General features: G+C 44.8%; 45 protein-coding genes, 6 tRNA genes, 1 other RNA gene and 1 pseudogene (1 of these 53 cut by a window edge). 33 read left to right on the forward strand and 20 right to left on the reverse strand.

Features of this window, described 5'->3' with window-relative positions; genetic code table 11:
• From P4S59_RS04915 to P4S59_RS04940, 6 genes are all read left to right on the forward strand, one after another.
• A protein-coding gene (locus tag P4S59_RS04915; protein ID WP_337168039.1) for a M6 family metalloprotease domain-containing protein crosses the window boundary here: on the forward strand, nt 1-2,550 show its 3' portion. Its footprint begins 435 nt before the window's first position; the window shows 2,550 of its 2,985 coding nt (coding positions 436-2,985); the start codon falls outside the window, past its left edge; it ends in the stop codon at nt 2,548-2,550.
• 173 nt (nt 2,551-2,723) lie between these two features.
• Complete coding sequence (locus P4S59_RS04920; protein WP_005390499.1) at nt 2,724-3,536, forward strand: hypothetical protein; 813 nt, start codon at nt 2,724-2,726, stop codon at nt 3,534-3,536.
• A gap of 176 nt (nt 3,537-3,712) precedes the next feature.
• Nucleotides 3,713-5,182, forward strand: coding sequence for a protein adenylyltransferase SelO (locus P4S59_RS04925; RefSeq protein ID WP_161443701.1), 1,470 nt, complete (start codon nt 3,713-3,715; stop codon nt 5,180-5,182).
• 212 nt (nt 5,183-5,394) lie between these two features.
• Nucleotides 5,395-6,393, forward strand: coding sequence for a TRAP transporter substrate-binding protein (locus P4S59_RS04930; protein WP_005390503.1), 999 nt, complete (start codon nt 5,395-5,397; stop codon nt 6,391-6,393).
• Nucleotides 6,394-6,463: 70 nt separating this feature from the next.
• The gene (locus P4S59_RS04935; RefSeq protein ID WP_005390505.1) at nt 6,464-7,138 is read left to right on the forward strand and encodes a TRAP transporter small permease; all 675 of its coding nucleotides are present in this window, start codon (nt 6,464-6,466) and stop codon (nt 7,136-7,138) included.
• Between the two features lie 3 nt (nt 7,139-7,141).
• Nucleotides 7,142-8,503, forward strand: coding sequence for a TRAP transporter large permease (locus P4S59_RS04940; RefSeq protein WP_337168040.1), 1,362 nt, complete (start codon nt 7,142-7,144; stop codon nt 8,501-8,503).
• A 42-nt stretch (nt 8,504-8,545) separates the two neighbouring features.
• Here P4S59_RS04940 and P4S59_RS04945 read toward each other — a convergent pair whose 3' ends face one another.
• The 3 genes from P4S59_RS04945 to P4S59_RS04955 form a co-directional block, all read right to left on the reverse strand.
• Complete coding sequence (locus tag P4S59_RS04945; RefSeq protein ID WP_041853050.1) at nt 8,546-8,728, reverse strand: hypothetical protein; 183 nt, start codon at nt 8,726-8,728, stop codon at nt 8,546-8,548.
• Nucleotides 8,729-8,806: 78 nt separating this feature from the next.
• Entirely contained in the window at nt 8,807-10,144 is a 1,338-nt protein-coding gene (locus tag P4S59_RS04950; RefSeq protein WP_005390512.1) for a sigma-54-dependent transcriptional regulator, read from the reverse strand.
• A gap of 4 nt (nt 10,145-10,148) precedes the next feature.
• Nucleotides 10,149-11,954, reverse strand: coding sequence for a sensor histidine kinase (locus P4S59_RS04955; protein ID WP_317346048.1), 1,806 nt, complete (start codon nt 11,952-11,954; stop codon nt 10,149-10,151).
• A 526-nt stretch (nt 11,955-12,480) separates the two neighbouring features.
• Between P4S59_RS04955 and tig the strand changes: the two genes are divergently transcribed.
• The 7 genes from tig to P4S59_RS04990 all read left to right on the forward strand — a co-directional run bounded on the left by tig (nt 12,481) and on the right by P4S59_RS04990 (nt 21,385).
• Nucleotides 12,481-13,788 carry a trigger factor gene (gene tig / locus P4S59_RS04960; RefSeq protein WP_005390526.1) on the forward strand — a complete coding sequence of 436 codons (1,308 nt, stop codon included), beginning with the start codon at nt 12,481-12,483 and terminating at the stop codon, nt 13,786-13,788.
• A 105-nt stretch (nt 13,789-13,893) separates the two neighbouring features.
• Complete coding sequence (gene clpP, locus P4S59_RS04965) at nt 13,894-14,520, forward strand: ATP-dependent Clp endopeptidase proteolytic subunit ClpP (RefSeq protein WP_005382347.1); 627 nt, start codon at nt 13,894-13,896, stop codon at nt 14,518-14,520.
• A gap of 70 nt (nt 14,521-14,590) precedes the next feature.
• A complete protein-coding gene (gene clpX / locus P4S59_RS04970; RefSeq protein WP_005390528.1) occupies nt 14,591-15,871 on the forward strand; it encodes an ATP-dependent protease ATP-binding subunit ClpX in 1,281 nt (426 codons plus the stop codon).
• A gap of 129 nt (nt 15,872-16,000) precedes the next feature.
• Nucleotides 16,001-18,352 carry an endopeptidase La gene (gene lon, locus P4S59_RS04975; protein WP_005390529.1) on the forward strand — a complete coding sequence of 784 codons (2,352 nt, stop codon included), beginning with the start codon at nt 16,001-16,003 and terminating at the stop codon, nt 18,350-18,352.
• Nucleotides 18,353-18,542: 190 nt separating this feature from the next.
• Nucleotides 18,543-18,815: an HU family DNA-binding protein gene (locus P4S59_RS04980; RefSeq protein WP_005382341.1), complete on the forward strand. Its 273-nt coding sequence runs from the start codon at nt 18,543-18,545 to the stop codon at nt 18,813-18,815.
• Nucleotides 18,816-19,016: 201 nt separating this feature from the next.
• The gene (gene ppiD, locus P4S59_RS04985; protein WP_337168041.1) at nt 19,017-20,876 is read left to right on the forward strand and encodes a peptidylprolyl isomerase; all 1,860 of its coding nucleotides are present in this window, start codon (nt 19,017-19,019) and stop codon (nt 20,874-20,876) included.
• Nucleotides 20,877-21,100: 224 nt separating this feature from the next.
• Nucleotides 21,101-21,385: a ComEA family DNA-binding protein gene (locus P4S59_RS04990; protein ID WP_031780151.1), complete on the forward strand. Its 285-nt coding sequence runs from the start codon at nt 21,101-21,103 to the stop codon at nt 21,383-21,385.
• Nucleotides 21,386-21,483: 98 nt separating this feature from the next.
• On the opposite strand, the gene rrtA is transcribed toward P4S59_RS04990, so the two are convergent.
• Complete coding sequence (gene rrtA / locus P4S59_RS04995) at nt 21,484-22,035, reverse strand: rhombosortase (protein ID WP_005390532.1); 552 nt, start codon at nt 22,033-22,035, stop codon at nt 21,484-21,486.
• 3 nt (nt 22,036-22,038) lie between these two features.
• Here rrtA and P4S59_RS05000 point away from each other — a divergent pair, with 3 nt between their 5' ends.
• On the forward strand, nt 22,039-22,653 hold the full coding sequence (locus P4S59_RS05000; RefSeq protein WP_005390535.1) for a tRNA-uridine aminocarboxypropyltransferase: 615 nt from the start codon (nt 22,039-22,041) through the stop codon (nt 22,651-22,653).
• A 6-nt stretch (nt 22,654-22,659) separates the two neighbouring features.
• Here the strand turns inward: P4S59_RS05000 and P4S59_RS05005 are convergent, their stop codons facing one another.
• The 3 genes from P4S59_RS05005 to P4S59_RS05015 all read right to left on the reverse strand — a co-directional run bounded on the left by P4S59_RS05005 (nt 22,660) and on the right by P4S59_RS05015 (nt 25,887).
• The gene (locus tag P4S59_RS05005) at nt 22,660-23,982 is read right to left on the reverse strand and encodes an anti-phage deoxyguanosine triphosphatase (RefSeq protein WP_337168042.1); all 1,323 of its coding nucleotides are present in this window, start codon (nt 23,980-23,982) and stop codon (nt 22,660-22,662) included.
• A gap of 15 nt (nt 23,983-23,997) precedes the next feature.
• A complete protein-coding gene (yfbR, locus tag P4S59_RS05010; protein WP_047009477.1) occupies nt 23,998-24,582 on the reverse strand; it encodes a 5'-deoxynucleotidase in 585 nt (194 codons plus the stop codon).
• 90 nt (nt 24,583-24,672) lie between these two features.
• The gene (locus P4S59_RS05015; protein ID WP_005390543.1) at nt 24,673-25,887 is read right to left on the reverse strand and encodes a pyridoxal phosphate-dependent aminotransferase; all 1,215 of its coding nucleotides are present in this window, start codon (nt 25,885-25,887) and stop codon (nt 24,673-24,675) included.
• Nucleotides 25,888-26,104: 217 nt separating this feature from the next.
• On the opposite strand from P4S59_RS05015, the gene P4S59_RS05020 reads away from it, so the two are divergent.
• From P4S59_RS05020 to P4S59_RS05050, 7 genes are all read left to right on the forward strand, one after another.
• A complete protein-coding gene (locus P4S59_RS05020) occupies nt 26,105-27,412 on the forward strand; it encodes an isochorismate synthase (RefSeq protein WP_104974329.1) in 1,308 nt (435 codons plus the stop codon).
• Nucleotides 27,409-29,127, forward strand: coding sequence for a 2-succinyl-5-enolpyruvyl-6-hydroxy-3-cyclohexene-1-carboxylic-acid synthase (gene menD / locus P4S59_RS05025; RefSeq protein WP_337168043.1), 1,719 nt, complete (start codon nt 27,409-27,411; stop codon nt 29,125-29,127). Before P4S59_RS05020 ends, menD begins: the two co-directional genes overlap by 4 nt.
• The gene (menH, locus tag P4S59_RS05030; RefSeq protein WP_337168044.1) at nt 29,114-29,941 is read left to right on the forward strand and encodes a 2-succinyl-6-hydroxy-2,4-cyclohexadiene-1-carboxylate synthase; all 828 of its coding nucleotides are present in this window, start codon (nt 29,114-29,116) and stop codon (nt 29,939-29,941) included. Before menD ends, menH begins: the two co-directional genes overlap by 14 nt.
• Entirely contained in the window at nt 29,934-30,800 is an 867-nt protein-coding gene (gene menB, locus P4S59_RS05035) for a 1,4-dihydroxy-2-naphthoyl-CoA synthase (protein WP_140281195.1), read from the forward strand. The genes menH and menB overlap by 8 nt, the downstream gene beginning before the upstream one ends.
• 126 nt (nt 30,801-30,926) lie before the next feature.
• Nucleotides 30,927-31,916 (forward strand): o-succinylbenzoate synthase, encoded by a 990-nt coding sequence (gene menC, locus P4S59_RS05040; protein WP_046874206.1) that lies wholly within the window; start codon nt 30,927-30,929, stop codon nt 31,914-31,916.
• A complete protein-coding gene (gene menE, locus P4S59_RS05045) occupies nt 31,901-33,328 on the forward strand; it encodes an o-succinylbenzoate--CoA ligase (RefSeq protein ID WP_337168045.1) in 1,428 nt (475 codons plus the stop codon). The genes menC and menE overlap by 16 nt, the downstream gene beginning before the upstream one ends.
• 100 nt (nt 33,329-33,428) lie before the next feature.
• Entirely contained in the window at nt 33,429-33,617 is a 189-nt protein-coding gene (locus tag P4S59_RS05050; protein WP_012842016.1) for a hypothetical protein, read from the forward strand.
• Here P4S59_RS05050 and P4S59_RS05055 read toward each other — a convergent pair.
• From P4S59_RS05055 to P4S59_RS05065, 3 genes are all read right to left on the reverse strand, one after another.
• Nucleotides 33,607-34,542 carry a YeiH family protein gene (locus P4S59_RS05055; RefSeq protein ID WP_256949304.1) on the reverse strand — a complete coding sequence of 312 codons (936 nt, stop codon included), beginning with the start codon at nt 34,540-34,542 and terminating at the stop codon, nt 33,607-33,609. The two genes, P4S59_RS05050 and P4S59_RS05055, sit on opposite strands and share 11 nt — an antisense overlap.
• Nucleotides 34,543-34,658: 116 nt before the next feature.
• Entirely contained in the window at nt 34,659-36,533 is a 1,875-nt protein-coding gene (locus tag P4S59_RS05060) for an MFS transporter (RefSeq protein WP_134648070.1), read from the reverse strand.
• 13 nt (nt 36,534-36,546) lie between these two features.
• A complete protein-coding gene (locus P4S59_RS05065) occupies nt 36,547-37,137 on the reverse strand; it encodes a TetR/AcrR family transcriptional regulator (protein ID WP_006743255.1) in 591 nt (196 codons plus the stop codon).
• Nucleotides 37,138-37,515: 378 nt separating this feature from the next.
• Here P4S59_RS05065 and P4S59_RS05070 point away from each other — a divergent pair, with 378 nt between their 5' ends.
• Nucleotides 37,516-38,388, forward strand: coding sequence for a Tim44 domain-containing protein (locus tag P4S59_RS05070; protein WP_301640406.1), 873 nt, complete (start codon nt 37,516-37,518; stop codon nt 38,386-38,388).
• 426 nt (nt 38,389-38,814) lie between these two features.
• Here P4S59_RS05070 and P4S59_RS05075 read toward each other — a convergent pair.
• From P4S59_RS05075 to P4S59_RS05100, 6 genes are all read right to left on the reverse strand, one after another.
• Nucleotides 38,815-38,899 (reverse strand) — tRNA-Tyr (locus P4S59_RS05075).
• Between the two features lie 84 nt (nt 38,900-38,983).
• Nucleotides 38,984-39,068, reverse strand: a tRNA-Tyr gene (locus tag P4S59_RS05080).
• A gap of 84 nt (nt 39,069-39,152) precedes the next feature.
• Nucleotides 39,153-39,237: transfer RNA gene (locus P4S59_RS05085), tRNA-Tyr, on the reverse strand.
• 84 nt (nt 39,238-39,321) lie between these two features.
• Nucleotides 39,322-39,406 (reverse strand) — tRNA-Tyr (locus tag P4S59_RS05090).
• An 84-nt stretch (nt 39,407-39,490) separates the two neighbouring features.
• Nucleotides 39,491-39,575 (reverse strand) — tRNA-Tyr (locus P4S59_RS05095).
• Between the two features lie 84 nt (nt 39,576-39,659).
• Nucleotides 39,660-39,744: transfer RNA gene (locus P4S59_RS05100), tRNA-Tyr, on the reverse strand.
• A 284-nt stretch (nt 39,745-40,028) separates the two neighbouring features.
• Between P4S59_RS05100 and P4S59_RS05105 the strand changes: the two genes are divergently transcribed.
• The 3 genes from P4S59_RS05105 to P4S59_RS05115 all read left to right on the forward strand — a co-directional run bounded on the left by P4S59_RS05105 (nt 40,029) and on the right by P4S59_RS05115 (nt 44,671).
• On the forward strand, nt 40,029-41,138 hold the full coding sequence (locus tag P4S59_RS05105; RefSeq protein WP_258693111.1) for an efflux RND transporter periplasmic adaptor subunit: 1,110 nt from the start codon (nt 40,029-40,031) through the stop codon (nt 41,136-41,138).
• Nucleotides 41,138-44,251, forward strand: coding sequence for a multidrug efflux RND transporter permease subunit VmeF (gene vmeF, locus P4S59_RS05110; RefSeq protein ID WP_104971437.1), 3,114 nt, complete (start codon nt 41,138-41,140; stop codon nt 44,249-44,251). Before P4S59_RS05105 ends, vmeF begins: the two co-directional genes overlap by 1 nt.
• 222 nt (nt 44,252-44,473) lie before the next feature.
• Nucleotides 44,474-44,671: a type II secretion system protein gene (locus P4S59_RS05115; protein WP_005390570.1), complete on the forward strand. Its 198-nt coding sequence runs from the start codon at nt 44,474-44,476 to the stop codon at nt 44,669-44,671.
• A gap of 90 nt (nt 44,672-44,761) precedes the next feature.
• Here the strand turns inward: P4S59_RS05115 and P4S59_RS05120 are convergent, their stop codons facing one another.
• Nucleotides 44,762-45,337: a porin family protein gene (locus tag P4S59_RS05120; RefSeq protein ID WP_337168046.1), complete on the reverse strand. Its 576-nt coding sequence runs from the start codon at nt 45,335-45,337 to the stop codon at nt 44,762-44,764.
• 213 nt (nt 45,338-45,550) lie between these two features.
• Between P4S59_RS05120 and P4S59_RS05125 the strand changes: the two genes are divergently transcribed.
• Nucleotides 45,551-45,868: a DUF1244 domain-containing protein gene (locus P4S59_RS05125; protein ID WP_005390574.1), complete on the forward strand. Its 318-nt coding sequence runs from the start codon at nt 45,551-45,553 to the stop codon at nt 45,866-45,868.
• Nucleotides 45,869-45,931: 63 nt separating this feature from the next.
• Here P4S59_RS05125 and P4S59_RS05130 read toward each other — a convergent pair whose 3' ends face one another.
• Nucleotides 45,932-47,026, reverse strand: coding sequence for a PLP-dependent cysteine synthase family protein (locus tag P4S59_RS05130; RefSeq protein ID WP_046874698.1), 1,095 nt, complete (start codon nt 47,024-47,026; stop codon nt 45,932-45,934).
• Between the two features lie 138 nt (nt 47,027-47,164).
• On the opposite strand from P4S59_RS05130, the gene P4S59_RS05135 reads away from it, so the two are divergent.
• Both P4S59_RS05135 and P4S59_RS05140 read left to right on the forward strand, forming a co-directional pair.
• Nucleotides 47,165-47,629, forward strand: coding sequence for an Lrp/AsnC family transcriptional regulator (locus P4S59_RS05135; protein ID WP_005390577.1), 465 nt, complete (start codon nt 47,165-47,167; stop codon nt 47,627-47,629).
• A 460-nt stretch (nt 47,630-48,089) separates the two neighbouring features.
• A complete protein-coding gene (locus P4S59_RS05140) occupies nt 48,090-51,155 on the forward strand; it encodes a cadherin repeat domain-containing protein (protein WP_337168047.1) in 3,066 nt (1,021 codons plus the stop codon).
• A gap of 66 nt (nt 51,156-51,221) precedes the next feature.
• On the opposite strand, the pseudogene tesB reads toward P4S59_RS05140, so the two are convergent.
• Nucleotides 51,222-52,081 (reverse strand): annotated as a pseudogene (gene tesB, locus P4S59_RS05145) (acyl-CoA thioesterase II).
• 240 nt (nt 52,082-52,321) lie between these two features.
• On the opposite strand from tesB, the gene P4S59_RS05150 reads away from it, so the two are divergent.
• Entirely contained in the window at nt 52,322-52,756 is a 435-nt protein-coding gene (locus tag P4S59_RS05150; RefSeq protein ID WP_012842007.1) for a YbaY family lipoprotein, read from the forward strand.
• Nucleotides 52,757-52,786: 30 nt separating this feature from the next.
• On the opposite strand, the gene P4S59_RS05155 is transcribed toward P4S59_RS05150, so the two are convergent.
• On the reverse strand, nt 52,787-53,089 hold the full coding sequence (locus tag P4S59_RS05155) for a DNA base-flipping protein (protein WP_005390592.1): 303 nt from the start codon (nt 53,087-53,089) through the stop codon (nt 52,787-52,789).
• A 257-nt stretch (nt 53,090-53,346) separates the two neighbouring features.
• Between P4S59_RS05155 and P4S59_RS05160 the strand changes: the two genes are divergently transcribed.
• From P4S59_RS05160 to P4S59_RS05175, 4 genes are all read left to right on the forward strand, one after another.
• Nucleotides 53,347-54,090: a hypothetical protein gene (locus P4S59_RS05160; protein WP_046874702.1), complete on the forward strand. Its 744-nt coding sequence runs from the start codon at nt 53,347-53,349 to the stop codon at nt 54,088-54,090.
• Nucleotides 54,091-54,242: 152 nt separating this feature from the next.
• Entirely contained in the window at nt 54,243-56,246 is a 2,004-nt protein-coding gene (locus P4S59_RS05165) for a GGDEF domain-containing protein (protein WP_104974319.1), read from the forward strand.
• Nucleotides 56,247-56,383: 137 nt separating this feature from the next.
• Nucleotides 56,384-56,480, forward strand: an RNA gene (gene ffs / locus P4S59_RS05170) — signal recognition particle sRNA small type.
• Nucleotides 56,481-56,688: 208 nt separating this feature from the next.
• The gene (locus P4S59_RS05175) at nt 56,689-57,423 is read left to right on the forward strand and encodes an RNA methyltransferase (protein ID WP_065645414.1); all 735 of its coding nucleotides are present in this window, start codon (nt 56,689-56,691) and stop codon (nt 57,421-57,423) included.
• The last annotated feature ends 248 nt before the right edge of the window (nt 57,424-57,671 follow it).

The raw sequence follows: 57,671 nt of genomic DNA on the forward strand, positions 1-57,671 counted from the left end.
TTGGTTGTGCAAGTCTCCTTTGATGATCAAGCGATGGTGCATGACTTCGAACAACGTGTGTTTAATACCGATGGCCAAAGCGTTGTCGATTATTTTGATAAAAACTCTCAAGGGAAATTCAAAGTTGTCCCTGCGATTGAGAGTTATGGTACCGCGAATGATGGTGTGATCAATGTGACCGTGGCGCAAAGCCACCCAAATTGCCACTCTAGCTCAACTGACAAGACTTGTACTGCCAAGTTGAATGCGGTCTTCACCGAAGCGTATCAAAAACTGGATCCGTACTTTAATCTTTCGGCTTACGACAGCAATCAAAATGGTACCGTAGAACCGTCAGAACTCTCAGTTATGTTTATTTTTGCGGGTGGCGACCGTTCAACCGGATTCCTTGATCGTCCTTCTATTTGGCCGCATAAATTCTCTCACGATGATGTGACCCTAGATGGCAAAAAAATTGCCGATTATTGTGTGTTTGCTGACTACCAAGTTGATCATCAAGCGACGTTAGGCGTGATCGTACATGAGCTTGGCCATTTAATGCTTGGCTTGCCGGATTTGTACGCAAGGAACAGTGATGCCTCGATCGGTTCTTGGGGCGTGATGGGCGGTGGTTCATGGGCACAGAAACCGGGAGACTCATACGCAGGAGACACGCCAGTGAACATGAGTGCGTGGAGCAAACACGCCGCTGGTTTCGTAGTACCAACGATCACTCATGAAAGCCCGGTGCCTATTTCCGTGAACAACGACGATGTCAAACTGGTGTATCTCGACCCGTACTTGAAAGAGTTCGGCCCACGCGTTTATTTGGAAAACCGTACCTTTAGCGGTTACGACCGAGCATTGGCGGCAGAAGGCATACTAGCGACGTCGGTTAATGTCCAGAATCGCTTTAACGATGTTGGCGCGATGCAGGTTCAAATCATGCAGGCCGATGGTCTGAATGAGTTAGAGCATGATGGAAGCAGTGATGCCGGCGATTTGTATCCTAATGGTGGCAATGTCATTTCAGATACATCGACCCCGGGTCTGAGAGCGATCGCCGGGTTTGATACTGGGGTTCGTATTTCCAACATTGCCAGCAATACCAACGGCGGCAGTTTTTCTCTTGAGCATATAAACGAGCCAAATAAATCGGCATGGTTGAACTCTCTTCACCAAGGTTATGTGTACGCAAGTGGCAGTAACACTCTGGCGGTATCATTGGATTTGAATGCTGAGACAAAGCTTGATGGTCTTCAACTTTACGCGCAAAGCAATAGCGCTCAAAGTGACATGACTTATCGAGTATGGCGATTCCCATTCTCAGGTAACGTGGGCTACCGATTAATATTGGATCAGAACAATGCTGAACTTTTACAGCAAGGTAGCTTCCAAAAGCCATCCCGAATTTTATTCCCTCAACCAAGCCAATTAAGTGCGGGTCAGCACCTGTTAGTAGTGGAATTAGAAGGCGGTGAATTTGAATCGAACTTTGACTTTGGCCGCTTACTAAAAACTGAAAAATCATCCCTGCCTGTAATGTGGACTGGTAATTACAACGAGATAGGTACGTTTGGTTTAGAGCAAGCTGGATTCTCTTATGTTCCGTTCGCAGCACTCTTGAATGTGGAGGCGAACAACATTGTTGATGCGAAAGCTGATTCACTGCAAACCGATAAGAATACGCCAATCGATCTGAACCTGATGGACAATGATTTCATGGCCATAGGGTATCAGTTCAATGTGGACATTGTGCAGAAGCCTGAGCACGGCACCATTTCTGGCAACCAATACCAACCTGAAGCTAACTTTGTTGGTTTGGACAGCTTCCAATATCGTTTGCTGTCTACGGATGGCGTGTATTCGTCTTCGGTTGTGAGCGTGCAGGTCGAAGTACTTGGTAGTAATGAAGCACCAAAAGCGCTCATCGATGTGGATAGCCAGGAGATTACTGCTGGACAGAAAGTAACATTGTCGGCGGCAAACAGCACAGATGCGGATGGCGATGTGTTGAACTACCGATGGGAGCAATTGGCTGGTACTTCAGTTTCTATCGGAAATTCGGCCAGTGCTACGGCAAGCTTTACAGTGCCTCAAGGTATAAAAGCGGGTGAGGTTCTGACATTCCGTCTAACCGTTACTGATCCAAGTAATGAAACCTCCAGTGCTACCGTCAATTTAACCATGCAAAACGCAGCGCCAGTCACGTTAGCAGATACGGCGACCGTTGCCGTTGGTGAAAGCATTGTGATTGATGCTGCTGGCAATGATTCGGATGTGAATGGCGATAAACTGGTTGTAGAAAGCGTACAGAACCTAACGGGCGTGGGAAGTGCGAGTGTAGAAAATGGCAAAATTCGTTTTCAAGCTCCGGATAGTGCGGTTGATAACATCAAGCTGCAATATACGGTTTCAGATGGCAACGGTGCTACCGCAATAGGTGAAGTGACCGTGACGGTTGTCGCTTCTTTGAAAACAACGACATTCAAGAACTCTGAAGGTAGTGGCAGTGTTTCTTATTGGGCTCTGATGTTACTTGTTGCATTGGGCTGGCGACGCCGCGTCTAAAACGATATCGAATTACTGTATAAGCCACTCACATTGAGTGGCTTATTTTTGTACCCGTTTTGCTTCCTAGTACCTCTCATTATCTTATGAGATGTGTTTCTCATTATTTTTAAAGCGATTTTTCTATTCAGCGGGTACCCTATGGGCAGATTTTTATAAATTAAGGATGTTGTATGTCAACCGAGGACTTTTCTGTTTCGGCAATATGCCGAGAAGCAGCAGTGATGGTCAGAAGGAACCTACTCGCAATTGTCATTGCTTGTATTCCATTGATCATCGTGCACTCAATTTTTGTGTTTATGTATCCTGAAATGACGGGGCAAGATCAAGCGAACGCTCAAGAAGGAAACATCGCGGGATTTTATTTCGTCACAATCATTTTATACCCACTTGTTGCCGCGATGGCGGCTGTGCGTGTACACCGAATTTATTTGGTTGGCGATTACATGCACTCAGCGTTGGATGTATTTCGCTTGTCAGCCAGAGAATTCCGTTTCATTGGCTGGTGGATATTATTTGGGTTGATGATGATGCTCGTCATTGGTATCCCAATCTTTGTGTTGTCGTTTCTCTATATTGCAGAAAGTGGTGAACCCGATTTTGTCGCCATGGCGTTTATCACAACGGTTGCAAGCATTCCGGGCTATTGGGTGATGGCGCGCTGGTCGTTCGTGTTGCCAGCGACCGCAATGGATCATCAGCCGCGCAGCTTGCGTCGTTCGTGGAACCAAAGCAGACCATACAACAAACAAGTATTCATTTTGATGGGCTTAATTCCATTGGGCGCGGGATTGCTCAGTCAGCTTATCTTTAGTCACTTTACTAACCTCTTCATGCTGAGTCTTGTGGGTGTTGCCTATGGTATTTTCGGTGCGTACCAGTTGGCTTTGTTATCGTTGAGCTATAAAACGGTCGTGGACATTGAACGCGCTCGTTTTGATACACCATCAGAGCCACCAAAAACGGGTGAAGAGTTTTCCGCTTAATCATTTGATCGCTTTTACATACCACTTCCGTTTGTGAGGTGGTATGCAGCGGGTTAATACCTTCCTACCACCTTCGCGTTATTCACGCAAAATACCCATGTCCATTTCATGGCTGAATGACAGTGACGTTCACACGTATACTGACAGCAGTACTTCTTGTTATTAAGGAACCCCACATGTCCATTTGGCAACGGGTCAGTTTCACCCATCGCTTTAGTCAATTACCGTCAGCTTTCTATACTTTGGTCGAGCCGCAACCCTTGGATAATACTCGTTGGGTCGCTTGGAATGGTGAGTTTGCGCAGCAGTTTGGTTTACCAGCAGAGCAAAGCGATGAGCTATTGGCGGTTTTTTCTGGGCAAAGCGAATTCGAACCGTTTCGTCCTCTGGCGATGAAATACGCAGGACATCAGTTTGGCGTTTACAACCCAGACTTGGGCGATGGACGTGGATTGCTGTTGGCGGAAATTGAGCATCAAGATGGCACTTGGTTTGATATTCACCTTAAAGGCGCGGGGCTAACCCCCTACTCGCGAATGGGGGACGGCAGGGCGGTGTTGCGCTCAACCATTCGTGAGTATCTATGTAGTGAAGCCATGGCGGGGCTTGGGATCCCGACGACTCGTGCTCTTGGCATGATGGTCAGTGACACGCCGGTTTATCGCGAGAAAACAGAATTCGGCGCAATGTTGATTCGTATGGCGGAGACCCACGTGCGTTTTGGCCATTTCGAGCATTTTTTCTATACCAATCAATTGGCAGAGCAAAAGTTGCTGGCGGACAAAGTGATCGAGTGGCACTTTGCTGATTGTGCATCGGCAGAGAAGCCATACGCTGCAATGTTTGGTGAAATTGTTCAGAAAACAGCGGACATGATTGCTTATTGGCAAGCGTATGGGTTTGCTCATGGGGTAATGAACACCGACAACATGTCGATCCTTGGTCAAACGTTTGATTACGGCCCGTTTGGTTTTCTTGATGATTATGAGCCGGGATATATTTGTAATCATTCCGACTACCAAGGCCGTTATGCATTTGACCAACAGCCAAGAATTGCGCTTTGGAACCTCTCAGCACTCGCGCATGCGCTATCGCCACTCGTTGAGCGAGAAGATTTAGAAGCGTCGTTGAGCCAATTTGAAGTCCGGTTGAGTCAGCAGTTCAGCCGCCTAATGCGTGAGAAGTTGGGTTTAAAAACCAAGATCGCGGAAGATGGACGTTTATTTGAAGCAATGTTTGAGCTCCTTCACCAAAATAACACGGATTACACTCGCTTCTTTAGAACGCTTTCAAATCTTGATACTGATTCTTCTCAAGCCGTAATCGACTTGTTTCTCGACCGAGAAGCTGCGCGAGCTTGGCTTGATCTGTACTTAGCTCGATGTGAGCTAGAGGTTGATGAACTAGGGGAGCTGATTTCAGCCGAACAGCGTTGCGAACAGATGCGTCAAGCCAATCCCAAATACATCTTGCGTAACTACTTGGCTCAGTTGGCCATTGATAAAGCGGAAGAAGGGGACTTTAGTGAATTACACCGATTGGCCGAACTGTTAAAGCGCCCATTTGATGAGCAACCCGAGTTTGATGATTACGCGAAATTGCCACCGGAATGGGGGAAGAAAATGGAGATAAGCTGTTCTTCATAAATGGGTCATTTCCCACCCATTTGAATCTTTTTCTTGGGTGGAATTCACTCGTTATACTCTGTGTTCATGTTAATGGGCTTTGTTAATTTATTGAAATGCATATGAATTTTAACATGGTCCATTAATTGCTCTTTGTTGAACATCCGTACCCATCGCCTAATACCTAGTTATTCATGGACGGGATGGGATGTGATTCAACAAGGAGAATAATAATGTTTAAGCCTCTAACTCTACTATCTGTCTCTGCGCTTGCTGTAACGAGCTTTAACGCTGCCGCGAATTGTGACCCAGGTGAAACGGTCATCAAGTTCAGCCATGTAACGAACGCGGACAAACACCCAAAAGGTATTGCGGCTTCGTTACTTGAAAAACGCGTTAACGAAGAGATGAACGGTAAAGTCTGTATGCAGGTGTTTCCGAACTCAACGCTTTACGATGATGATAAGGTGTTGGAAGCACTACTAAATGGTGATGTTCAACTCGCTGCCCCTTCTCTTTCTAAGTTTGAGAAATTCACCAAAAAGTACCGCCTTTTCGATCTGCCTTTCTTATTCGACGATGTCGACGCTGTTGACCGCTTCCAAAACTCTGAAGCCGGTGAAAAGCTGAAAAACTCAATGAAACGACGTGGTCTACAAGGTATTGCGTTTTGGCATAATGGCATGAAGCAAATGTCAGCCAACAAGCCGCTCATTTCTCCAGCCGACGCTGAAGGGCTTAAGTTCCGTGTTCAAGCTTCTGACGTTCTCGTTGCTCAGTTTGAACAGCTAGGCGCAAACCCGCAAAAAATGTCATTCAAAGAAGTGTACGGTGGCCTGCAAACTAAGGTTATTGATGGTCAAGAAAATACTTGGTCAAACATCTACGGCAAAAAGTTCTTCGAAGTTCAAGATGGCATTACGGAAACGAACCACGGGATTCTGGATTACCTAGTGGTGACGTCAAACGACTTCTGGAAAAACTTACCAGACGATCAGCGCGAGCAGCTAAACACAATCATCCAAGAGGTGACAGCGCAGCGTAATGCTGAGTCGACCAAGGTGAACCTTGCGAACAAAAACAACATCATCGAAGCTGGTGGTGTGGTTCGCACGTTAACGCCAGAGCAGCGCCAAGAGTGGGTCACTGCACTTCAGCCAGTATGGAAGAAGTTTGAAAAAGACATTGGTTCTGACCTAATTGAAGCCGCTTTGGCTTCTAACCAAAAATAATAACGCCTAGCACGCTTAGCCCTCTCGATTAGAGGGGGCTCTTTTCCCCTACAGACGACGTGATGTAATTATGGAACAGACTTTTTTTGCCAAGGCTGGACGAATCACCGATGCCATTGAAGAGACTTTGATTGCTTTCTTCTTAGGTGCCATGACCTTGTTAACCTTTGCCAATGTCATCTTTCGTTATGTCTTTAACGACAATATTCTTTGGGCGCTTGAGCTCACCGTCTTTATGTTCGCATGGATGGTGTTGGTCGGCGCTTCTTACGGTGTGAAAAAACACTTTCATATTGGTGTTGATGTGATCATCAATATAGTGCCAGAGGGCAAACGAAAAGCCTTGGCGTTATTTGCTGCAATATGCTGTTTAGCCTTCTCTATTTTGCTTTTAATTGGCTCTTGGAACTACTGGTATCCGTTCGCCACAGACCGAGCGTGGTATGAAACGGATGATATTCCAATGCCGGAAATGCTTCAGTTTATGGCGGATTGGTTAAACGAGGGAGAGCGTTACGAAAAGCTGCCACGTTTTATTCCTTATTTCGCTTTGCCGCTTGGTATGGCGTTGCTAACGCTGAGATTTGCTCAGGCAACATGGCAAATTGCTACCGGAAAGCTCGACCGACTGATTGCAGGGCATGAAGCAGAAGAAGAGCTAGAGGCGCTTCAAGAAGAGATGAGTGATGCCGGTGATCTTATGGCTCCAAAGGCCTCAGACAATTCTAAGAGCAAGGAGCAATAAGCCATGGATATCTTATTTCTATTTTTGATGGTGATTGGCTTCATGCTCGTCGGCGTGCCAATCGCAGTTTCTCTGGGTCTTTCCAGTATTCTTTTCCTTTTGATTCATTCGGATGCGTCTTTGGCGTCTGTTGCTCAAACGTTGTTTAATGCATTTGCTGGACACTACACTCTATTAGCAATTCCATTCTTCATTTTAGCTTCAAGCTTTATGTCGACAGGTGGTGTAGCGAAACGGATCATTCGTTTCGCGATTGCGATTGTAGGCTGGTTCCGTGGTGGTTTAGCGATGGCTTCGGTTGTCGCGTGTATGATGTTTGCCGCGCTGTCAGGTTCATCTCCAGCAACGGTTGTTGCCATAGGTAGTATCGTTATCGCAGGTATGATCAAAAACGGTTACTCAAAAGAGTTTGCGGCCGGCGTAATTTGTAACGCAGGTACGCTAGGGATTTTGATTCCGCCGTCTATCGTTATGGTAGTTTACGCTGCCGCGACTGATGTATCAGTTGGACGTATGTTCCTCGGTGGTGTGATACCGGGTTTGTTGGCTGGCGTCATGCTGATGATAGCGATCTATATTGCTGCCCGTATTAAGAACCTGCCAAAACAACCATTTGTCGGTTGGAAAGAGACGTTTGATGCAGCTAAGGATGCAAGCTGGGGCTTGTTGCTGGTGGTGATCATTCTCGGTGGTATTTATGGCGGTATTTTCACCCCAACAGAAGCCGCTGCAGTTGCTGCTGTGTACTCGTTCTTTATTGCCAACTTTGTATACAAAGACATGGGGGCATTTGCTGATAAGCAAAATACTAAGCCTGCATTAGTCAAAATTTTTCACACCTTCGTTCATAAAGACACCAAACACACGCTGTATGAAGCGGGTAAACTCACCATCATGCTGCTTTTCATTATTGCCAATGCGTTAATTTTGAAGCACGTTCTCACGGAAGAACGCATCCCGCAAATGATCACAGAGTCAATGATGTCAGCTGGTTTAGGACCAATCACCTTCTTGATTGTGGTGAACGTATTGCTGTTGATTGGTGGTCAATTTATGGAGCCATCAGGCTTATTGATCATTGTTGCACCACTGGTGTTTCCAATTGCGATAGCACTGGGGATCGACCCAATTCACTTAGGTATTATGATGGTGGTGAATATGGAGATAGGTATGATAACACCACCTGTTGGGCTTAACTTGTTTGTTACTGCAGGTGTCGCCAAAATGTCGATGATGAATGTAGTAAAAGCCGCACTGCCATGGGTGGCGGTGATGTTCCTATTCCTCATTATTGTAACGTACGTGCCATGGGTGTCTACTTGGTTACCAACGACCTTGATGGGGCCAGAAATCATTACTAAGTAATGGCACCAGATATTTGAAGAAAAACAAAAGAGGTGTGATGATTCACACCTCTTCGTCTATGGGTTTGTAGCTAGGCCTACGAGGGTCTGGGTGGACTCGCCGCTCGTAGCTTCGCCACTTCTTTTTATTCTTGCGCCGCTCCTCGCCTGAACGTCTCTCTTCTTGATATTGCCCGTCTACCATCACGGTATCTGTAATGATCGGTATTCTCACTTTCTCGTTCATATCCGTAACAACCATGATGAATCAGTTATTAAAAATTATGATTCAAGTTGGATATAATACCAATCCTTGAGAATCGTTTTATTTATAGAGCTCTTTATCTATTTGATAGCGTTGCATTTTGTCATACAGAGTTTTTCGAGGCACATTCAATTGCGCCATTGTCTGTTTAATGCTGCCGTTATTTTCCAGTAATGCGCCTTCAATGGCTGCTCTCTCGAACTCTGCTACTTGTTCTGCAAGACTTGAAGAAGGCTTGGCAACTGGAGTCGATTCTCCTAACTGAATTAATTTACCCAATAGCACGAAACGCTCTGCTGCATTTCTTAGCTCGCGAACATTGCCTGGCCAGTCATGGTTCATCAGTTGGGCGAGGTCGTGGGATGACAAGCTAGGAGAGCTTTTACCGTAACGTGAAGCCGCTACCAATAGGAAATGATGGAAGAGGGCAGGGATGTCTTCTTTCCGTTCACGCAGTGGCGGGAGATCTAAGGTAACCACATTCAGTCGATAGTAAAGATCTTGGCGAAAGGTTCCCTCTTCAGCAGCGCGTTTCAAATCGACTTTGGTTGCGGCAATTACTCGAATATCTAAGGGCAAGAGTTCATTCGAGCCGACACGCTCAATCACACGCTCTTGCAGTACTCTCAGTAAACGGATTTGGGCTTGGATTGGCATTGACTCGATTTCATCCAAGAAAAGTGTACCGCCTTGAGCAAATTCAAATTTACCGATACGGCGGCTTTCTGCGCCAGTAAATGCGCCTTTTTCATGCCCGTAGAGTTCGCTCTCAATCAAATTCTCTGGTACTGCACCACAATTTACTGCGACAAAGTTTTGGTTCCGTCGAGAGCTTTGCTCATGCAAAGAGCGGGCGATTAACTCTTTACCTGTACCAGTCTCGCCAAACAATAAGATATCTGCATCAGTATCGGCGATGTGAGCAATGGTTTCGCGTAACATTTGAATGCTAGACGTTTCTCCGATAACACGAGGTCCGAGCGTTTTACTTGCCTTGAGAGACAGGCGTAACTTCTCGTTTTCAACCGTTAATTGGCGCTTCTCAATGGCGCGCTTGACGGTTTCAACTAGGTGCTCAGGTGGGAATGGCTTTTCGATAAAATCATACGCTCCTTGGTGTAACGCATTAACTGCCATTGAGATATCGCCATGACCAGTAATCATAATCACGGGAAGATGGGTGTCTTTTCGTACAAGGGTATTCAGTAAATCCATCCCTGAAATACCGGGTAAGCAAATATCGGTAATCACCACACCTGGCTCGGCTCCCTGCTTAATGGCGAGTAAGGCAGATTCAGCGTCTGGAAAGAATGTGGCATCGATATCTGCCAATTCAAACGTTTGTTCTATTGCCAGTCTAAGATCGGCTTCATCATCAATAAAAAACACCTGACACATGATCTCATCCTTTTGATTGTTCTGTGTTGTTAGGAGCGATAGGTAAACACAATGAAAATCGAGCTCCGCCTTGTTCTCGATTTTGGGCACATAATCTTCCGTTCATACTGGCTAAGATTTGTTGCGAGATAGAGAGTCCTAAACCTAACCCATTTTGTTTGGTAGTTAGGAAAGGCTCACATAAGTCCGAAAGTGAGAAATCTCCAAGCCCTGGACCATTGTCATCTACATGAATCCAAACCAAACCGGCATGTTCGTCTTGCTCTACGGATAACTGTACTTGTTTGTCTTGTTGCTCTTTGAGAGCCTCTATCGCATTGGTCAGCAAATTAACCAACACTTGTTCAAGTTGAATGATATTGATCTGAACTTCAACATCGTGCTCTGGTACCTGCGTTTCTAGCGTGACACGTGCAGATTTAAGTGCGGGTTTCATCAGCTCTTTGACTGAGGCAATTACTGGAAACAAACGAGATTGAGCCAGCTCGTTTCCACTGGTTTTTTTAGCGAAAGAACGAAGCTGCTGACTGATGTTTGCCATACGATCAGTGAGGGCTGAGATGCGAGTTAGATTATCTTCCACTCGCTCATATTTTTCTTTTTGGAGGAACAGCTTGCCGTTTTCAGCAAAGCTGCGAATGGCCGCAAGTGGATTATTCAGTTCATGACTGATACTGGCTGACATTTGCCCTAATACTGCTAGTTTCGCAGCTTGAACGAGTTCGTCTTGCGTTAGGCGAAGTGTTTGTTCGGTTTCTATTCTCTGGGCGATTTCTGCTTGCAATTCTGCGGTGCGAGCCATGACTTGATATTCAAGTTTTTGATTGGCCTCTTGCTGAATTCTCTCAAGTTGTAAGTGGCGTTGTTGACGGTGATAGATGAGCTGGCCAATTAAAAACAACACGGTGAATGCAAGAGTAAGTACAAAAATGTAACCCATTGTGAGCCAGACGATAGACTGCTTGGGAGATAGTACACGGATGGTCAGCTTGAGCTCTGGTAGGGGCAACGAAGAGACCACCAAGGTCCCTTTGTTATATGGGTAACCTTGTTTTAGCTCAGAATGCGTTTCCTCCACATTGCCCACCAGTCCTAGGGTTTCAATTGGCTCATCAAGATATTGTCGGCTTGCCCAAACTTGCTTTTTTTCATTCTCAGTCAGCGGTTGTAAGCTTTTGAGTAGCCAATCACTTCGGCTACTCATGAAAACAATCCCGTGCGGATCGCTCGCGACAAACACACTATTTGGCTGCTGCCAGTTGTCTTCTATTTTACTCAAGTCCATCTTAACCACGACCACACCAAGGACGCCGCCCGCGTATATGATCGGATAAGAATAGTAGTAGCCACGCTTACCCGAAGTCGAACCCAGCGCGTAGTATTGGCTTCGTTCCCCAACGATTGCTTGTTTGAAATAAGGGCGGAACGCAAAATTTCGTCCAATAAAAGATCGCTCTTTACGCCAGTTGCTGGCCGCGATCGTTGTACCCCATTGATCGATTAAATAGGTATCTGCCGCTTCAATCACGTCATTAACGGATTCTAAATACCGATTGGTGAGTTCCAGTTGGGCACTGTTATTTGGATGCAGTAACGCTTGATGGAGAGGGTCATCTTTAGCCAGAAGATTAGGGATATGGGCGTATTTATCGAGTTTGTTTTTAATATGACTAGAAAATTGCTCAAGTTGGGACTGGTGTTTATCAAGCAATGATTGATAACTAGTCTGCCAAACCCAATGACCACCTATGATTGCGCAAAGGAAATAGAAGGCAAAAAAAGTCAGCAGAATCCGGTTTTTTTGCGACATCCTTACACTCCTTAAACCTTTCCTTTGGTCACGTAAGAAAATGTTAATAGTTTGTAGGGAGGATTAGGGATTTAGTTTTCAACTCTGTGGAGTAAAACAAGAGCAAGATCTCTTTTTAGGCTTTTCGATAAAAAAACCGGTCGATTCTCTTGAAAAAGTCGCTATTGTCCCCATTCTAGATATGCTGACGATACTTAGACGCTGTTTGAATCGCATTTTTGAAGAAAAAATGGGTCAGCATTCGAGAATTTAGCGCAGACAATGTCCACATAGTGGCTATTGGCTCGACAGGGTTGCGACAGATCGCTAGAATGTCGCGTCTAAAAATTCTGTCCTGAGGCTAATAGGAGATACCTTTGGTAATTTTATCGAAGATATCACTGATTAGTCCGGTACTGACAAACAGTATCGATACTCGATTTAAATTAGGTGTTCGGACAGAACACTACACAAGGATGAAGCGTAAGCTCCGCTGAGTTTCGCTCATACGCTCGGAAAACCGAGCCACTTTAGAGGTTTATATATAATGCAAGTTACTGTTGAAACGCTAGAGGGCCTAGAGCGCCGTCTAAACATTACTGTTCCAGCTGCAAACATCGAAGACGCTGTAACAGCTGAACTACGCAACATCGCTAAAAACCGTCGTTTCGATGGTTTCCGTAAGGGTAAAGTGCCTCTAAAAATGGTTGCTAAGATGTACGGCAAAGCAGTACGTCAAGACGTTCTTGGTGAAGTTATGCAACGCCACTTCATCGAAGCTATCGTTAAAGAGAAAATCAACCCAGCTGGCGCTCCAACTTTCGCTCCTGTAGAAAACAAAGAAGGTTCAGACCTAGTTTTCACTGCAACTTTTGAAGTTTACCCAGAAGTTGAGCTTAAAGGCCTAGAAAACATCACTGTTGAAAAACCGCTAACTGAAGTTAAAGACGCAGACGTAGAAGAGATGATCGATACTCTACGTAAGCAACAAGCTACTTGGGTTGAAGTTGAAGAAGCAGCAGAAGATGGCAAACGCGTAAGCATTGACTTCGTTGGTTCTATCGACGGTGAAGAATTCGAGGGCGGTAAAGCTGAGAACTTCCCACTAGAAATGGGCGCTGGTCGCATGATTCCTGGTTTCGAAGACGGTATCGCAGGTAAAACTGCAGGTATGGAATTCGACATCGATGTGACTTTCCCAGAAGATTACCACGCTGAAAACCTAAAAGGTAAAGCAGCTAAGTTCGCAATCAAAGTGAACAAAGTTGAAGCTCGTGAACTGCCAGAACTAAACGACGAGTTCGTTGCTAAGTTCGGTGTTGTTGAAGGCGGTGTTGAAGCACTTAAAGCTGAAGTTCGTAAAAACATGGAACGCGAGCTTAAGCAAGCTGTTAAGAACCGCATCAAAGAGCAAGCGATTGACGGTCTAGTTGAGCAAAACGACATCAACGTACCATCAGCGCTTATCGAGCAAGAAATCCAAGTTCTACGCCAACAAGCTGCACAACGCTTCGGTGGTAACCCAGAAGCTGCTGCTCAGCTTCCACGTGAACTGTTCGAAGAGCAAGCTAAACGTCGCGTAGTAGTTGGTCTTCTACTAGGTGAAGTAATCAAGTCTGAAGAGCTAAAAGCGGACGACGAGAAAGTTAAAGCTCTGATTGAAGAAATGGCTACTGCATACGAAGATCCATCAGAAGTTATTGCTTACTACGAGCAAAACGAAGAAATGATGAACAACATGCGCAACGTAGCTCTAGAAGAGCAAGCAATCGACGCGATCATCGCTAAAGCACAGGTTTCTGAGAAAGAAGTAGGCTTCAACGAGCTACTTAACCAACAACAACCTGCTGCTTAATAAGCAATATCTTGCGTAGAAGGTTGACTTAACGTTAACTATTCTGCTAACAATGGTCCGTATGATAGTCATCATCCGGGCCATTTATTTTAGGGACATAAGAATATGAGCTACCAAGAAAAAAATGCAATGTCGCCAATTATGGACGCGCTAGTACCAATGGTGGTTGAACAAACTTCCCGCGGCGAACGCTCTTACGACATCTACTCACGTCTGCTGAAAGAGCGCGTGATTTTTTTAACGGGTCAAGTGGAAGACCACATGGCAAACCTTGTCGTGGCTCAGCTACTTTTCCTAGAATCTGAAAATCCAGATAAAGATATTTTCCTATACATCAACTCGCCAGGCGGCAGCGTAACAGCTGGTATGTCTATCTACGATACCATGCAGTTTATTAAGCCAAATGTTAGCACTGTATGTATGGGTCAAGCATGTTCAATGGGTGCCTTCCTGTTAGCAGGTGGTGCGCCAGGTAAGCGCTACGTACTGCCTAACTCTCGTGTAATGATCCACCAACCATTGGGTGGTTTCCAGGGTCAAGCTTCTGATATCCAAATCCATGCTCAGGAAATCCTGACCATTAAGCAGAAGCTAAACAAGTTGTTAGCAGAACATACTGGCCAACCTCTTGAAGTCATTGAGCGCGATACTGATCGTGATAACTTCATGTCATCAGAGCAGGCTGTGGAATACGGTATCGTGGATGCAGTGTTAAGCCACCGCGGCGAGTAATTAGCCAGCGCATTTTGGCAAAAATTGATATACACTCATTCATGAAGAGTAAAGGCTAAGAGGTTAGCGAATGACAGATAAAAGCAAAGAAAGTGGCAGCGGTAAATTGCTGTACTGTTCTTTCTGCGGCAAAAGTCAGCACGAAGTTCGCAAGCTAATCGCAGGTCCGTCAGTGTACATTTGCGACGAGTGTGTCGACTTATGTAACGATATTATTCGCGAAGAAATCAAGGATGTTCTCCCTAAGAAAGAATCTGAAGCGTTACCAACGCCAAAACAGATCCGTGAACACCTTGATGACTATGTGATCGGGCAAGATTACGCGAAAAAAGTGCTCGCAGTTGCGGTATATAACCACTACAAGCGTTTACGCAATGGTGATACAACGAGTGAAGGTGTGGAGCTTGGTAAAAGTAACATCCTTCTAATTGGCCCAACAGGTAGCGGTAAAACACTACTTGCTGAGACATTAGCTCGATTCTTGGATGTGCCATTTACAATGGCAGACGCAACCACACTAACCGAGGCTGGTTATGTGGGTGAAGACGTTGAAAACATCATCCAAAAGCTTCTGCAAAAATGTGATTACGATGTAGCTAAAGCTGAACGCGGCATCGTTTACATTGATGAAATTGATAAAATTTCACGCAAAGCTGAAAACCCATCTATTACGCGTGACGTATCTGGTGAAGGTGTTCAGCAGGCGCTACTAAAACTTATCGAAGGCACGGTTGCATCGGTTCCACCTCAAGGTGGTCGTAAGCACCCTCAGCAAGAATTCCTACAAGTGGACACGTCGAAGATCCTGTTCATCTGTGGTGGTGCATTTGCTGGCCTAGATAAGGTGATTGAGCAGCGTGTTGCAACAGGTACAGGTATTGGCTTCGGTGCTGAAGTTCGTTCTAAAAACGAATCGAAGACCGTGGGTGAGCTATTTACTCAGGTTGAGCCTGAGGATTTAGTGAAGTACGGACTCATTCCAGAATTCATTGGTCGTCTTCCTGTGACAACAACACTGACTGAGCTTGATGAAGAAGCGTTGATTCAGATCCTATGTGAACCGAAGAACGCATTAACCAAGCAATACGCAGCATTGTTTGAGCTTGAAAACGCTGAACTTGAGTTCCGAGAAGATGCGCTGCGCGCTATCGCTAAGAAAGCAATGGAGCGTAAGACAGGTGCTCGTGGTTTACGCTCGATCCTTGAAGGCGTATTACTAGAAACCATGTACGAACTGCCATCTGCGACAGACGTAAGTAAGGTCGTGATTGATGAGTCCGTCATCAATGGTGAGTCAGAGCCATTGCTTATTTATAGCAACTCAGACAATCAGGCCGCTGGAGCAGAATAAATTCAGCCGTAATGAAAAAGGAGGTAAGTAATTACCTCCTTTTTTTATTTCTCTTATTGAATCCAAACAATTAGCCCCCATATAAATCGATAAGTAATACGTAAACGTGAAAGCGGAAGAGAGAATTATATGAACTTGGAACGTTCCGAGCGTATCGAGATCCCGGTACTACCTCTACGTGACGTAGTGGTCTACCCGCACATGGTTATTCCATTGTTTGTTGGTCGTGAGAAATCGATTAGCTGTTTAGAAACGGCGATGGAAACCAACAAACAAGTTCTTCTTGTGGCACAAAAGCAAGCTGATACTGATGAGCCTACGGTTGACGACCTATTTGAAGTCGGTACGGTAGCCACCATTCTCCAGCTACTGAAGCTTCCGGATGGCACAGTAAAAGTACTGGTTGAAGGCCAGCAACGTGCGAAAATCAATCACTTTAAAGAGAGTGACTTCTTCCTAGCGGAAGCGGAATTTGTTGTTACGCCAGAATTGGATGAGCGTGAGCAAGAAGTGATTGTTCGCAGTGCGATTAATCAGTTTGAAGGCTTTATTAAGCTAAACAAGAAGATTCCACCAGAAGTTCTCACCTCACTCAACGGTATCGACGAAGCGGCTCGCTTAGCGGATACCATTGCAGCTCATATGCCGTTGAAGCTGGTGGATAAGCAGCAAGTGCTTGAAATTGTTGATGTTACTGAGCGTCTGGAATTCCTAATGGGCCAGATGGAATCAGAGATCGATTTGCTGCAAGTTGAAAAACGCATTCGTGGTCGCGTTAAAAAGCAAATGGAAAAATCTCAGCGTGAGTACTATCTGAATGAGCAAATGAAAGCGATTCAGAAAGAACTTGGTGAGATGGAAGACGCACCAGACGAGTTCGAAACGCTGCAGAAGAAGATTGACGAATCAAAAATGCCTCAAGAGGCACGTGAAAAGACTGAGCAAGAGCTGCAAAAGCTTAAGATGATGTCTCCAATGTCTGCCGAAGCAACAGTGGTTCGTAGCTACATCGATTGGATGGTCAGCGTGCCTTGGGCTAAACGCTCAAAAGTTAAGAAAAATTTAGCGAAAGCAGAAGAGATTCTTAATGAAGACCACTACGGTCTAGAGCGCGTAAAAGAGCGTATTCTTGAATACTTGGCGGTTCAAAACCGAATCAATAAGTTAAAAGGTCCAATCCTTTGTCTTGTTGGTCCTCCAGGTGTGGGTAAAACGTCTCTTGGTCGTTCAATTGCTTCTGCTACAGGTCGGAAGTACGTTCGTATGGCGCTGGGTGGTGTACGTGATGAAGCAGAAATTCGCGGTCACCGCCGTACTTACATTGGCTCATTGCCAGGTAAATTAATCCAGAAGATGTCGAAAGTTGGCGTGAAGAACCCATTGTTCTTATTGGACGAAATCGACAAAATGTCTTCAGATATGCGCGGCGATCCGGCATCAGCGCTACTAGAAGTACTTGATCCTGAACAGAATAACTCGTTCAACGATCACTACTTAGAAGTGGATTATGACCTTTCTGACGTTATGTTCGTTGCAACCTCGAACTCGATGAACATTCCAGGTCCATTGCTAGACCGTATGGAAGTTATTCGTTTATCTGGTTACACAGAAGACGAGAAGCTGAACATTGCAAAACGTCACCTTGTTGATAAGCAAGTGAAGCGCAATGGTCTAAAACCAGATGAGATCATCATTGAAGACTCTGCGATTATTGGCATTATCCGTTACTACACTCGTGAAGCGGGTGTCCGTAACTTAGAACGTGAGATCTCTAAGATCTGCCGTAAAGCCGTGAAGAACATCTTGCTGGATAAAGACATCAAGTCAGTCACGGTAACGATGGACAACCTAAAAGAGTACTTGGGTGTTCAACGTTTCGATTACGGTAAAGCGGATGAAAGTAACCGAATTGGTCAAGTGACAGGTCTAGCTTGGACAGAAGTGGGTGGTGATCTGCTAACGATTGAAACTCAATCCATGCCAGGTAAAGGTAAGCTGACGCAAACGGGCTCTCTTGGTGACGTGATGCAAGAGTCTATCCAAGCCGCAATGACAGTAGTTCGCTCTCGTGCAGAAAAACTGGGTATCAATACTGACTTCTACGAGAAGAAAGATATTCACGTGCACGTACCGGAAGGCGCGACGCCAAAAGATGGCCCAAGTGCGGGTACTGCAATGTGTACTGCTTTGGTTTCAGCTCTGACAGGTAACCCTGTGAAAGCAGAGGTAGCGATGACGGGTGAAATCACACTGCGTGGTGAAGTCCTACCTATCGGTGGCCTAAAAGAGAAGTTACTTGCGGCACACCGTGGCGGCATTAAGACTGTGCTAATTCCAAAAGACAACGAGCGTGATTTGGAAGAGATTCCTGATAATGTTATCGCTGATCTGGAAGTCATCCCTGTACAGTGGATTGATGAAGTACTGAAAGTCGCACTAGAGCGAGACCCGACGGGCGTTGAGTTTGAGTCTCAAAAATAGTGATGTGCAGCAAAAATAAGTAAAAGTTTACGCTGATAAGTCTAAAAAGGCTTGTCAGCGTTTTTTTGGGCGCTAAGTTAGTTTCGATAGCTGCCAGCCCTTGACGAATAAGGGATGGAGCATATTTTCTTAACAATGGAACGAAAGTCATCACAAAAATAATCACAGATGACACAAAGGGGAAATTACAGTGAATAAAACTCAGTTAGTAGAACAAATCGCAGAAAATGCAGACATTTCTAAAGCGTCAGCGGGTCGTGCTCTAGATGCATTCATCGAAGCAGTAAGCGGCACTCTTCAGTCTGGTGATCAAGTTGCTCTAGTTGGCTTTGGTACATTCAGCGTTCGTACTCGTGCTGCACGTACTGGTCGTAACCCAAAAACTGGTGAAGAAATCCAAATCGCAGAAGCAAAAGTACCAGCTTTTAAAGCTGGTAAAGCACTGAAAGACGCTTGTAACTAATCACAACGTTAATTCTGTAACCGGCCATTTGCTTAACTTTTGCTCAAACAATAAGTTTCGAACAAAAATTTACAAACTTCGAGCCGAACTTTCTTAAATTATGCGCATCATACTGATGCGCATTTCTTTTTCTGATATTATTGCGCCATTATTTCTATTAGATAGAAGCAGTAGGCTTCAATTGTGGAGAGCAGTTAAATTATGATGGATCGACTACGCGAAGGCGTGAATAGCATCGCGGTCAAAATTATCCTTGGGCTTATCATCCTGTCTTTCGTATTTGCAGGTGTAGGTAGCTACATCGTTAGTGGTAACAACAACTCTGCAGCGAAAGTCGGTAACACTGAGATTCCTCGTGGTGAGTTCGAGATGGCATACCAAAATGAGCGTAACCGTATGCAAGCTCAGTTGGGTGACTACTTCTCTCAAATGCTGGCTGACCCTGCATATGTTGAATCTTTCCGCAAATCCGTTTTAGATCGAATGATCAATGACGTGTTGCTTGACCAACAAGCAGAAGCTTTAGGTCTGCGAATCAGCGACACCCAAGTTCGCAGCATGATTCTAGACATGCCTCAATTCCAATCTAATGGTCAGTTCGATCAAGAGATCTATCAAGCTTCTCTGCGTCGTGCAGGCTTTTCGCCAGATTCTTTTGCTGAGTACATGCGTCGTGAATTGGTTCGTGAACAACTGCTGAATGCACTACAAAACAGTGAATTTATTCTGCCAGGTGAAGTACAGGCAGAAGGTAAGCTGTTCACTCAAACTCGTGATATTCGCACGATTAAAATCGACTTAGCAGAGTTTGCGAAAAACATTGAATTGACTGACGAAGAAATTCAACAGTACTACAAAGCAACCCCTGACAACTTTACTCGCCCAGAGCAGGTTAAAGTCGCTTATATCGAACTGTCTGCTGAAGCGCTAAAGGAACAAGTTAATGTTTCTGATGCTGAGGTGAAAAAGTACTACGATGAGCACTTAAACAAATACTCTTCAGAAGAGCAGCGCCGTGTCGCTCATATTCTTGTAGAAGGGGACGATGAAGCAAAAGCGCAGGCTATCCTAGATGAGCTAAATGCGGGAGCAGATTTTGCGACGCTTGCTCAAGAGAAATCTGACGATTTTGGCAGCGCTGAAAACGGCGGTGACTTAGGTTGGATTGAGCGTGATGTGATGGACCCTGCTTTTGAAGAAGCGGCATTCGCGTTGAAGAATCCAGGCGATACGTCGGGTCTAGTAAAGTCGGACTTTGGTTACCATATTATCAAGCTTGAAGAGCTAAAAGACTCTGTGGCGAAGCCATTTGAAGAAGTAGCCGCTGAAATAAAACAAGAAATGGTTGACCAACAAGCAGTTGATCAATTCTACGAGCTACAAAGCGAGCTTGAGCGCGTAGCGTTTGAATACCCAGACTCATTGTATGACGCTTCTCAAGCGGTTAACCAAGAAGTGAAGACAACGGACTTTATTTCTCAAGTTGACGCACCTGAAGTGCTTCGTAACCCTGCGGTAATGCAAGCTATCCTTAGCCCAGAAGTAAAAGAAGATGGCTTAAACTCTGAAGCTATCGAAGTTGCACCTGAACATATTATTGTTGTTCGTGTTGAAGACGCACGTGATGAGACGGTTCTTCCACTAGAAGAAGTGAAAGATCAGGTTATTGCAGAGCTATCTCGCGTTAAGGGTGAGCAAGATGCGATGGAACTTGGTACACAGGTTGTTGCTGCATTGAAAGAAGGTAAGACAGATGTGCTTACTGAAAACAACCTTGCATTTGGTGAACAAGAGACAGTAGATCGCCGTTCTCCGTTGGCAACAACGGTATTCGCGATGGCAAAACCAGTCGATGGTAAGCCAGTATATGGTCAGTCTAAAGATCTTGAAGGTAACATTGTTATCATCGAGCTTGATGCTGTAAATGCTGAGCTAGATAGTGAGTTAGAAGAGCAAGTTGCGATGCAAATGCAGCGAGCATCTTCTCAGCAAGACCTATCATCTGTGCTAGCTGTACTGCGCGCAAACACTGACATTGAGTACTTTATTGTGAGCAACTAAGCACAATTAGTGTAATTTGCATGTTAACTAAAACGGACCGCATAAGCGGTCCGTTTTATTTTTGTCTTTATTAACTTCAATCATCAATAAGCATTACTTAAATTAGTGCGCGTTTAAGTGATACCAGTCATTGCGAATATCGGGTCATCTAGGTTTGTTAATTGATAGTGACTTGCTCCCGATGACTGGTTTTAGCCTACTATTTTGGAGATTGTATGTTCAATATGAAATGGATTTTGACATTGTGCTTATTTGTTTTTGCGCCTTTTAGCATGGCTGCGGATTCAGCCACTGACAAATATGAAGGAATTGAAATTACCGTAAATATCAACACGGCCTCTGCTGAAGAAATAGCGACCATGTTGAAAGGTATAGGTGAGAAGAAAGCGCAGAGTATCGTAGACTACCGCGAGGAGCATGGCCCTTTTAAAACGGCAGCAGATTTGAAGAGCGTAAAAGGCATTGGTGAAGCGACAGTCAAGAAAAACGAAGACCGCATTTTACTGTAGCTTGATGTATTGCAGATATTGAGCCTGAATTCAGAACAATATCTGTTTCCCTATTACTGCTTTCCCGAACCAACCCCTCTTTCGTGGTTCGGGATTTTTTAACCGAATAAACGACGGCGAAAGCCTTTTTCCATTAGAGCCATTGTTAACCCACCGAGTGCGCCAAATAAATGAGCATCAATAGCAACGTTTGCGCCGATAAGCGCAGCAGTGCTGCTTGATGGTCCATAGATCTGCTCCCATGCTACTTTGGCAATAAGCCCGCCGACCAACAACAAGCTGCTTCTTCTGCTTTCAAATACTTCTCTGAGTGCCCAGAATCCAAATAGTCCGTGTAGTACGCCAGATAATCCCACGTACACCGACATGTTGGTAAACAAATTCATTGCGCCAACAAATGCACACAAGAGTGAGAAAACGATAAGGAAGTTGCGAGTGCTTGGACGAAAAATAAAAGTAATGATCCACAATCCTGCCAGGTTCATCCCTAAGTGCGCAAAGTTGGTATGTGTGAGATTTCCTGTTACGATTCGCCACCATTCGCCATGGCGTATATTGTAGCTGTGCCACTCGGTTAGGCTTGCCATTGGCTCGAATTGAAGTATCAAACAGATCACGCTGATAATACTCAGCAAGGTATAAAGGTTCACTCTATGTCTCGTTATTGTTCTCGTTGTGGAAAATCGCAAAAAGCGTGTATTTGCCAATGGATTGTACCGTTGGCAAGCGAGGTAGAACTTATCATTCTTCAGCACACGAGTGAAGAACATCGTCCGCTTGGTACGGCACGGATTCTCAATTTGAGTTTAGATAACTGTATTTGTCTGATAGGAGAGGACTTTTCTGGTGATGATGTCTTAAATCACTTGTTGGCGGATGAATCATATCAACATTTTGTTCTTTACCCATCGGAACAGTCACGATGCATCTCTGAAATTAATCAAGCGAGCCGTAGTGTATCTAAGAAAATACGTTTGATTTTGCTCGATGGGACGTGGAAAAAAGCGTACAAAATGTGGCAGCTTTCTAGCAATTTACATCCACTCCCAACCGTGCAATTACCGAAGCAATTACAAGGGCATTACACCATTCGTAAAGCGCCCTCTGAGAATAGCTTATCGACAGTCGAGGCAGGTTATCATTCGCTTCGCTTGCTTGAACCCGAGAGAGACTTTACACCGCTTATGCATGCCTTTGAAAAGATGATCGAATTCCAAATCGCCCAGATGCCGCCGGGCGTATTTGAAAAGAATTACTTGAAAGGTTGAGTGTTACTAAAGAACGATGGAAGAGAATAGCTGACGGTGAAGCTTTTGCGCGTGTCCATCGGTCATAGCAGAAATGTAATCGGCGATGACTCTCATCTTATTGCTCTCGCTTTTCGCTTGGCACCACAGTTCTTTTGTATGAACAGGCAGCAAGCGCTCTGGGTCCGCTGTTAACGCTTCAAAAATATCCATAATAATTTGCTGACCCTTATACTCAACGATCTGGACCTGCGGGACTTGGATAACGAAGGTGCTGACAAAGTGCTTGAGTACGTCAAGTGCACGTGCCATTTGTGGCTCTAAACACGCATTCCAAGACAGTAATGGATTACTGAAAGACTCATCCACCGCCTTAATTGAAATGCTGGTCAGCAGGGCGTTAACCATACCACCGATGGCATCTTTCCGCTCATGATGCTTACCGCTAAATAGCATCTGTCCGATGGAATCGATATGAGCTTCAAACCACGGGTCGCCACAGTCCGCTAATTGACTTGCTGCGCCTTCTTGCCATTGCTGGCGTGTCACCATACCAAGTACGATTGCATCTTCTAAATCATGAACGCCGTAGGCGATATCATCCGCTAGCTCCATGATTGAGCAATCGAGTGATTTAAAGCGCGTTTTACTGTGCTCAAACTCCGATTCTGGTTTTGAGCGCATTAGGCTAAGCAATGCCTTGTCGTTGTCAGAAAGCGGTGCAATTATCCAATCAAATAAGTCTTTGTCACAATCATAAATACCCTTAGCTGGGCTCCAATCTTTTGCTTTTAGTTTACGTTGGTGCTCGGCTGGTTGAGGCAACTTGACGGAGCGTGTTTGACTAATGAGGGCAGGGTACTTAATCAAACCAAGCAGTGTGCGGCGTGATAAATTCATTCCGAAATGCTCGGTATAAGGCTCTAACTTAGTGACTATACGAAAGGTTTGGGCGTTCCCCTCGAAGCCGCCATGTTCGCGCATTACGTAGTTTAGAGCGACTTCTCCCCCATGACCGTATGGAGGATGCCCGATGTCGTGCGCCAAACATAATGAATCAATTAAGCTGTCTGATGGTAATAGATCACGGAACTCTGGTTGTTTTTTCTTTAACTGGGCGACGATACCGGTCCCGAGTTGCGAGGCTTCTAAGGAGTGTGTTAACCGACTGCGGTGAAAGTCTTCCAAGCTATTGCCGTGTACTTGGGTTTTTGCTTGTAAGCGTCGAAATGCAGCCGAGTGAAGAATGCGCGCTCGGTCTCTTTGGTACGGGCTTCGATGGTCGTCACGACGTATTTTATGCTCATCATCATGGCGCTCTTGCCATTGCGGGTGTAATTCAAACGACACGATTATCTCCGTAAGCTAACTGATTTCATCTAACGATAATTCGAAACTTGGGGCAAAGGTATTGAGGAAGTAATCCATTTCAGGCGTTCTACGTTCTTGCAAAGTGATGTCTAAGCGTTTTTTTGCCAGAGCGAACTCATGATTGCCTGCGCTTAGTTCTTCGAGACATTTTAAATAGGCACAGATGGAGTCGGCTTGCTTGACGATTTTTGCGTCCTCTTCGTGTGCAGAGTGGGAAAGAAGGTAGGGGGCAAAATCATCTTGGAACTCTTCCGGTAACATTGAGAGTAATTTTTGTTCCGCTGCCGATTCTATCTTCTTATATTCTTTGGCAATTTCAGGATTGTAATACTTCACTGGGGTTGGAAGGTCACCCGTTAATACTTCGCTGGAGTCATGGTACATAGCAAGAATCGCGATGCGTTCTGGATTAAGGTTGCCGCCGAACTTTTTGTTTTTAATTAGGGCAAGGGCATGAGCGACAAAAGCAACTTGTAAGCTATGCTCTGAAACGTTTTCTGGTGAGACGGACCGCATTAAAGGCCAGCGTTGGATCAGCTTCATTCGAGCCAGGTGAGCGAAAAAATGGCTTTCTTTCATGGCTTTCTCCGTTTCTGGTGTAAAAAAGGAACTCACTAGGAGTTCCTCTAAGCATATGAGAGATCAGCACTAATTACTACCAATGATTCATTACTGGCTGTAGGTTGATAGGAATCTTTCAAAACGTCCAATGGCGATTTCTAGATCTTCAACGTGCGGTAGTGTCACGATGCGGAAGTGGTCTGGTTTTGGCCAGTTAAAACCGGAACCTTGCACCAGTAAGACCTTCTCTTGTTTTAAGAAATCTAAAACCATCTGCTGATCGTTCTTGATGTTGTACATTTTAGTGTCGATTTTCGGGAAGAGGTACATTGCACCCTTAGGTTTGACACAAGAAACACCAGGAATCTGATTGATCAGTTCATACGCTCGGTTGCGCTGCTCTAATAAGCGTCCGCCAGGTAAAATCAGTTCATTAATACTTTGGTATCCACCTAACGCGGTTTGAATCGCATGTTGCATTGGTACGTTTGCACATAAACGCATCGATGAAAGCAGCTCCAAGCCATTCACGTACCCTTGAGCCAGATGTTTAGGCCCCGTTAGGAACATCCAGCCACCACGGAAACCACAAACACGGTAGGCTTTTGAAAGGCCATTGAATGTCATGACTAGCACATCTTCAGTGAGTGTGGCGACTGAGGTATGTGTTGCACCGTCGTACAACACTTTGTCGTAGATCTCATCTGCGAAAATGATCAGTTTGTGCTGGCGTGCTATCTCAATCACTTCAAGTAGGAAGTCACGGCTGTATACCGCACCTGTCGGGTTGTTCGGGTTGATCAGAACAATGCCACGTGTCTTTGGTGTGATTTTCTTTTTGATGTCTTCAAGGTCTGGGTACCAGTCTGCACCTTCATCACATAGGTAATGAACCGGCTTACCGCCTGATAGTGCAACTGAAGCTGTCCACAACGGGTAATCGGGAGCTGGGATTAGCATTTCGTCGCCATTATTTAACAGCGCTTGCATGGCCATCACGATCAGCTCAGACACGCCGTTACCCACATACACATCTTCGACATCTAGCGAGCGGATACCTTTACGTTGATAGTGTTGGACCACGGCTTTACGAGCAGAGTAAATGCCTTTGGAATCACAATAGCCTTGAGAAGTCGGCAGATTACGAATCACGTCGACTAAAATCTCATCAGGGGCGTCAAAACCAAATGGGGCAGGGTTACCAATGTTTAGCTTTAGGATTTTATGCCCTTCTTCCTCCATGCGCTTAGCATGTTTGAGTACAGGACCCCTAATGTCGTAGCAGACATTATCGAGTTTTGACGACATCCCGATATTTTGCATTGTATAATTCCTAAAAATTCGTTAATTTCTTTATTAAAATACAATAATTTGTTTTTTATTAGAATATATATCTGTAAATTATCTGTTTGCTGGTTAAGTTTTACTCGTTTGCTATCACAGGATTTTGCAAAAGATCGCATACGACCTTGATTTGCTTTGGGTCTAAACTTAGAGTAGCCGTCAGTTACCATTTATCCTCACATACTACGAGGTTGATTTGTCACAGTTCCATCAAGCCGTAAAGAGAATTATCGAGCGAGTTCAGCAAGCGGAAGGCAATCAAACACGTCTGGTCGAGCCCCTGAGCGAGAAACCTAATTTCTCATTTATTGATTGGCTTGATGCACAACCACTTTTCCCTAAATTCTACTGGCAGTCCCGCGATACTCGTGAAGAGGTCGTTGCACTAGGGCAATTACACGCTTTTGTTGAGCCAGGCCCTGCTTATACCATTTTAGGTGAAGGGCAACGAGTCTGGGGCGGACGCTCTTTTGACGGCCAGCATGAGAAGAATCGTCGCTGTATGCCTTCTTTCTTCTTTTTGCCTCAAATTGAGTTAATTCGTTTTGACCAACAATGGTCTCTCGCAGTTAATATTTCAGAAGACAAAGCGCGAACCCTAGCAGGACTGCATAAACTGGTTTGTGAGGTCGCGACCTTAGCTCCGATTTCTTCTCACATCCGCTCTATTGTTCATACGCCAAGTCAGCCTCAATGGAATGAGTTAGTTCATAAAGTTCTGACTGGTATAAAGAATGATGATTTTAAGAAAGTGGTATTGGCGCGTCGCTCTACCGTGCAGCTTGATAACACATTAAGCGCTGCACAGTTGCTGAAAGCGAGTTACTTAAATAACCATCATAGTTTCCATTTCATGCTGAGCTTAGACAGCAAACACAGCTTTATGGGCTCTACGCCAGAACGTTTGTATTCTCGCGTAGGGCACGAACTTCATACCGAAGCGTTAGCAGGCACGATTGGTCGAGGGGACAATGCCACTCACGATATGGAGTTGGCGAATTGGTTATCCCAAGACCAAAAGAACCTCAACGAAAACCAATATGTAGTTGATGATATTATTGATCGCCTATCACCACATTCCGAAGCGGTTGAAGTGGAGGCCGAGGCAAGTTTGGTTAGGCTACGAAAAGTGCAACACCTCAAGCGAAATATTCACGCGAGCCTAAAGACGGGAATAAACGGTGTTCAGTTGTTATCGGCGCTTCAGCCAACGGCAGCGGTTGCTGGCTTACCTCGACAAGAATCCATGCAGTTTATTCTTGATAATGAGCCCTTTGCACGCGGCTGGTACGCGGGGTCAATGGGTTACATAAGCCATGAACGAGCAGAGTTTTGTGTCGCGATCAGAAGCGCGCTTGTGCTCGGTGACCAAGTACAATTGTTTGCGGGCGCAGGTATTGTGCCAGGCTCTGTGGCAGAGCATGAGTGGGCGGAACTTGATAAGAAAATGTCGACGTTACTTACGCTGATTTCTGATCACCCTCCGTTGGGAGTTGCATCATGAATCATGACCAAGCGGTGCTCAATCGAATTTGGTCAGAAACCATATTGATTGAGCTTCAGCGATTTGGCGTTAAGCATGTTTGCATCGCTCCTGGCTCTCGTTCTACTCCTTTAACTTTGGAGGCGGCAGAACAGTCCAATTTTTCTATTCATACTCACTTTGATGAGCGTGGTCTCGGCTTTATGGCTCTTGGTTTAGCGAAAGCTACCCAGGAGCCAGTGGCAATCATCGTTACTTCTGGTACGGCAGTGGCGAATTTATTACCAGCCGTTGCGGAGGCTAGGCTTACTGGTGAGAAGCTGGTGCTGCTCACTGCGGATCGTCCGGTGGAGCTCGTTGGCTGTGGTGCAAACCAAGCGATTAACCAGTTGGGTATTTTTTCACATCATGTCTCGTCCAGCTTGAATTTACCAAGCCCAACTTTAACAACATCGCTTAATTGGTTGCTGACCTCTGTTGACGAAGTGATGTTTACTCAGCAACTGCAAGGCAGTGCTGTTCATATTAACTGTGCATTTCCAGAGCCTTTGTATTCCAATGGTGCAAAAGCGGATTATCACACCTACTTAGACTCGGTAGCCGGATGGCGAAAAGGAAGTGGTAGTTATACCCAGCGTTTTAGCCACTTATCACAGGCGCAAATCCCGTCTTGTGCGGATAAAAAAGGCTTGGTTGTGATTGGCAGCTTACCGCTTGAACAAGCGAAGTCGGCGCAGGCATTTGCACAAAAGATGGGATGGCCGGTACTTGCAGACCCGCAAAGTGGTCTCAGTTCGGATTGGGCGCATTATGATGTATGGCTTCAACTTCCCGAGTTCGTAAACGAGCTTGAGTCTTGTGAACTTATTATCCAATTTGGTAGCCGAATCATCTCCAAACGTTTGAACCAGTGGATTGATAAACAAGTTTCGCAAAATCAACAAAATAAAGACGTTCAATACTGGTATATCTCGCCGCGTATGGACCGTAATAACCAAAATCATCTGGCGCAAATGCACTGGGTTGAGCTTCCTCAAACTTGGGTTTCTCGCATTAGCTTTGAGAAGCCAATATTTGCTGGGTGGGCTGATAGGTTAGCGAATGGAGTTAAGCGAGTTCATCAACGTATCGAAGAAGCTTTCCTATCTGGTTCAGCGTCTGCCATTGACGAAATTGCGTTGGCAGCAGACATCAACGAGCGCACTAAAAACGCTGATGTCTTTTTGGGTAACAGTTTGTTTGTTCGACTTGTCGATATGTACGGCAAACTTGATGATGTAAAAGTGTTCACTAACCGAGGCGCGTCAGGAATTGACGGTTTGTTTGCTACCGCATCAGGTGTGCAGCGAGCAAGAGGTAATCCGTTACTAATGTATATTGGTGACACATCAGCACTGTATGATCTCAATTCACTAGCGCTGTTTTCTCACAATAAATTGCCGACGGTACTTGTGGTCACAAACAATGATGGTGGCGCAATTTTCGATATGTTACCGGTGCCTCAGGAGCATCGCACTGCGTACTACCAAATGCCCCACGGTTATCAGTTTGAACATGCAGCCAAACAGTTTGGTTTAAAGTATGAGAAGCCAACTACGTTAGAAATGTATCAAGCAATGGTTGCCGAGCACCTGTCGAGCGGCCAAGGCACACTGCTGGTGGAAGTTCAAACCCCACCAAGCCAAGCCGCAGAGTTGATAAAGGCATTTAACAAGAGCCTGCATGCTTCACTCTGAGCGTCTCTCTTCAACTGAAAAACACCAAAGTGGCGACCTTCCCACTCTGGTGTTTTTGCATGGCTTTTTAGGAAGTGGTGCTGATTGGCAAGCTTGTTTGGATGAGCTGACTCAGTTTGAACGAATTATTATAGACCTTCCTGGTCATGGTCGTAGCCAGTTTACAAAGTGCAACGATCTCGATGATTGCTGCAAACTTCTTAATTCCACACTATCTTTATTATTTCCTCCGCAACAACCACTTATTTTGATTGGTTACTCGATGGGCGGCCGTATTGCGATGCATGGTATTGCCAATCAATGCTTCTCAGATCTCAATATTGTGGGCGCAATTGTTGAAGGGGGAAACTTCGGGCTTCAAACTGAGTCAGAGAAACAGGTGAGATTGGAGAATGATGCCCGCTGGGCAAAGCGTTTCAAAACTGAACCACTTGAACGTGTTTTGAACGATTGGTATCAGCAAGCGGTGTTTTCTTCACTAAACCATGAGCAAAGACAAACATTAATTGCGAAGCGAAGTGATAATCTTGGCTCGGCGGTCGCGAGCATGCTGATGGCAACATCGTTAGCCAAGCAGGCGTATTTGTTGCCCACACTGAAAAAGCAGAATATACCGATGTATTACTTGTGTGGCGCTAAAGACCAAAAATTTAGCCAACTGGCACAACGTAGCGGGTTGGCGTATCGACAAGTTGAAGGCGCAGGACATAACGTTCATCAAGAGCAGCCCCAACAATTTGCGATGCATATTAAGCACATAATTCAATCTCACTTTGGTGAGAGTAACGAGAACAATGGGAATCACCATGGCTAAAACAGTAGGCATTTCTGAAGAAGAACTTTACGCTCCGGTTCAATGGAAAGATTGCGGCGAGAAATACGAGGATATTCACTACCATAAATCTGAAGATGGTATCGCGAAAATTACCATTGCACGCCCACAAGTGCGTAATGCATTCCGCCCTCAAACAGTAAAAGAGATGATTGATGCGTTAGCAGATGCGCGTTACGACTCTGGTGTTGGCGTTATCATCCTAACTGGCTTGGGTGAAGATGCATTCTGTTCTGGTGGTGACCAGAAGATTCGTGGCGACTACGGCGGTTACAAAGATGACCAAGGTACGCATCACCTAAATGTATTGGATTTCCAACGTGATATCCGTACTTGTCCAAAACCTGTTATTGCTTCAGTTGCGGGTTGGGCTGTTGGCGGTGGTCATGTACTGCACATGATGTGTGATCTAACAATTGCAGCAGACAACGCGCAGTTTGGTCAAACGGGCCCTAAAGTGGGTTCATTTGATGGTGGTTGGGGCGCGTCTTACATGGCTCGTATCGTAGGCCAGAAGAAAGCTCGCGAAATCTGGTTCCTATGTCGTTTCTATAACGCGCAAGAAGCGTTAGACATGGGCTTGGTCAACACGGTTGTGCCGCTAGAAGAGCTAGAGAAAGAAACTGTTCGTTGGTGTCGTGAAGTTCTTCAGCATAGTCCAATGGCGCTACGCTGCCTGAAAGCTGCATTGAATGCGGACTGTGATGGTCAAGCAGGTCTTCAAGAGCTTGCGGGTAACGCAACGATGATGTTCTACATGACCGATGAAGGACAAGAAGGTCGTAACGCATTCAACGAGAAACGTCGCCCAGACTTCGACAAATTCCCTCGTAACCCATAATTCGTATAAAAAGAGGAGTGTTTTAGCTCCTCTGTTCCATTTTTCCTGAGCGCCTCGCCCTCTGGGAGGCTGGTGGGATTGCTCGCCAGAACGCTCAAATATACGGCATTACATAGGACTCGAATTATGCGTGAAGCGAAAATTTATCGTTATATCTTGCCCATGGATAGTGGTGTCATCCTGCGAGACAATAAGCTAACTGAACGTGTTGGTTATGTTGTTGTGCTTTCTGAAGGTGACCAAATAGGGCTTGGAGAAGTCGCTCCTCTTCCTGGTTTTAGTTTAGAGAGCACCGAAGATGCTGGTATTCAGCTACAGGAACAAGCGGAGCGTTGGGTTGCTGGATTGGATGTGGATTACGCCAACATGTATCCATCGGTCGCGTTTGGTTTATCGATGGCACAGTTAGAGTTAGCTGGTGGCTTACCCCAACAAGGTAAGTATCAAACAGCGCCGCTGTGTACTGGTGACCCAGACGAGCTCATTCCAAAGCTGAACGAAATGGAAGGCGAGAAAGTCGCGAAAGTAAAAGTCGGGCTTTATGAGCCAATTCGCGATGGCATGCTTGTGAACCTTTTCCTTGAATCTATCCCTCAATTAACGCTTCGACTTGATGCAAACCGCGCTTGGACACCAGAAAAAGCGCAGCAGTTTGCTAAATACATTACTCCGTCTCTGCGTCAGCGCATTACCTTTTTGGAAGAGCCGTGCCGCTCTCCTGGCGATAGTCTCTCTTTTGCTATCAATACTGGTATAGCGATTGCTTGGGATGAAACGTTGCAAGATGCGGTTCGTCGAGAGGATTTCCGTCTTGAAGATCTAACTGGTGTGAAAACGATCATCATCAAACCCACACTCATTGGTTCGGTGGATTTTTGTATTACACTGATAGAGAAGGCGAAGTCACTGGGGATGAAAGCGGTTATTAGCTCGAGCATTGAATCCAGTCTCGGTTTAACGCAATTAGCGCGCTTTGCCCAATGGCAGCTGCCTGATGAAGTTCCAGGTTTGGATACGATTGGCCTATTCAAAGCTCAGTTAGAGCAAGGCTGGCCTAAGTGTGAACTTCCCGTTCTTCCTCTGAAAGATCAGGAGATTGTGTGGCATTCTGCATAGACAATGTTGCGAAGGCACCGTGGAAATATTGGGCTCAAACGAGCCCTTTTTCTATTGCACTCAAGACACCAACAGAAACATTAAACTGGCAACAACTCTCAGTACGTATTGACCAATACGCTCACTATTTGAATGACTTGGGCGTAACGCGGGGAGATGTGCTGACTTTGGTAGGTAAAAACCAAGTCGAAACTCTGCTGTTTTATCTTGCTTCCAAGCAGTTAGGTGCACTTGCCGCGCTGACCATGGTACAACCACTCGATACGCTACAGAGTAAACTTGCGACCCTTTATAAACCTGAACAAACTCGGTTTATCTGGTTTGCTCAGGAGTGCGCTTCGACCTTTTCTGAACATGATATACAAAAACTCAAGGCAACATTGCTTTCACCGCCCTTAGTTTCACAACAAGAGCGTGATGCGGTGATTGAAGATGCCTATCACCATGACAGGCTCGCTTCAGTGGTATTTACCTCTGGCTCGACAGGGGAGCCTAAAGCTGTGGTTCATACACATCGACAACACCTTGCTTCAGCAGAAGGCTTGTTGCAAGAGTTCATTTTCACTCAGCAAGATTCTTGGCTATTGTCGCTTCCGCTTTATCACGTCTCTGGATTGGCGATTGTATATCGTTGGCTACATGTCGGAGCGACATTGAAAATCGGTACAGGAAAACTTGTCGAAGATATTCAGGGCGTGTCACACGCCTCTTTGGTTGCAACGCAGCTCAAACGGCTATTGGATGATGATGCTCACTTGTCATTGACGCATGTGCTATTGGGCGGCAGCCACGTTGCTCACGAGTTGGCGTTGCGAGCAACAGGACGAGGGATTGAGGCGTGGTTAGGTTATGGGATGACGGAAGCAGCCTCTACTGTTACCGCAAAGAGAATTGACAGTACCAGTAATGCTGGACACGTATTGAATCATCGTAAGATAAAGTTGGTTGACCAACGCATTTTTGTCGGTGGTAAAACATTAGCGGCAGGGTATTTTCATCAAGGTCATGTTACTCCGTTTCTGGATGAGAAAGGCTGGTTCGATAGCAAGGATCTCGGTGAGTGGCAAGGTGACGAGTTAAAGATCATCGGCCGTGCCGACAATCAATTTATCTCTGGTGGTGAGAACATTCATTGTGAAGAGATTGAGGCAGCATTGAACCAAATTGATGGCGTGGTGCAGAGCATAGTGGTTCCAGTCGAAGATGCGGAATTTGGTCATCGCCCTGTTGCTGTGATTCAGACCAATGATTTGCGCAGCAAAGCGGAATATGACCTGCATTTGCAACCCAAATTAGAGAAGTTTAAATGGCCAGTGGAATACCATTTAATGCCACAAGTGCTACTAGAAAGTGGGATCAAAGTTTCTCGGAAGGCAGTGAAGGAGTGGCTATTGCCATCAATTCAGCATTAGTCAATTTTGCTATGTATTAGTCAGAAAGGGAATTTCGTATCCTTATAACTCTGAATCATAATTATGCTTCTTCGAAGAGAGAAAAGGCATAAGGTTCAGGATGGTAAAGCTAGTATTAATTACGGCGGTAGCACTACAAATTGGTATTGCAATAAGCAGTGAAGGGCTCGCCCGCTCTCTTGCAGAGCTGACGGCCTTTTTGATCGCTATCGCATTGGTTGTTACATACAAAAACAGCAAACTTGAGCCGTCGTCATCTCAACACGATGAGAAGACCACTAATATCTAAACAATAACCAACTTAGAGAAGTGGTTGAAATTAACACCCACAGAGTTACACCAAACAACAGTGGCTTAGCTCCAGCAGACCTCAGCTTCGAAATTGAAATGCTGCAACCAATCAGGAACAGACACACCACCAAAGCTTGTTTCGCTCCAACGAAAATACCGTGATAGACCATTTCAAATTGAGGGAAGAAGTCGCTAAACACGATGGCTGCGCAGTACCAAAAAATGAAATAAGGAATAACTAACTTTTTCGTTCCATTCTCTTTCTGGTCTCTCGAAAAGATCACGGCACTGATCAGTGCGACAGGGATGATCCACAAAGCTCGTGCGAGTTTTAACGTTGTTGCTGTAGTTAGCGCTTCTTCACCGTAGGCTGAGGCAGCCCCAACAACAGAAGAAGTGTCATGAATAGCAATCGCGGCCCATGTACCAAATGTGTGTTGATCTAGCCCTAAAGCATGCCCAACCACAGGAAACACGAATAGTGCGATGGAGTTTAGGACAAATACTGTTGCCAGTGCTAATCCAATCTGTTCGTCTTTTGCTTTAATCGCTGGTGCTACAGCGGCAATTGCACTACCACCACAAATTGCTGTACCTGACGAGATTAAGTATGCGGTTACTCGCTCCAACTTAATTATTCTGGCAATGATAGTGCCTATGATCAGTGTGCCCGCAATCGTGGCGATAATCAGACCGATACCATCCGATGTAACAGAGAGTGCTTGCTCAAAGTTGATGCCAAAGCCTAAACCAATAATCGAGTAGGACAACAGCTTTTTAGTAAAAGAAGCAATGGGCAGTTCTGAAGGCACAAAACCAAAACTTGCGAGTAGAAAACCAATAACTAGGGCAATAGGAGAGGAGACAAAAGGGGTTAAGCAAAAGAGTAACGCCAATCCAAACAAGAGGTAGTTTCTATTCAAGGTTTTTATTCGCTGTTGTGAATGAAAGCGCGAGTATATCGCACTGAGTGTGGTCAGTTTGTCTTAATGATTTGAACACATGTTCAGTTATTCTAAACATGTGTTCAAATGTATTTTTATCGCCAGTCGCCTCTAAGTTGATGCACTCTATCGAACATCGTTTTTGCCGTTGCTTCATTTGGTGGAACCGGCTGTCCGGCTTCAATTTCTAGCTTTGACCAAAATCGAGTCGGTAAGCCACAACATGCGCGGCCTTTCGCGCGGCTGAAATAGCTTCCCCATAAGCCTTTGAGTGCCACGGGTATGACAGGTACCGGGCTGCGACGCAGAATAATATCAATGCCACGCATGAATTCATTCATTTCACCGTCTGAGGTTAATTTCCCCTCTGGGAAAATACAGACTATATGTCCTTCGCTTAATGCTCTCTCTACATCATTAAATGCACGCCTGATGGAGTTTCTGTTACTCGCTGAAATCGGAATTACCCCAGTTCTGCGTAAAAAGCGTCTTAGTGGCGGTAGGTTGGCGTAATCTTCCTCCATCACAAAACGAATCAACCTTGGGCATACTGCGCTAAGTAGCAAGGCGTCCATATAGCTCACGTGATTACATACGATCAACGCACCGCCTTGTTCTGGCAAGTTATGTAGGTTTTTATGTTTCACTCGATAAATAGTATGAGTTAGCATCCAAACCACAAAACGGACAACGAATATCGGTATTTGCAAAAAAATGTAAGCGGCGACCAAGAAATTCAAAATGGCTAACAATGCAAACAATTGAGGAATTGTCATCTTGATTACACTTAGGCACACAATACCTAAGACAGCACTGCCGACCATAAACAGAGAGTTAAAGATATTGAGCCCTGCGATGACTTGCGCGCGCTCGGTTTCCTTTGCTCTATGTTGCATTAATGCGTAAAGCGGCACGATAAATAACCCACCCGAAGCACCAATCATCAATAGGTAGAAAAATAATGGCCAAAAAGGCTCATATCTAAAGAAGTCTACAAAGTTATGGAAGATAGGTAGGTCACTTGGAATGGAGGTTGCCATCAAGTACCCAAATACCGTAATGCCAAGTGCGCCAATAGGCACAATACCGACTTCGATACGATGATTCGAGATCCAATTGCAAAGTAGCGACCCTAACGCGATACCAATGGAAAACAGAGCAAGTAAGAAAGACACCGCACTCTCGGTGCCATTTAAGTAAATCTTGGTGAAATTCGGGAACTGGGTTAGATAGGCGGCGCCTAAAAACCAAAACCAGCTTATCGCCATAATACATTGAAAAACAACACGATCTGATTTTGCGATGGATAGCGTGTGTTTAGTTTGTTTGTACGGTTGCCAACGAAAAGAAAGATTAGGTGCGCTGGCGGCTGCAAAGGGTATTGAGCGGCTCGACAAATATCCCAATAATGCAAAGAGTACGACACAAAATGCGGCAAGGTATTTTGCGTTGTCTGCTGAGGCGATAATTCCAGCACCTAGGGTACCAATAAGGATGGCGATAAAGGTACCAGCTTCAACAAGGGCGTTGCCTGGCACTAACTCTTTTGCGTTTAATTTTTGGGGCAAAAGGGCATATTTAACCGGTCCAAAGAATGCTGACTGTGTGCCCATTAAGAACAGTAGCAGCAAAAGCACACCATAACTTTCGGTTATAAAACCAATGGCGCCCAAAAGCATGATGGCGATTTCAAACAGCTTTACCTTGCGAATAAACCATGATTTTTCATATTTATCGGCTAATACGCCAGCTGAAGCGGAGAATAGAAAGAACGGTAGAATGAACAAGCCAGCCGCTAAATTGATGAACAAGTTGCTCGAAATAGGTAGTGCGCTGGATCCCGCGAAGGCGACAAACAGCAGCAAAACGTTTTTAAAAATATTGTCGTTGAAAGCGCCAAAAAACTGAGTAATGAAATAGGGTAGGAACTTTCTTTGCGTAAGTAAGGACGGCTGTCTGTCGGACGACATGGATAATCCTTTGTTACCAGTTTGTGAGGTAGTTAGAAAGCAGGTTACTGATTAATTCTTTACCATCAATGGGTTCACTAGAGAAAAATTTATCATCAACACTGAGTAAAGTAATACCGTGTACGCCAGACCAAAGCACTCGACTTGCTTGAATCACTTCGGACTCGGTACGATGTGGTGCGATTTGAGCCAATAGTGACTCCAGCATTCCTGTCATCCCGTCGATACGTTTGGCATGCCATTCTGGAAGCTCTGCACCATTCATGTTGTGCTCGAAGACTAACTGCCAACGGTAAGGGTGCTTTTGAGCGAAATCGTGGTAGCAATAAGCCAGTTCAAATAGAGCTTGATGAGCGTCTTTACTGCTATTGGTCGCCTTCAGTGCTTCTTGGGAGAGTTCGTCTAAAGTTTGCGCGACTACGTGTAAAAGTAACAGGTTATAGTTGCCAAAAATGTTGACTAATGTGCTTGGCACGTAACCAATCATGTTAGCGATTTTACGAAGACTGAGTTCGTGGTAAGAATTCTCATCTAAAAAGTTTTTGACTGTTGTTAAAGTCAAATTCACTAACTCTTCTCTGGTGTGATCGTTTCTGCGCGCCATACTCTCAAACTGCTTTATTGAACATCGTTCAATATGATAGTCAGCTACCTATTAACCGTCAACAAGGCAATATACTCAAGTGACGTCAAGGTGCAGGATTCTGAGCTGTGTCACTGATTCTAATTCAAGTAAAACATCCCCAAGTAGCAGCGAGTTCATTCTAAGCATTTCTAAACGAACCAAGTATCTCGAAGTTAACCGAGAGCAGTCTGTACCTTTGGCAATATTCTGATACATGTCAGCTTCTGTAAGCTGTTTTCATCAACAGGCATACAGAGTATGATGACGTAACAATCATCTTTGGCGTGCTACTGTTTGAAACAATCGTTGTTTCGTCTGATAGAGCACAATCTTAGATAGCTAACTTTAAGGATAACGATGAAACGTTTATTTTCTATTGTTGCTCTGTTGATGTTTACCGTTGCTGTAACGCCTATCGCGGAAGCGAAGAAGTTTGGTGGCAGTAAGTCTTTCGGTAAGAGCTACAAAACAGCGCCAGCACCAAAACAACAGCAACAAAACACCAATACGGTCGGCAAAGATCAGACGGTGAAGTCTTCAAGTAAAAAAGGCTTAATGGGTGGTCTGCTAGGCGGACTTCTTGCTGGTGGTCTACTTGCTGCATTCTTTGGCGGTGCTTTTGAAGGTATCCAATTTATGGATATCCTAATTATTGGTTTGATTGCCTTTGTCATCTTTAAATTAATGCGCGGTATGCTAGGTGCGAAGCAGGGCAGTATGAACCAGCATCGTCAGCAACCTGCATTTGGTGGTAACGCATCTAAGTTTGAGCAACCAAACATGCAAAACTTTGAGCAACAGCCAAACACAAATAATGGTGGCTTTGGTGGTTTCGGCGCTCAAACGGACGTACCACATAACTACCCACCGGGCTTTGACCAAGCAGCGTTTATTAACGGCTCTCGTGAACACTACCGAATCCTGCAAGGTGCGTGGAATCACAATCAACTGGAAACCATTGAAGAATATGTTTCTCCAAGCTTGTTTGAAGATCTGAAAGCAGAGCGCGCGAAGCTCGACGGTGAGCAGCATACTGATGTAATGTACGTTGATGCAGAGATCGTCCGTGCCGATTACGATGCAAATAAAGCACAGCTCAGCCTACAGTTTAGCGGTCGTTACCGTGACACAGTAGAAGGTGTTGAAGAAGAAATCGAAGATATCTGGCACCTAGAGCGTGACCTGACTGTGCCTAATGCACCATGGTTAATTGTTGGTATTCAAGGCTAGTCACCTTTAAACCAATTTAGTCACTAATAAAAATCCCGCGCCCCCTGCGGGATTTTTTGTATCTGTCGTTTGTACCTACGAAAGATATTTTTATAAAACCTGCCAGGTGGAGCCTTCATCATAGCTCGCGCTTAACTCTGCCGAATATCTTTTTTGCTAGCTAGTCCTCAAGTGCTTTACTGAATGTTTTTAGCATTCACATTATGGTCATTGCGATAAAACAAGGACAAAGTGCTAGTACATTGTTTGTATTACAACGACCAGATCCGAACTTTGGGCATAGGAGATTCGCTTTGGCCCAGTTGTTAAAGTAGGATCTAACAGAGGGAGAACCGCGAAGAAGTTGGGTTAAATAAGGAAGGGCTTGTTACTTTATCAAGAATCCGAAACGAAAAAAGCCAGCTCAATGAGCTGGCTTTTTCAATATGGTGGAGGGGGACGGATTCGAACCATCGAAGGCAGTGCCGGCAGATTTACAGTCTGCTCCCTTTGGCCACTCGGGAACCCCTCCAGGGTGTTTTATACTTAAAAGATAGTTTCCCAACCTAGCTTCCAAGTTGTTCTTATGTTTAAAGGAAAAACACAAGAGAGAATATGGTGGAGGGGGACGGATTCGAACCATCGAAGGCAGTGCCGGCAGATTTACAGTCTGCTCCCTTTGGCCACTCGGGAACCCCTCCAGGGTGTTTTATACTTAAAAGATAGTTTCCCAACCTAACTTCCAAGTTGTTCTTATGTTTAAAGGAAAAACACAAGAAAGAATATGGTGGAGGGGGACGGATTCGAACCATCGAAGGCAGTGCCGGCAGATTTACAGTCTGCTCCCTTTGGCCACTCGGGAACCCCTCCAGGGTGTTTTATACTTAAAAGATAGTTTCCCAATCTAGCTTCCAAGTTGTTCTTATGTTTAAAGGAAAAACACAAGAAAGAATATGGTGGAGGGGGACGGATTCGAACCATCGAAGGCAGTGCCGGCAGATTTACAGTCTGCTCCCTTTGGCCACTCGGGAACCCCTCCAGGGTGTTTTATACTTAAAAGATAGTTTCCCAACCTAGCTTCCAAGTTGTTCTTATGTTTAAAGGAAAAACACAAGAAAGAATATGGTGGAGGGGGACGGATTCGAACCATCGAAGGCAGTGCCGGCAGATTTACAGTCTGCTCCCTTTGGCCACTCGGGAACCCCTCCAGGGTGTTTTATACTTGAATGATAGTTTCCCAACCTAGCTTCCAAGTTGTTCTTATGTTTAAAGGAAAAACACAAGAAAGAATATGGTGGAGGGGGACGGATTCGAACCATCGAAGGCAGTGCCGGCAGATTTACAGTCTGCTCCCTTTGGCCACTCGGGAACCCCTCCAGAGGATTTTTATACTTAGCAAGATGTTTTCCCAACTCATCTCCCAAGTGCGGAGCGAATCATAGCAAACTCGCTCAGGCTGTAAAGCGTTTTTCTTGCGTTTTTACGTTGAATGCTGTCTTTTTGGGCAAAGATGGTAGAAAGTCAGCGTTTTGTGTGTCCTTTGAACAGAAGAGAAACGCTCTTTTTACTTGAATTTACACTACTTGACGTTAAACCACGTATCTACTGATAAAATGTAAGCAGTTTAATGACATAAGTTTATTCGTTTAGAAGTCAATATCATGAGCATGAAAGCCACGTTATCGTTATCTGTTTTAACGCTTTCTATATTAATGAGTTCTCCATCAGCTTTCGCAGCTATGCGAGGCTCAGCAGTTACCGTCGTAACTGAGCAAGTAGAAACGCACGAGATCAATCAATCCTTATCGCTTATCGGTAAATTAGAAGCGGCGGAGTCTGTGGTTGTTGCATCGGAAGTCGCCGGCAAAGTGAATCAAATCGCTGTTAAAGCGAATCAAAATGTCCAACAAGGTCAACTGTTAATCAAGTTGGATGATGATAAGGCTCAAGCTGCTTTGATTGAGGCAAAGGCGTACCTTAAAGATGAACAACGTAAGCTAAAAGAGTTTCAACGTTTGGTTAAGCGAAATGCTATCACCCAAACTGAGATCGACGCACAAAAAGCAAGCGTTGAAATTGCACAAGCAAGGCTGGACGCCGCTCAAGCAAATTTGGCCGATCTTCATATTACTGCGCCGTTCTCTGGCACTGTTGGTTTCATCGATTTTAGTCGCGGTAAAATGGTTAGCGCGGGTACAGAGCTGTTGACCTTGGATGACCTTTCCGTCATGGAGCTGGACTTACAAGTACCGGAGCGCTATTTATCAATGCTTTCTATTGGTATGGAAGTCATTGCCAAAACCAGTGCATGGGGTGAACAGACGTTTACTGGTCAAGTCACAGGCATTGATACGCGGATTAGCTCAGAAACGCTGAACCTGCGTGTACGTATTGAGTTTGAGAACCCTGAAAACCGCTTAAAGCCGGGCATGTTAATGAATGCATCATTGGCCTTCCCAGCGATTGAAGCGCCAATTATCCCAGTTCAAGCACTAGAATACTCTGGCACCAAGCGTTACGTATACGTCATCGATGACAACAATAAAGCGACTCGACAAGAAGTCATTCTCGGTGCTCGTGTCGATAACGAAGTCGTTATTGAGTCAGGCGTTGAAGTTGGCGACAAAATTGTTGTACAGGGCATCGTTAATATGCGAGATGGTGTTGAAGTTAAGGAAATTGTCGCACCAGGAAAGGCAGAAACAGCTAACGCAACTGGTAATCAAGGTGTTCAAAGCACGCAAGACGAAGCGGCTAAGGAAGCAAACTAATGTTACTTTCTGACGTTTCTGTAAAACGCCCAGTCGCAGCGTTGGTATTGAGTATGCTGCTGTGTGTATTTGGTTTTGTATCCTTTACGAAACTAGCGGTGCGAGAAATGCCGGACATTGAAAGTCCGGTCGTTTCCATTAGTACGCGTTATGAGGGCGCTTCCGCGACGATCATCGAGAGTCAAATTACTTCTGTATTAGAAGATCAGCTTTCAGGCATCAGCGGAATCGATGAGATCAGTTCGACGACGCGAAACAGCAGTTCGCGTATCACGATCACTTTTGAGCTCGGTTACGATCTCAATACGGGTGTTAGTGATGTTCGCGACGCGGTGGCTCGCGCTCAACGTTCGCTACCTGATGAAGCGGACGATCCAATTGTCTACAAGAATAACGGTTCAGGTCAGGCCTCCCTCTATATTAACCTCAGCTCTGCAGAGATGGACCGCACTCAATTGACGGATTATGCAGAACGTGTACTGATGGATCGCTTTAGCTTGATCTCTGGGGTGAGCTCCATTGATCTCTCTGGTGGTTTGTACAAGGTGATGTACGTGAAGCTTAAGCCAGAGCTGATGGCGGGGCGCTCAGTCACGGCTTCGGACATTACATCGGCACTGCGAAGTGAAAACTTAGAAAGTCCGGGTGGTGAAGTTCGTAATGATTCGACAGTCATGTCGGTACGGACAGCGCGTAGCTATAACACGCCGGAAGATTTTCAGTACCTCGTGATTAAAAGGGCAAGCGACAACACGCCTATCTATTTGAAAGATGTCGCTGATGTTTTTATCGGTGCAGAGAACGAAAACTCGACCTTTAAAAGCGATGGCGTCGTCAATGTTAGTTTGGGGGTTGTTCCTCAGTCTGATGCGAACCCGCTAGAAGTAGCAAAATTAGTTCGAGCTGAAGTTGATAACATCCAGAAGTTCTTGCCGGAAGGGACGCGGCTTGCTATCGACTACGATGCGACGGTGTTTATCGAGCGCTCGATAGAAGAGGTGTATAGCACGCTATTTATTACGGGCGGTTTGGTCATTTTGGTGTTGTACATCTTCATTGGTCAAGCTCGTGCAACCTTGATCCCAGCTGTTACGGTTCCGGTATCGCTGATTTCTTCGTTCATTGCCGCTTATTACTTTGGCTTTTCTATCAACTTAATCACCTTGATGGCGCTGATCCTGTCTATCGGCTTGGTAGTGGATGACGCGATTGTGGTTGTTGAAAACATCTTCCACCATATCGAACGTGGTGAATCGCCTTTGCTTGCGGCCTATAAAGGTACGCGGGAAGTAGGCTTTGCCGTTATCGCGACAACGCTAGTGCTGGTGATGGTATTCCTGCCGATTTCTTTTATGGATGGCATGGTAGGTCTGCTATTTACTGAGTTTTCTGTCTTGTTGGCGATGTCTGTGATTTTCTCGTCTTTGATCGCCCTAACATTAACTCCTGTATTGGGTAGTCAGATTTTGAAGGCGAATGTAAAACCAAATCGATTTAATCAAGTGGTCGATCGCCTATTTAGTAAACTGGAGAGTGGTTACCGCTCATTATTGAAAGGCGCATTGAAAATGCGTTGGGCTGCACCGCTGGTGATTCTGGCGTGTTTGGGCGGCAGTTACTTCTTGATGAACCAAGTGCCAGCCCAGTTGACCCCTCAAGAAGATCGCGGCGTGATGTTTGCGTTTGTGCGCGGGGCTGATGCCACGTCATACAATCGTATGTCAGCCAATATGGACATTGTTGAAGAACGATTGATGCCATTACTTGGGCAAGGGTATCTGAAGTCGTTTAGTATCCAAACGCCCGCATTTGGTGGACAGGCAGGCGATCAAACCGGCTTTGTTATCATGATTCTAGAAGACTGGAACGAGCGAGATGTAACAGCTCAGGAAGCGCTTAACAAAGTGCGTGGCGCACTGGCTGGCATACCTGATGTTCGAGTGTTCCCATTCATGCCTGGTTTCCAAGGTGGTTCGAGTGAGCCTGTTCAGTTTGTATTAGGTGGCTCTGATTACGATGAACTTCTCGTCTGGGCTGAAATGTTGAAAAACAAAGCAGAAGAATCGCCAATGATGGAAGGTGCTGAGATCGATTACTCAGAGAAAACGCCAGAGCTATTGGTTACGGTCGACAGACAGCGTGCCGCAGAACTAGGGGTCAGTGTCAAAGACATTTCTGATACGCTAGAAATCATGCTTGGTGGTAAAAGTGAAACGACTTATGTTGAGCGTGGCGAAGAATATGATGTGTATCTTCGTGGTGATGAAAACAGCTTTAATAATGCAGCGGATTTAAGCCAGATTTATCTGCGAACTAATAGTGGGCAGTTAGTGACGTTAGACGCGGTCACTAAAATTGAAGAAGTGGCAGCTTCTATTCGTCTATCTCACTACAACAAACAGAAATCCATCACTATTACGGCTAATCTGTCAGAAGGCTACACATTAGGAGACGCGCTGAATTACCTTGATCAACAAGCGATAGACAACTTACCAGGTGACATCTCGGTGAGTTATTCTGGCGAGTCAAAAGACTTTAAAGAGAACCAAGCGAGTGTTGCTGTCGTATTTGCGTTGGCATTGCTTGTGGCGTATCTCGTGTTGGCGGCTCAGTTTGAAAGCTTCGTGAACCCGTTAGTGGTGATGTTTACGGTGCCGATGGGCGTATTTGGTGGCTTCCTTGGCTTGGTTGTGATGGGGCAAGGCATGAACATTTACAGCCAGATCGGCATGATCATGTTGATCGGCATGGTGACGAAAAACGGCATTTTGATTGTCGAATTTGCCAACCAGTTGCGAGACCGTGGTGTTGAATTCGAAAAAGCGGTTATTGATGCAGCTGCGCGACGTCTACGCCCGATCTTGATGACAGCATTTACCACGCTTGCTGGTGCTATCCCGTTGATTGTATCGACAGGGGCAGGTTATGAGAGCCGTATTGCCGTGGGTACCGTGATCTTTTTCGGGATGGGATTTGCGACATTGGTGACCTTGTTTGTCATCCCGGCTATGTACCGATTGATTTCGGCGAAAACACAGGCGCCAGGTCATGTAGAAGCAGAATTGAACAAAGCACTCAGCCACGATACAAAAGGCCGTATTGCTCATCCTTAGCCGCTGTACGTAAAGCTTTGATTGAAAACACCGAACAAAAGTTGTTCGGTGTTTTTTTATATTGAGAGTGATTACTTATAGATCTAATGATTATTTTTGTTTATTATTTCGCCACTTCTTCGAGGGGCACAGGACTCGCTCATCGTATTGACTGAATGTCGGGTCTTGTTAGGTGTCATGCCGGGAAAGCAGCATATACCTATTATTATTTGAGGTGTTCTCTTGAAAAAAGTACGTGGTAGTTACATGGTAGAAATGGTTTTAGTTGCGGGTGTTATGGCGTTGTTAGCGACCACTGCACTTCCGACGTTAACGAATGCACTAAAGGATCGTCAAGATGGCATTTTACACTCTCTCGATGCCGGGCAACCAAGTAGCCATGTGAATCAAGAGACAACAGAAAAGTTCTCCGCTCAGTAACTGATGACACACCGTAGATTGTAAAACAAGCCGAGGTAAAAACCTCGGCTTGTTTGTATTTCAATTCTGGTAACTTGGTGCTATCTAATGTTAGAAGCGTTTCCCTAAGCTAACTTGCACACCTTCGTAGCTGTCGTAAAAATCTTCAAAGCCCATATCTGCGACATTATAGATGTACTCTGCGCGCAACCAGATGTCTTTGCTCATATCCCAATGGACACCAGCACCGATATTGAATAGTGCTCCTGAATCATCTGTGACTTTTTGTTGGTTTGGAACGTACATTTCTGCCTGAGTCCCCAACGCGGTCACGCGGCCGAACAAAGAAAGTGGTGTATCGCCAAGGTTATCACTGGTCAATACTGCTGACATACCCGCTTGGTAATAGTGCAAATCCAAATCTGTTTTCAGTGTGTCGTTTTTAAGTTCGTTTTGGGAGTAGCGAAGCACACCTTCAAACGTAAGGTATTGATTAACATGATAGCCCCAACCAACAGTGATATGTGGTGTGGACCACTCATTGTCTCTGTCTGAGCCAAAATAGGGTGTATCAAAACCGACGTTACCTGTACCCAGATAAAAATAAGATTGATGAGTTTGTTCTTGAGCAGCAAAAGTCGGCACACTGATGGTCAAGGCAGACAATAATAGAATGGCGTTTTTCATAACTTGACGATAACCTTTGTAAAAGACCGTTGTAATGAGTTGTGTTAATATTAATTTAATCAATAAGATAGATGGCGTTTATCATATCAGCTTTTGCGCAAAGGTAGTCATTTAGACTGGGAATTGTTGCGCTAAAGCAGACTTCCTAGGCTGGAGAACTTACTATTCGGTATGGTGACTAACGTCAATCAAATAAGAGAGAAGGAAAGGAAAGTGGCTGAATTCAAATATAAAAATCTGACTCAAGAAGAACAAGATAAGTTAGACGCGGCGACATTTCGTCGTTTATTGGCGCATTTAGACGCGAATAAAGACGTGCAGAACATCGACCTCATGATTCTTGCGGGCTTCTGTCGCAACTGCTTTAGCAAATGGTACAAAGCTGAAGCGGAAAATCTCGGTGTGGATTTAGATATTGATGACGCTCGCGAACGTGTTTACGGCATGACTTACGATGAATGGAAACAAAATCATCAGCCAGCGGCAACGCCAGAACAATTGGCGGCGTTTGAAGCGCGTCAGAAAAAGTAATACTCATTTCCAAAAAAACAGCCCGCACATCAGCGGGCTGTTTTTTACATTCGAATTTACATATTAAGCGGTAATTGGACCGCAACATGCAGGTTCGACACAGCCTTTCGCTTGAATGACTTCAAGTTGCGCGAGGTAAGGTTGAATATCACCGATGTTCTCTTTTACCCATGCTAAGTCGTAATACGTATCTAAGTAACGCTCACCAGAGTCACATAAAAGTGTCACGATAGAGCCTGTTTCACCGCGTTGTTTCATTTCGCAGGCCAGTTGAAGCACACCGTAAAGGTTCGTGCCTGTCGATGCGCCGACTTTACGCCCAATCAGCTGAGATACCCAATGGGCGGTTGCCACACTGGCAGCGTCTGGAATTTTGCGCATTTCATCAATGACACCTGCAATAAAGCTTGGCTCGACACGTGGTCGACCAATGCCTTCAATTTTGCTGCCGGTCTCACCTTTTAATGAGTGATTACCTGACTGGAAAGCGTCGTAAAACACCGAGTTTTCAGGGTCTACGACACAAAGTTTGGTGTCGTATTTTTGGTAACGAATAAAACGACCAATGGTTGCAGACGTGCCACCAGTTCCTGGGCTCATTACTACCCAATTAGGAATTGGGTGATCTTCTAGTTCCATTTGGCTAAAGATAGAGTTCGCAATGTTGTTGTTGCCGCGCCAGTCAGTCGCACGTTCAGCATAAGTAAACTGATCCATGTAGTGACCATTTAACTCTTGAGCCAAACGTCGAGACTCGTCATAAATCTGATCTGAGCGCTCTACAAGATGCGCTGTACCACCGTAAAACTCAATTTGTTCAATTTTTTTACGCGCGGTGGTTTTCGGCATAACGGCAATGAACGGTAAGCCAAGCAAGCGAGCAAAATACGCTTCTGAAACGGCAGTGCTGCCTGAGGACGCTTCAATCACTGTGGTTTCAGGACCAATCCATCCGTTACAAATCGCATAAAGAAACAACGAGCGTGCCAATCGGTGTTTCAGAGAGCCTGTTGGGTGCGTGCTCTCATCTTTTAGGTAGATATCGATACCATCAAGAGAAGGCAGTTCGAGTTTAAATAAATGAGTATCAGCAGAACGTTGAAAGTCTGCTTCAATTTTACGCACTGCATTGTTGATCCAGTTGTGGTCAGTACACATGGCGTCTCTCCTTGGAAATCGATAGATAAGCATTAGATGGGAATAATTTACCTATAATACGAGAGAAAAACTTTGCTATAGTTGCCGGTAATGACTATTTTGATAGAAAAGTTTTCTACACTTCGTGGGTTTTATAGGATGAGTTTGGATCGGGTCGATAAACAGCTGCTTGCGTTGTTACAAACCGACAGCACCTTGTCATTAAATGAGTTAGCAGAGCAGGTAAATCTGACAACGACGCCATGTTGGAAGCGTTTGAAAAGGTTGGAAGAAGAAGGCTACATCGAAAAGCGCGTGGCGTTACTGAGTGCAGAAAAACTCGACCTGTCTTTTATCGCTTTTGTTCAGCTAAAAACCATCGATCACTCCGAAGATTGGTATCACCACTTTGTCACAACAGTGAGTGATTTCCCCGAGGTAATGGAGTTTTATCGTATGGCCGGCGAGTATGACTACATGATGAAAGTGCTGGTGAAAGATATGAAGTGTTTTGACGAGTTTTATAAGCGCTTAGTTAATAGTGTAAAGGGATTGTCTAATGTGACTTCAACATTTGCTATGGAATCCATTAAATATACGACTGAGTTACCACTTCTCAACTAAATAGCTTTATACGAATTTTATTTAATGGTTACTCTACCTGTTAGCATTTTAAGTGTTAACAGGTAGCAGGGTTATTCTAACTACGTTACTTTTTACTGGATTGGAATAAATATAAACGATATTTATTCTCTCTTCTATTTGCGCATTAACTGTTTGTTTTTATTCTTCATCAAGCGCTCGTACAGCAAAACGCATGAAAAAATAACGCAATTTCTCCTCTTTATTTGTCGTGTTTTATTTTTATTGAATATTCATTTTTACTAAATTAATTAATTAGTTTAATTTAAACGTTTGCTTTGTGTTGTTTTGTGTATTTTAGTCACCACTTCTGAGCATTTATTCTTATGCGTAATACAGTAGTAAATACTTAAGTAATAAAGTACTCAAAAATGAAGCTAGTGATTAATAAAACATCGTATTATTATCGCCAGCACTTATTTGTGACAAAGTGTTTCTAAAAATGAACAGAAAATATTATTTGCTTTTTCTCGCGGTGTTACTCGCTGGTTGTGGTGGTGGAGGTGACTCTAAAACGAACAATACAAACACACCAACTACGATGATAAAGCAGAGCCGTCCACAGTTAAAAGCTGAAGACACGGTATTGAAGTTTGAGGGCGTGGGAACCGTTACTGCGGCAAAATTGAGCAATGTACATGGTTCGGTGTCTTATCAAGTCATTGACTCTAATCCGCTAAATGTTGTGAAAATTAATGACTCTGGAGTGCTACAAATTTTGCGTCCAGGAACGGCAACAATTCTGGCTACGGATAGCAGTTCTGCTTATGAATCCTCTGAAGCACGATTTTCTATCACTGTGGAACGAGGTATTAACACAGACCTTTCGGTTAGTGATCTAAACTTCAATGCAATCGAGTCTGAAGGGAAAGCGCTGACCGTTCGTGGCCAAAAAGGTGAACTGAGTTATGAAGTAGAAAGTGGTCATAACTTGATTCGGGTTGATGAGAACGGTTCGGTATATTCATTAGGCTCAATTGGTCAGGCGTCGGTACTGATTACAGATTCAGGTAACGAGCTTTATCTGCCGAAGCAAGTTCGCGCAACGGTGAAGCTTCATGGAGTAGCGTCTGGGCAACTTCAATTCGCCTTGCTTGAGGACGAATATAGGGAAGGGCTGACGTTAGAACCTGCACGTTTAGATAAAGCTCAAACGCAAAGTATCACATACAAAATTATTCGCAGCGAGCCAGACAACAACGTTGCCGAGTTACTCAACTCGGAGTCAGGTCTGCTCCTTGTTCATAATGTCGGGCAGTTAACCGTTGAAGCGACAGCAACTTACAGCGACGCGTTTCTAGATAAACAGCAAACGGCGCAATTTGTTGTGGATGTAAAACAAGGTCAACGCGAAGCAATCAGCGCGGCGGATATCGTCACCACTTATGAGGAAGGTGGACGAATTTTCCCTAAAGTGACTAATGCCTACGGTGGCTATGAGCTGAAAATTATTCGTGGTGAAGACGTTGTTGCTAAAACTGAAAATGGTGAAGCATTACTGATCAAAGGCGTTGGTGCTTCTGAAGTGGAAATTTACGAGCATGATATGCGTAATTATCCTGCAAGCAAAACTCGCTTTGAGCTTGAAGTTAATCGCGCGCCTCATCCAGTGATGAACGACATTGAAATGTCGCTTATTTATCAGCCTAGCCTCTCAATTCCTTTGGCATTTTCAGGACAAAAAGGCAACGTAAGCCTAGTCGGTAGTTTACCGGACGGTTTAAGAATGACCGATGGCAAGTTAGAAGTAGAGACGGCTGGAGAATATCGTCTTAAGTTTGAAGACGATGGTGGGGAGTTCTACCAACCTATTCAATTTAATGTTGTCATCAAAGTTGCAAAGGCTGAAGGCCAACCGATGGCAACGCACGATTATGATGTTGTATACAGTAATAAATACAGTTTTGATCTTCATCGTGATTTTGGTTTGAGTGCTGACGAGCAAATTGAGATTGTAGATAACACCGCACCAGATGTTGTCGGTGGATTTAGTGAAGGACGTCTCCATGTGTATAAAGCGGGTAAAGCGACGTTAACTGTGCGCAGAAAAGAGAGCGCGAATTATACCGTTGGTCCTGATCAAAAAGTCTACGTGACAATTCTGAGTGCGCCGAGTCGAATTGAAGTTCAATCCGATGTGGAAGAGATTTGGAAGGTTGACCAAACATTTCTTGCGCCGGAAATCTCTGGTGTGGTCGGGGAGCTTACTTATCGATTTGAAGACAACGCAGCAACAGATGTGGTTTCCTTAAACAGCCAAACGGGTGCCATGCAAATTCTTAACGCGGGTAGTACAAAAATTATTGTTTCGGATGCTGGGGACGATAAAGTTAACCCGGGTGAAAGCAGTTTCTTAGTCACGATTAAACCTGGCGCAAACCCCGTATCGGTTACTTACCCAACGGTAGGCTTCTCCGCAGGTAGTGTTATCTCACCTGTGATGAGTGGTGGAGCTGCGAAGGCTAGTTACCGCCTTATTAACCAAAAAGATCCTGTGGTCGAGTTAGTTTCTTCTGATACAGGGCGTTTGAAAATCCTGCATGCAGGTGCGTACCAATTAGAAGTTACCCTTACTGGGCGCAACTACATAACTAAAACAATCATCGTAAATGGCACTATTAACAAAGCGAAGCACCCTGGTTTAAGTACTTCTACAATGAAGGTGGAATTTGAACCATTTAAAAAGGTTAAGCTAGACTTCGGTACACCAATAGGAAACCGTAGTTATAAAATATCCAGCTCAACAGTTAAAGGAGTCGCTTCATTAGATGCTGATAAAGAAGAGTTGGAGTTACTTGACCTCCCTCCGGTAAAAGAACGCTTGATTTCTCTCGACGTTTCGGAAGGAGAATCTCGTGATTACGAAGCGTTGGAAAGTCAGAAAGTTGAGGTATATCTGAGCTTTGCAGATGAAGGTGTTGCGGATCAATATACATTGCTTGAGACTGAACAAACGGTATTGTTTAGCACGCTAAATGCACCTGAGTTTTCTAACTTAGAAGAAAGTGAGTTTGGTTTGATGAACGTTCGCTCGGTGCGTGAGCCAACGGATGAAGAACTGAAAATGCACGGTAAAGGTAAGGTTGCGCTGCTTACATTTAAGCCGGTGGGTAATGATGACAAAGCTCTAGTAAAAGCAGCGTGGGTGCATGTTGCTCGATTCGATGGATGTAGATCAGAGCTGTTCGATGATGCTCTCAAGCCTTATCAAGCAATTGATTATGATGACCCAGGGTATTGCACCAGTGGTAGCTCGATTCGTATGACTCGATTCTTAGTAATTGATGACTCGCAGATGGAAAAGGTAGAGTATGAGTTAGAAGCGCCAGTGATTATTTATCGCCGCGGCCAACGCAAATTTTTACCAAGTGATAAAGGGTCGTTTTTAGAGACTGATCCTGGTGGCTTTTATTTAGAACCCGGTATGATTAACAAAGGAAACGAATTTGGAGAACCAAGAACATTGTATGAATGGTCGGTTGCTAACATGAAGTATCAACCAAATTAATTATTGTTTGATACCCACAATAAAGGAGTGCTGAGCACTCCTTTTTTGTCGTTTAAGGCTTAGCGGTTACTTGGTATAGCGCATTACACCTTCTTGCACTGCGGTTGCCACTAAATGACCTTGCTGGTTATAGATTTCGCCACGCACCAACCCACGAGTATTACTCGCTGTTGGGCTTTCTATCGCGTACAACAACCATTCATCCATTTTGAACGGACGGTGGAACCAGATTGAATGGTCAATGGTGGCAACTTGGAAGTTTGGCGTCATTAATGACACTTCATGTGGGTGCATTGCTGTCACGAGGAATCCCCAATCTGATGCGTAGGCCAACAGGTACTGATGTATAAGCAGGTTCTCTGGCATTTCACCATTGGCACGAATCCAAAGATACTGTTTAGGCTCTGCTTTTTGGGCTTTAGGGGGTTGATGACCGTAACAGGACGGGTTTCAATTGGCTTTTCACCACAAAATGTTTTGCGTAGTCGCTCTGGCAGGAATTCGGCTATATGGCTAGCAAGCTCACTCTCAGAGGCGAAGTTTTCTGGGCCAGGAATGTCTGGCATCTCCTTTTGATGATCAAACCCAGGTTGATCGCCATGGTAAGACGCCGTTAGGTAGAAAATAGGGCGTCCATTTTGAATCGCCTTAACGCGTCTGGTGCTGAAGCTACGGCCATCCCTTAGGTTTTCTACATCATAAATGATGGGCTTTTCTGGATCACCAGGGTACAAAAAATAGCTATGGAAGGAGTGCACCGCGCGTGTTTCTTCAACGGTGTAGCGCGCAGCAGAAAGCGCTTGCCCAATCACTTGGCCACCATACACTTGAGGCAAACCTAGGTTTTCACTTTGGCCACGAAACAAGCCTTCTTCTAATTTTTCGAGTTGTAGTAGGCTGAGCAATTCTCGTAATGGTTTACTCATTGTGTCTCCTCACCGTTGTCTTTCACTCCAACTTACCTCAACAGTCTCACTCTTGTGAAGTGCCATAGTTAAGAACTATTGAGTAACTTAGAAATAGTATTGTTCCGATTATGAAACAAAATCAATTGTTTGATAAATTCTAACTCAGTCAAACTATTGTCAAATAAACTGACAGGAAGCAGACAGTTTTATATTCCACACCTATAATTGCTCCGGTTTAATACTCTTTTCGAGGAAGATATGAAAAAAACACTACTGCTTGTTACTTCTTTACTCTTTGGGGCTGCGTTAGTGGGTTGCCAAACTTCTCAAAATACAGAAATGGAATCTGCAGAGGCGTCAATGAAGACGATTACAGGTACAGTGGCTTACCGTGAGCGTATTGCTCTGCCGCCAAACGCAGTGGTTACCGTCGCGTTAGAAGATGTGTCTTTGGCTGACGCGCCAGCAAAAGTACTAGCAAAGCAGACATTCGAAACGGAAGGTAAACAAGTTCCTCTTTCTTTTGAACTGAACTACGATAACAATGAAATCAAACCAAACCATCGTTACAGCGTCCGTGCGCGTATTGAAGTGGATGGTAAATTGCGTTTTATCAGCGATACGCATAACGGTGTAATCACAGATGAAGCACAAACTCACCAGTTGGATATTCGTCTAGTTGGTACGCGTTAATATCAAACTCAGCGAACAAAAAATGGCAGCCTAAGGCTGCCATTTGTATTTTCTTAGCGAAATTTTTCCAATCTCAGATACTTCAATTCCTTCGGCTTCTAATTTCTTTGTTTGTCGTTCTAAATTACTGCCTTTTAAGGATATTTTTCCTTGACTATTTATCACTCTAAACCACGGGAGTTTGCTGTCCTCTGGCAAATTACCAAGCGCCTTACCAACATGTCTTGCGTAGCCCGGGTAACCTGCCATTTTTGCGATTTCCCCGTAGGTGGAGACTTTTCCTTTTGGAATTTGGTGAATTACAGCAAAGATTTGCGCTAAAAATTGGTCCATACTCAAAAGTGTCTATTGTGGATTACTAAGGAATGGTAAACCATCGGACTTGTATATTGCTAACGGTTCTTAACGTTTATATTGCCCGCGATTGACTTTTGTTGATCACATTTTCTCTTCAGTCGTGCCGTATGTTAATGAGCGTTAAAAAGCATAAAACAAACACAAGCTAAGCTTGAATCTAGACCCTCTCAACGACTTTTAATCCCAGTTTTTGCCGTTGAGTTACCAAGTAGGTGGGGAAGCCAGGAGGCGCTATGATTTTATCGACACTTCAATTTTTCATTACGACTTTACTCGCAGTGGTGTGCGTTCGAGCGATGAGTTTGAGCGAGGGAGATATTCCCGTTCTTGCACTCATGATCCCGGCGTTGTGGATCTTGCCACAAGGCGGGTTTGCAGGCTTGGTGTTGCTGGGCGCAATGATGGCTTTTGGCGCTACGCTCTCAATGCAGCCAATCGCGCTATCGATTGGTATTTTGATCCTTTTCCCACTTTTAATGGTAGTGTTCTCTCGTAGAAGTTCGTTGGGCGTTCTGCTCACCGCAGGCCTAATCGTACTTACTCTACAAGTCGGTATTATGGTCACGCAACAAGGTGGGAAGCTGGATGGATCCGCTTGGGTTACAGTGGTTCAAACTGTCGCGGTCATGGCGATGTGGTGGTCTGCTGTACATTGGACCCCATCCAATAAGCACAGCTGGTGGCCGATGCTGTTGTTGTTCCCATTATGGATTGCTGGCTTGCCATATGCCGTGCTTGTGGCATTGAGCGTGACAGGAATGCTGGCTTCAATGGAAACCCTCGCGAAGCTTAAACACTCCATTCGTTGGAGTAAACTATTGTGCTGGACATTACCGACTGTTGGCTTTGCTGCCTTAGTGGTGAGTCCGACTACAGATGTACCAAACCCTGTTTTTGTTGTTTGGATCTGTTTGTTAGGAACGGCTTGGATGACGGACTATATCTTACGTAGCAGCGATGAACAGGCAGAATTATGAGTATTTCGTCAGGTAAAAAGTGACACGTGCGGCAGACTATCGAATTGGTTGTGGAACAAAATGAAGATTAGTATATGTTCTTCATTTCATATTTACTAAACTTCCAATAATAATAACCACAATATAAGTGGTTGATTTAAGATAAGTTTGTCATGACTACCTTTGCTCGAACACTGTTGCTTTTTACTTGTTGCCTACTGAGTTTGAATGTAAAAGCTGAATCACCTTTAATTGCTCATTATAAAGTTGCGACAGAAGCGGATGATGTCGTCACCCGTGTTCTTTTTAATGCTGCATCGAAAGAGTTCGGCTTTACCGTTCAATATGTGAACTATTCCAGCTTTGATGCCATTCTAAATTCCGTCGCGAATGGGGAAGCGGATTTTGCTGCGAATATCACTTACACAGAAGAGCGTGCTCAACGCTTTAGTTACTCCCGCCCAACTAATATCGAATATACCTACCTTTTTGGTTTAAAAGACTCGACGTTGAGTGACATTTCACGAGTTGGCGTCCCTAAAGATACGGTTTATGCCGAATTACTCAAACAATACTACCCGGAGCTAAAACAGGTCTCTTATCAAGGTCATGAGCAAGCGGTAACGTTACTGAGATCAGGCGTTGTTGAAGGCGTAGTCGATGCCATCAATCAGCTTAAGCCGATGCTGCTGGAGGGCTTTGACGCTAAGATGTTAAATGATCAGATTTCGATAAAGCCAGTATCGATCATCAGTAAAAAAGATCATCATCTCGAAGAGTTGGATACGTTCGCTACGTTTATTCATGGGGAAGGAGTGCAAAAGCAACTTCGTGAAGAGATCTCCCAGTATCAATTTGAACTCAGGCGAGCGGCATTGCGAGAATCTATTCGCTTATTACCTCTCGATTTTAGTGAGCCTATACGGATCAAGCTCGAATCTATCTTTCCATATGTTGTTTACAACGAAGACGGCAGTATCGAAGGGATGACGGCAGATGTCGTCCTGAGAAGCTGTGAGATCTTGGCATTAAACTGCGTGATCATTAGTGAGCCAAATGAAAGTTGGGGCTCCATGTATCACGAGTTTATGCAGGGGAGCTTTGAAATTTTAGCGCCGTTAACGGTCAGTCGCGAGCGGCATGAATTTAGTTACTTTCCCAAGCCCCATTACTCACCAGCATCCGTTATGGTCAAGCGTTTAGGTTACAAGCCGAACACTTACTCTCATGTGTCACAGTTGATCTCTGAGCGGATTGGTGTGGTTGAGGACGACTTTTTCGACCAAATGATGACACAACTTTTACCGCTAAAAGAGCTGAAACGTTATCGTACCCAACAAGAACTCATTCAGGGTTTATTGAATGAAGAGGTCGATTACATTCCGATGGATACCGCGATGCTCAACCACTTTTTACGTCTGAGCGAGTTGGTTCCGATAGAGCAGGACACGGCGATTGGCGAGTTTTACCAGTCACAACTTTCTGTTGGATTGGTGGCGAACGAGAAAGGTGCCATGCTTGCTCCTTTTTTCAGTCGAGCGATAGCGATGTTGGAAGTTGATAAGATCATTGCCCAGTACGACCTGCGCCCAGATTGGCGTACCGCGCTTGAATATGAGGTTCGGCTGGCGACGCAAACACAGGCTGTGTTTGTCTTTGTATTGTTGTTTGCGATTTGCGTTTCGCTCTATCTTTACCGTCAATCGAATACCGACAATTTAACGGGGTTAAGAAATCGCCGCGCGTTGCAAGTAAAACATCGAAAAGGCGTAAACAAAGATCTATCCATACTTTACTTGGATATTAACCACTTCAAACGAATCAATGATACGTACGGTCACCGTGCTGGTGATGAGGTGTTGCAATTATTGGCGCTAAAAATTCATTATGTATGGTCAGGGAAAAGTTACCGGATAGGGGGAGATGAGTTCATCTTGTTGGGCTACCCGACTCAAGCAGAATTAAATAGGGCAATGAAAGAGCTCAGTAGAATTGATGTAAAAGGCAAACTGTGTAGTGAGTTAGAGTCTGTGGGTATCTCTATCGGTGTCTCTGCAAAAAGAGAACAGCACATGAGCTTAGAGCAAGCCATGCATTTAGCTGATGAAGATATGTATTCAAGTAAGCAGTCAACACGCCGCTATCCTTCTTCGCATCGTTACGTGGCTCAATCATAGAGGAATGAATTGATCGAGTTTTGTCCAAACGGTAATGAAATGACGAAATTCAAGGTTTTTGCTCTTGCATTATGAGGGCTGATACTGAATAATCGCCCCATCGATTGAGGCAAGTCCTCTCGAAAAGAATTATGGGGCTCTGGTCCTCTCGCAACAATAGCTCGTGAACTCGGTCAGGTCCGGAAGGAAGCAGCCGCAGCGGGTGACTTGTGTGCCGGGATGTGGCTGGGGTCCCACCCTTTAAAAGCCCTGCGTATATCGCAGGGCTTTTTTCGTTTTTGAACCCTCTTTTACTGCGTTTGCTCTTCAAAGTCTTCTGATGAATCAAGTTTCTTGAGGTTATTTAGGTATAATTTATAATCTCACGCGCTTGATACCGAACTGTCGTGAAGATTATTTCGAGTACATTCGCCGAATAACCATTTTCACCTGGGATACTTTAATGATTTCAAAAAACCAATTAAAACTGCTTCGTGCTTTAGGTCAAAAGAAACAGCGTAAAGCGCATGGCTTATTCCTAGTTCAGGGTGAAAAGAACGTTTTAGAGCTGGCAAGCAGTTCATTAAAGGTGAAGCACGTCTTCGCAACCGAAGCATTTCTCGAACAAAACGCTAGTGCGCTATGTAGTTTTGATTGCATTGAAGCATCGCTTGACGACCTGACCAAAGCGAGCACTCTCGTGAGCAATAACGCGGCCATTGCAGTGGTTGAAATCCCGAGTGTAAAAGTGCCTCAAGCAAAAGGCTTGATGATTGCGCTAGATGGCGTATCTGACCCAGGTAATCTAGGAACGATTATTCGTGTCGCAGACTGGTATGGCATCAAGCACATTATTGCGAGTACAGATTGTGCTGATCCGTATAACCCTAAGACGATCAGCGCGACCATGGGCAGTTTTGGCCGCGTACAAGTGAGTCTGGTGGATTTGCCAAGTTACTTAGAAGAAGCCAATTTGCCAGTTTATGGCGCGTTTCTGGAAGGGGAGAGCGTTCATAAAACGGAATTCGCTGCTGAAGGTATTTTGTTGATGGGCAGCGAGTCCCACGGCGTACGTGAAGAAGCTGCGAAGCTCGTGACAAATAAGATCACGATTCCGGCATTTGGTGGTGCTGAGTCGCTGAATGTCGCAATGGCAACCGGTATTATTTTAGACAATATGCGTCGACATCATTGTTAATGTAACTATGCGCCAATAATGAAGCCAGTCAATTTGACTGGCTTTGTTGTATTTACCACCTGTTAAAAATGAGCCCATTTGCAAGTTGTACTCAATTAAACAACAGTGAATGCCGATGATGACTTAATTTTGATTCAGATCAATAGGCTGCACCTATAAATAAAATTACTCATTTCCATTTAGTAAATTCAGGAAATTAGGCGACACTTATCTAAAGGCCGCAATAAAATGCCCTTAAGGAGATAAGA

Origin of the sequence: Vibrio sp. M60_M70 (assembly GCF_037162085.1) — a bacterium.
Classification (GTDB): Bacteria; Pseudomonadota; Gammaproteobacteria; order Enterobacterales; family Vibrionaceae; genus Vibrio; species Vibrio diabolicus.

What these genes read in the sequence shown, in the direction of transcription:
- P4S59_RS05135 (WP_005390577.1), top strand. Translation starts at nt 47,165, where the DNA reads ATGAGTTTGGATCGGGTCGATAAACAGCTGCTTGCGTTGTTACAAACC.
- P4S59_RS05105 (WP_258693111.1), top strand. Translation starts at nt 40,029, where the DNA reads ATGAGCATGAAAGCCACGTTATCGTTATCTGTTTTAACGCTTTCTATA.
- P4S59_RS05000 (WP_005390535.1), top strand. Translation starts at nt 22,039, where the DNA reads ATGTCTCGTTATTGTTCTCGTTGTGGAAAATCGCAAAAAGCGTGTATT.
- lon (WP_005390529.1), top strand. Translation starts at nt 16,001, where the DNA reads ATGAACTTGGAACGTTCCGAGCGTATCGAGATCCCGGTACTACCTCTA.
- P4S59_RS05155 (WP_005390592.1), bottom strand. Translation starts at nt 53,089, where the DNA reads ATGGACCAATTTTTAGCGCAAATCTTTGCTGTAATTCACCAAATTCCA.
- P4S59_RS05120 (WP_337168046.1), bottom strand. Translation starts at nt 45,337, where the DNA reads ATGAAAAACGCCATTCTATTATTGTCTGCCTTGACCATCAGTGTGCCG.
- P4S59_RS05150 (WP_012842007.1), top strand. Translation starts at nt 52,322, where the DNA reads ATGAAAAAAACACTACTGCTTGTTACTTCTTTACTCTTTGGGGCTGCG.
- P4S59_RS05070 (WP_301640406.1), top strand. Translation starts at nt 37,516, where the DNA reads ATGAAACGTTTATTTTCTATTGTTGCTCTGTTGATGTTTACCGTTGCT.
- yfbR (WP_047009477.1), bottom strand. Translation starts at nt 24,582, where the DNA reads ATGAAAGAAAGCCATTTTTTCGCTCACCTGGCTCGAATGAAGCTGATC.
- clpP (WP_005382347.1), top strand. Translation starts at nt 13,894, where the DNA reads ATGAGCTACCAAGAAAAAAATGCAATGTCGCCAATTATGGACGCGCTA.
- P4S59_RS05060 (WP_134648070.1), bottom strand. Translation starts at nt 36,533, where the DNA reads ATGTCGTCCGACAGACAGCCGTCCTTACTTACGCAAAGAAAGTTCCTA.
- ppiD (WP_337168041.1), top strand. Translation starts at nt 19,017, where the DNA reads ATGATGGATCGACTACGCGAAGGCGTGAATAGCATCGCGGTCAAAATT.
- tig (WP_005390526.1), top strand. Translation starts at nt 12,481, where the DNA reads ATGCAAGTTACTGTTGAAACGCTAGAGGGCCTAGAGCGCCGTCTAAAC.
- P4S59_RS05015 (WP_005390543.1), bottom strand. Translation starts at nt 25,887, where the DNA reads ATGCAAAATATCGGGATGTCGTCAAAACTCGATAATGTCTGCTACGAC.
- P4S59_RS05175 (WP_065645414.1), top strand. Translation starts at nt 56,689, where the DNA reads ATGATTTCAAAAAACCAATTAAAACTGCTTCGTGCTTTAGGTCAAAAG.
- vmeF (WP_104971437.1), top strand. Translation starts at nt 41,138, where the DNA reads ATGTTACTTTCTGACGTTTCTGTAAAACGCCCAGTCGCAGCGTTGGTA.
- P4S59_RS04950 (WP_005390512.1), bottom strand. Translation starts at nt 10,144, where the DNA reads ATGTGTCAGGTGTTTTTTATTGATGATGAAGCCGATCTTAGACTGGCA.
- P4S59_RS05065 (WP_006743255.1), bottom strand. Translation starts at nt 37,137, where the DNA reads ATGGCGCGCAGAAACGATCACACCAGAGAAGAGTTAGTGAATTTGACT.
- P4S59_RS05160 (WP_046874702.1), top strand. Translation starts at nt 53,347, where the DNA reads ATGATTTTATCGACACTTCAATTTTTCATTACGACTTTACTCGCAGTG.
- P4S59_RS04940 (WP_337168040.1), top strand. Translation starts at nt 7,142, where the DNA reads ATGGATATCTTATTTCTATTTTTGATGGTGATTGGCTTCATGCTCGTC.
- P4S59_RS04920 (WP_005390499.1), top strand. Translation starts at nt 2,724, where the DNA reads ATGTCAACCGAGGACTTTTCTGTTTCGGCAATATGCCGAGAAGCAGCA.
- P4S59_RS04930 (WP_005390503.1), top strand. Translation starts at nt 5,395, where the DNA reads ATGTTTAAGCCTCTAACTCTACTATCTGTCTCTGCGCTTGCTGTAACG.
- P4S59_RS05140 (WP_337168047.1), top strand. Translation starts at nt 48,090, where the DNA reads ATGAACAGAAAATATTATTTGCTTTTTCTCGCGGTGTTACTCGCTGGT.
- P4S59_RS04945 (WP_041853050.1), bottom strand. Translation starts at nt 8,728, where the DNA reads ATGAACGAGAAAGTGAGAATACCGATCATTACAGATACCGTGATGGTA.
- menH (WP_337168044.1), top strand. Translation starts at nt 29,114, where the DNA reads ATGCTTCACTCTGAGCGTCTCTCTTCAACTGAAAAACACCAAAGTGGC.
- menD (WP_337168043.1), top strand. Translation starts at nt 27,409, where the DNA reads ATGAATCATGACCAAGCGGTGCTCAATCGAATTTGGTCAGAAACCATA.
- menB (WP_140281195.1), top strand. Translation starts at nt 29,934, where the DNA reads ATGGCTAAAACAGTAGGCATTTCTGAAGAAGAACTTTACGCTCCGGTT.
- P4S59_RS04935 (WP_005390505.1), top strand. Translation starts at nt 6,464, where the DNA reads ATGGAACAGACTTTTTTTGCCAAGGCTGGACGAATCACCGATGCCATT.
- P4S59_RS04925 (WP_161443701.1), top strand. Translation starts at nt 3,713, where the DNA reads ATGTCCATTTGGCAACGGGTCAGTTTCACCCATCGCTTTAGTCAATTA.
- P4S59_RS05050 (WP_012842016.1), top strand. Translation starts at nt 33,429, where the DNA reads ATGGTAAAGCTAGTATTAATTACGGCGGTAGCACTACAAATTGGTATT.
- P4S59_RS05130 (WP_046874698.1), bottom strand. Translation starts at nt 47,026, where the DNA reads ATGTGTACTGACCACAACTGGATCAACAATGCAGTGCGTAAAATTGAA.
- menC (WP_046874206.1), top strand. Translation starts at nt 30,927, where the DNA reads ATGCGTGAAGCGAAAATTTATCGTTATATCTTGCCCATGGATAGTGGT.
- P4S59_RS04955 (WP_317346048.1), bottom strand. Translation starts at nt 11,954, where the DNA reads ATGTCGCAAAAAAACCGGATTCTGCTGACTTTTTTTGCCTTCTATTTC.
- P4S59_RS04990 (WP_031780151.1), top strand. Translation starts at nt 21,101, where the DNA reads ATGAAATGGATTTTGACATTGTGCTTATTTGTTTTTGCGCCTTTTAGC.
- clpX (WP_005390528.1), top strand. Translation starts at nt 14,591, where the DNA reads ATGACAGATAAAAGCAAAGAAAGTGGCAGCGGTAAATTGCTGTACTGT.
- P4S59_RS05165 (WP_104974319.1), top strand. Translation starts at nt 54,243, where the DNA reads ATGACTACCTTTGCTCGAACACTGTTGCTTTTTACTTGTTGCCTACTG.